This is a genomic window from Bradyrhizobium sp. CIAT3101, assembly GCF_029714945.1.
Taxonomy (GTDB): Bacteria; Pseudomonadota; Alphaproteobacteria; order Rhizobiales; family Xanthobacteraceae; genus Bradyrhizobium.
Genome location: NZ_CP121634.1, coordinates 4,078,905 through 4,136,575, shown reverse-complemented (window position 1 = coordinate 4,136,575; position 57,671 = coordinate 4,078,905). Strand labels below are relative to the sequence as shown.

52 protein-coding genes and 1 tRNA gene (2 of these 53 cut by a window edge) are annotated in these 57,671 nt (G+C 63.0%); 17 read left to right on the top strand and 36 right to left on the bottom strand.

Features of this window, described 5'->3' with window-relative positions:
* From QA645_RS19475 to QA645_RS19435, 9 genes are all read right to left on the bottom strand, one after another.
* Window positions 1-89, bottom strand: partial view of a hypothetical protein gene (locus tag QA645_RS19475; protein ID WP_283052332.1) — the beginning only. The gene continues 280 nt to the left of window position 1, outside the view; only the first 89 of its 369 coding nucleotides appear in the window; its start codon is at window positions 87-89; its stop codon lies off the left edge, out of view.
* A gap of 14 nt (window positions 90-103) precedes the next feature.
* Window positions 104-7,339: an LPD38 domain-containing protein gene (locus QA645_RS19470; RefSeq protein ID WP_283052330.1), complete on the bottom strand. Its 7,236-nt coding sequence runs from the start codon at window positions 7,337-7,339 to the stop codon at window positions 104-106.
* Window positions 7,339-9,804, bottom strand: a complete 2,466-nt coding sequence (locus QA645_RS19465; protein WP_283052328.1) for a hypothetical protein — start codon at window positions 9,802-9,804, stop codon at window positions 7,339-7,341. Before QA645_RS19465 ends, QA645_RS19470 begins: the two co-directional genes overlap by 1 nt.
* Window positions 9,805-11,212: 1,408 nt before the next feature.
* Complete coding sequence (locus tag QA645_RS19460) at window positions 11,213-11,569, bottom strand: hypothetical protein (protein WP_283052326.1); 357 nt, start codon at window positions 11,567-11,569, stop codon at window positions 11,213-11,215.
* Window positions 11,556-13,739, bottom strand: coding sequence for an ATP-binding protein (locus QA645_RS19455; RefSeq protein ID WP_283052324.1), 2,184 nt, complete (start codon window positions 13,737-13,739; stop codon window positions 11,556-11,558). Before QA645_RS19455 ends, QA645_RS19460 begins: the two co-directional genes overlap by 14 nt.
* The gene (locus QA645_RS19450; protein ID WP_283052322.1) at window positions 13,729-14,049 is read right to left on the bottom strand and encodes a hypothetical protein; all 321 of its coding nucleotides are present in this window, start codon (window positions 14,047-14,049) and stop codon (window positions 13,729-13,731) included. Before QA645_RS19450 ends, QA645_RS19455 begins: the two co-directional genes overlap by 11 nt.
* A gap of 347 nt (window positions 14,050-14,396) precedes the next feature.
* Entirely contained in the window at window positions 14,397-15,185 is a 789-nt protein-coding gene (locus tag QA645_RS19445; protein WP_283052320.1) for a hypothetical protein, read from the bottom strand.
* Between the two features lie 490 nt (window positions 15,186-15,675).
* Entirely contained in the window at window positions 15,676-16,824 is a 1,149-nt protein-coding gene (locus QA645_RS19440) for an ImmA/IrrE family metallo-endopeptidase (RefSeq protein ID WP_283052318.1), read from the bottom strand.
* A 68-nt stretch (window positions 16,825-16,892) separates the two neighbouring features.
* Window positions 16,893-17,585, bottom strand: a complete 693-nt coding sequence (locus tag QA645_RS19435) for a hypothetical protein (protein ID WP_283052316.1) — start codon at window positions 17,583-17,585, stop codon at window positions 16,893-16,895.
* 253 nt (window positions 17,586-17,838) lie between these two features.
* On the opposite strand from QA645_RS19435, the gene QA645_RS19430 reads away from it, so the two are divergent.
* From QA645_RS19430 to QA645_RS19405, 6 genes are all read left to right on the top strand, one after another.
* Window positions 17,839-18,027 (top strand): type II toxin-antitoxin system HicA family toxin, encoded by a 189-nt coding sequence (locus QA645_RS19430; RefSeq protein WP_283052314.1) that lies wholly within the window; start codon window positions 17,839-17,841, stop codon window positions 18,025-18,027.
* A gap of 46 nt (window positions 18,028-18,073) precedes the next feature.
* Complete coding sequence (locus QA645_RS19425; protein WP_283052313.1) at window positions 18,074-18,466, top strand: type II toxin-antitoxin system HicB family antitoxin; 393 nt, start codon at window positions 18,074-18,076, stop codon at window positions 18,464-18,466.
* A 360-nt stretch (window positions 18,467-18,826) separates the two neighbouring features.
* Window positions 18,827-19,651 (top strand): hypothetical protein, encoded by an 825-nt coding sequence (locus QA645_RS19420; protein ID WP_283052311.1) that lies wholly within the window; start codon window positions 18,827-18,829, stop codon window positions 19,649-19,651.
* A gap of 75 nt (window positions 19,652-19,726) precedes the next feature.
* Window positions 19,727-20,749, top strand: coding sequence for a site-specific integrase (locus QA645_RS19415; RefSeq protein WP_283052309.1), 1,023 nt, complete (start codon window positions 19,727-19,729; stop codon window positions 20,747-20,749).
* A gap of 167 nt (window positions 20,750-20,916) precedes the next feature.
* Window positions 20,917-21,168, top strand: coding sequence for a hypothetical protein (locus QA645_RS19410; RefSeq protein WP_283052307.1), 252 nt, complete (start codon window positions 20,917-20,919; stop codon window positions 21,166-21,168).
* 145 nt (window positions 21,169-21,313) lie between these two features.
* Window positions 21,314-22,249 (top strand): integrase, encoded by a 936-nt coding sequence (locus QA645_RS19405; protein WP_283052305.1) that lies wholly within the window; start codon window positions 21,314-21,316, stop codon window positions 22,247-22,249.
* A 13-nt stretch (window positions 22,250-22,262) separates the two neighbouring features.
* Here the strand turns inward: QA645_RS19405 and QA645_RS19400 are convergent, their stop codons facing one another.
* The 8 genes from QA645_RS19400 to QA645_RS19365 form a co-directional block, all read right to left on the bottom strand.
* Complete coding sequence (locus QA645_RS19400) at window positions 22,263-23,042, bottom strand: hypothetical protein (RefSeq protein WP_283052304.1); 780 nt, start codon at window positions 23,040-23,042, stop codon at window positions 22,263-22,265.
* A gap of 228 nt (window positions 23,043-23,270) precedes the next feature.
* Window positions 23,271-23,348, bottom strand: a tRNA-Pro gene (locus QA645_RS19395).
* 110 nt (window positions 23,349-23,458) lie between these two features.
* Entirely contained in the window at window positions 23,459-24,037 is a 579-nt protein-coding gene (locus QA645_RS19390) for a MerR family transcriptional regulator (protein WP_283052302.1), read from the bottom strand.
* Window positions 24,038-24,061: 24 nt separating this feature from the next.
* Window positions 24,062-24,403, bottom strand: a complete 342-nt coding sequence (locus QA645_RS19385; protein ID WP_187436991.1) for an integration host factor subunit alpha — start codon at window positions 24,401-24,403, stop codon at window positions 24,062-24,064.
* A 133-nt stretch (window positions 24,404-24,536) separates the two neighbouring features.
* Entirely contained in the window at window positions 24,537-25,517 is a 981-nt protein-coding gene (locus QA645_RS19380; RefSeq protein WP_254131933.1) for a beta-ketoacyl-ACP synthase III, read from the bottom strand.
* Window positions 25,514-26,575: a phosphate acyltransferase PlsX gene (plsX, locus tag QA645_RS19375; RefSeq protein ID WP_254131934.1), complete on the bottom strand. Its 1,062-nt coding sequence runs from the start codon at window positions 26,573-26,575 to the stop codon at window positions 25,514-25,516. Before plsX ends, QA645_RS19380 begins: the two co-directional genes overlap by 4 nt.
* 296 nt (window positions 26,576-26,871) lie before the next feature.
* Window positions 26,872-27,453, bottom strand: coding sequence for a DUF177 domain-containing protein (locus QA645_RS19370; RefSeq protein ID WP_283052298.1), 582 nt, complete (start codon window positions 27,451-27,453; stop codon window positions 26,872-26,874).
* A complete protein-coding gene (locus QA645_RS19365; RefSeq protein WP_283052296.1) occupies window positions 27,450-28,004 on the bottom strand; it encodes a ubiquinol-cytochrome C chaperone family protein in 555 nt (184 codons plus the stop codon). The genes QA645_RS19370 and QA645_RS19365 overlap by 4 nt, the downstream gene beginning before the upstream one ends.
* A 98-nt stretch (window positions 28,005-28,102) precedes the next feature.
* Here QA645_RS19365 and QA645_RS19360 point away from each other — a divergent pair, with 98 nt between their 5' ends.
* Both QA645_RS19360 and QA645_RS19355 read left to right on the top strand, forming a co-directional pair.
* The gene (locus QA645_RS19360) at window positions 28,103-28,588 is read left to right on the top strand and encodes an outer membrane protein assembly factor BamE (RefSeq protein WP_254131937.1); all 486 of its coding nucleotides are present in this window, start codon (window positions 28,103-28,105) and stop codon (window positions 28,586-28,588) included.
* Between the two features lie 117 nt (window positions 28,589-28,705).
* Window positions 28,706-29,719 carry a tripartite tricarboxylate transporter substrate binding protein gene (locus QA645_RS19355; protein WP_254131938.1) on the top strand — a complete coding sequence of 338 codons (1,014 nt, stop codon included), beginning with the start codon at window positions 28,706-28,708 and terminating at the stop codon, window positions 29,717-29,719.
* A gap of 165 nt (window positions 29,720-29,884) precedes the next feature.
* Here the strand turns inward: QA645_RS19355 and QA645_RS19350 are convergent, their stop codons facing one another.
* The 12 genes from QA645_RS19350 to QA645_RS19295 all read right to left on the bottom strand — a co-directional run bounded on the left by QA645_RS19350 (window position 29,885) and on the right by QA645_RS19295 (window position 40,514).
* The gene (locus tag QA645_RS19350; protein WP_283052293.1) at window positions 29,885-32,005 is read right to left on the bottom strand and encodes a sodium-translocating pyrophosphatase; all 2,121 of its coding nucleotides are present in this window, start codon (window positions 32,003-32,005) and stop codon (window positions 29,885-29,887) included.
* A gap of 238 nt (window positions 32,006-32,243) precedes the next feature.
* The gene (gene thiL, locus QA645_RS19345) at window positions 32,244-33,245 is read right to left on the bottom strand and encodes a thiamine-phosphate kinase (protein ID WP_283052292.1); all 1,002 of its coding nucleotides are present in this window, start codon (window positions 33,243-33,245) and stop codon (window positions 32,244-32,246) included.
* 153 nt (window positions 33,246-33,398) lie between these two features.
* Window positions 33,399-33,893 (bottom strand): transcription antitermination factor NusB, encoded by a 495-nt coding sequence (gene nusB / locus QA645_RS19340; protein ID WP_254131941.1) that lies wholly within the window; start codon window positions 33,891-33,893, stop codon window positions 33,399-33,401.
* Window positions 33,894-33,896: 3 nt separating this feature from the next.
* Window positions 33,897-34,388: a 6,7-dimethyl-8-ribityllumazine synthase gene (ribH, locus tag QA645_RS19335; protein ID WP_283052290.1), complete on the bottom strand. Its 492-nt coding sequence runs from the start codon at window positions 34,386-34,388 to the stop codon at window positions 33,897-33,899.
* Window positions 34,389-34,487: 99 nt separating this feature from the next.
* Window positions 34,488-35,099: a riboflavin synthase gene (locus QA645_RS19330; protein WP_283052288.1), complete on the bottom strand. Its 612-nt coding sequence runs from the start codon at window positions 35,097-35,099 to the stop codon at window positions 34,488-34,490.
* Window position 35,100: 1 nt separating this feature from the next.
* Window positions 35,101-36,249, bottom strand: coding sequence for a bifunctional diaminohydroxyphosphoribosylaminopyrimidine deaminase/5-amino-6-(5-phosphoribosylamino)uracil reductase RibD (gene ribD / locus QA645_RS19325; protein WP_283052286.1), 1,149 nt, complete (start codon window positions 36,247-36,249; stop codon window positions 35,101-35,103).
* A complete protein-coding gene (nrdR, locus tag QA645_RS19320; RefSeq protein ID WP_063683081.1) occupies window positions 36,246-36,728 on the bottom strand; it encodes a transcriptional regulator NrdR in 483 nt (160 codons plus the stop codon). The genes ribD and nrdR overlap by 4 nt, the downstream gene beginning before the upstream one ends.
* Window positions 36,729-36,743: 15 nt before the next feature.
* On the bottom strand, window positions 36,744-38,054 hold the full coding sequence (gene glyA, locus QA645_RS19315; RefSeq protein ID WP_254194033.1) for a serine hydroxymethyltransferase: 1,311 nt from the start codon (window positions 38,052-38,054) through the stop codon (window positions 36,744-36,746).
* 260 nt (window positions 38,055-38,314) lie between these two features.
* The gene (locus tag QA645_RS19310; RefSeq protein ID WP_254131946.1) at window positions 38,315-38,536 is read right to left on the bottom strand and encodes a hypothetical protein; all 222 of its coding nucleotides are present in this window, start codon (window positions 38,534-38,536) and stop codon (window positions 38,315-38,317) included.
* Between the two features lie 37 nt (window positions 38,537-38,573).
* Window positions 38,574-38,810, bottom strand: a complete 237-nt coding sequence (locus QA645_RS19305) for a hypothetical protein (RefSeq protein ID WP_254131947.1) — start codon at window positions 38,808-38,810, stop codon at window positions 38,574-38,576.
* Between the two features lie 200 nt (window positions 38,811-39,010).
* Window positions 39,011-39,529, bottom strand: coding sequence for a MarR family winged helix-turn-helix transcriptional regulator (locus QA645_RS19300; protein WP_027529973.1), 519 nt, complete (start codon window positions 39,527-39,529; stop codon window positions 39,011-39,013).
* 481 nt (window positions 39,530-40,010) lie between these two features.
* The gene (locus QA645_RS19295) at window positions 40,011-40,514 is read right to left on the bottom strand and encodes a DUF6163 family protein (protein WP_254131948.1); all 504 of its coding nucleotides are present in this window, start codon (window positions 40,512-40,514) and stop codon (window positions 40,011-40,013) included.
* 138 nt (window positions 40,515-40,652) lie between these two features.
* On the opposite strand from QA645_RS19295, the gene hemB reads away from it, so the two are divergent.
* From hemB to QA645_RS19280, 3 genes are all read left to right on the top strand, one after another.
* Complete coding sequence (gene hemB / locus QA645_RS19290) at window positions 40,653-41,714, top strand: porphobilinogen synthase (RefSeq protein ID WP_254131949.1); 1,062 nt, start codon at window positions 40,653-40,655, stop codon at window positions 41,712-41,714.
* Window positions 41,715-41,952: 238 nt separating this feature from the next.
* Window positions 41,953-42,489, top strand: a complete 537-nt coding sequence (locus QA645_RS19285) for an RDD family protein (protein ID WP_254131950.1) — start codon at window positions 41,953-41,955, stop codon at window positions 42,487-42,489.
* 104 nt (window positions 42,490-42,593) lie between these two features.
* Entirely contained in the window at window positions 42,594-43,370 is a 777-nt protein-coding gene (locus QA645_RS19280; RefSeq protein WP_254131951.1) for an arginyltransferase, read from the top strand.
* Between the two features lie 131 nt (window positions 43,371-43,501).
* On the opposite strand, the gene QA645_RS19275 is transcribed toward QA645_RS19280, so the two are convergent.
* Window positions 43,502-44,869: an Nramp family divalent metal transporter gene (locus tag QA645_RS19275; RefSeq protein WP_283052257.1), complete on the bottom strand. Its 1,368-nt coding sequence runs from the start codon at window positions 44,867-44,869 to the stop codon at window positions 43,502-43,504.
* 169 nt (window positions 44,870-45,038) lie between these two features.
* Between QA645_RS19275 and QA645_RS19270 the strand changes: the two genes are divergently transcribed.
* On the top strand, window positions 45,039-46,283 hold the full coding sequence (locus QA645_RS19270) for an MFS transporter (protein ID WP_283052255.1): 1,245 nt from the start codon (window positions 45,039-45,041) through the stop codon (window positions 46,281-46,283).
* A 54-nt stretch (window positions 46,284-46,337) separates the two neighbouring features.
* Here QA645_RS19270 and QA645_RS19265 read toward each other — a convergent pair whose 3' ends face one another.
* Entirely contained in the window at window positions 46,338-47,597 is a 1,260-nt protein-coding gene (locus QA645_RS19265; RefSeq protein ID WP_254131954.1) for an adenylate/guanylate cyclase domain-containing protein, read from the bottom strand.
* 155 nt (window positions 47,598-47,752) lie between these two features.
* Here QA645_RS19265 and QA645_RS19260 point away from each other — a divergent pair, with 155 nt between their 5' ends.
* Both QA645_RS19260 and QA645_RS19255 read left to right on the top strand, forming a co-directional pair.
* Window positions 47,753-48,910, top strand: coding sequence for an MFS transporter (locus tag QA645_RS19260; protein ID WP_283052252.1), 1,158 nt, complete (start codon window positions 47,753-47,755; stop codon window positions 48,908-48,910).
* Window positions 48,911-48,942: 32 nt separating this feature from the next.
* A complete protein-coding gene (locus QA645_RS19255) occupies window positions 48,943-49,134 on the top strand; it encodes a hypothetical protein (protein WP_254131956.1) in 192 nt (63 codons plus the stop codon).
* Here the strand turns inward: QA645_RS19255 and QA645_RS19250 are convergent.
* The gene (locus QA645_RS19250) at window positions 49,131-50,009 is read right to left on the bottom strand and encodes a DMT family transporter (RefSeq protein WP_283052250.1); all 879 of its coding nucleotides are present in this window, start codon (window positions 50,007-50,009) and stop codon (window positions 49,131-49,133) included. The two genes, QA645_RS19255 and QA645_RS19250, sit on opposite strands and share 4 nt — an antisense overlap.
* A gap of 82 nt (window positions 50,010-50,091) precedes the next feature.
* Entirely contained in the window at window positions 50,092-50,916 is an 825-nt protein-coding gene (locus tag QA645_RS19245) for an N-acyl homoserine lactonase family protein (protein WP_283052248.1), read from the bottom strand.
* A 250-nt stretch (window positions 50,917-51,166) separates the two neighbouring features.
* Between QA645_RS19245 and QA645_RS19240 the strand changes: the two genes are divergently transcribed.
* From QA645_RS19240 to QA645_RS43350, 3 genes are all read left to right on the top strand, one after another.
* Window positions 51,167-51,985 carry a chromate resistance protein ChrB domain-containing protein gene (locus QA645_RS19240; protein WP_283052245.1) on the top strand — a complete coding sequence of 273 codons (819 nt, stop codon included), beginning with the start codon at window positions 51,167-51,169 and terminating at the stop codon, window positions 51,983-51,985.
* Window positions 51,985-53,370 carry a chromate efflux transporter gene (gene chrA, locus QA645_RS19235; protein ID WP_283053257.1) on the top strand — a complete coding sequence of 462 codons (1,386 nt, stop codon included), beginning with the start codon at window positions 51,985-51,987 and terminating at the stop codon, window positions 53,368-53,370. Before QA645_RS19240 ends, chrA begins: the two co-directional genes overlap by 1 nt.
* Window positions 53,371-53,506: 136 nt before the next feature.
* Window positions 53,507-53,899, top strand: a complete 393-nt coding sequence (locus QA645_RS43350) for a DUF3551 domain-containing protein (protein ID WP_309143703.1) — start codon at window positions 53,507-53,509, stop codon at window positions 53,897-53,899.
* A 99-nt stretch (window positions 53,900-53,998) separates the two neighbouring features.
* Here the strand turns inward: QA645_RS43350 and QA645_RS19225 are convergent, their stop codons facing one another.
* From QA645_RS19225 to parC, 3 genes are all read right to left on the bottom strand, one after another.
* Window positions 53,999-55,543 (bottom strand): GMC family oxidoreductase N-terminal domain-containing protein, encoded by a 1,545-nt coding sequence (locus QA645_RS19225; RefSeq protein ID WP_283052243.1) that lies wholly within the window; start codon window positions 55,541-55,543, stop codon window positions 53,999-54,001.
* 4 nt (window positions 55,544-55,547) lie between these two features.
* Complete coding sequence (locus QA645_RS19220) at window positions 55,548-57,098, bottom strand: ABC transporter substrate-binding protein (RefSeq protein WP_283052242.1); 1,551 nt, start codon at window positions 57,096-57,098, stop codon at window positions 55,548-55,550.
* Window positions 57,099-57,373: 275 nt separating this feature from the next.
* Window positions 57,374-57,671, bottom strand: partial view of a DNA topoisomerase IV subunit A gene (parC, locus tag QA645_RS19215; protein WP_254131963.1) — the 3' end only. 1,961 nt of this gene lie beyond the right edge of the window; 298 of the gene's 2,259 nt are visible here — the last part of the coding sequence; the start codon falls outside the window, past its right edge; the stop codon is at window positions 57,374-57,376.

The window sequence follows — 57,671 nt, the reverse complement described above, 5'->3', positions numbered from 1 at the left end:
GTCAGGGCGGCGCCGAAGCCGTAGAAGCGAGAGTCGGCGAAATTCGTGTCATAGCCGGACGAGTTTTTAAGGTAATCTGGTGCTGGCATCGGCGATCCGTCCTTTATTGGTGCACCGTCGGCACGATCTGTAGTCGTCGCTTTGCGGGCTTTCTTACGCGCTCACCGCCGAACTCGTAACCATCGGCCTTCGCATCGAAGGCGAGTGCGCCCACGTCGGCTTCCGACCCGTCCCGCACGAGAGCCTGCCGCAGTCGTGGGTACGTCGCGGCGACGGCGTCCGTGGTGTAAATCTTCGCGGTCGCATACCGAGCCGCGATCTCGTCAGCGACGATAGGCGACAGAGCGCGAATTTTCTCCATTGCCGTCTCCGGGCTAATCATCGGCCTGCCGGCATAACCCGGCTCTTTCATGATCACGAAGGCGTTGCGCATCTCGAGCTGCGCAAGCTCGCGGACGTTATCGATCAGATCCCGGCGCGTCGTCGGATCGATCGTTATCTGCTGTCCCGACTCGAAGGTATTAAAGGTGTTCCTAACCAGATCCAGACGAAGGCTATTGAGCAGACCGACCGCGTCAGCCGCCCGGATCAAGGGGTGAAGCCGCTTCTGATCGGCATTGAAGGCCGGCTTGCCGTCCTCCTTCGCAGCCGATTTGAGTGTCACGAAAGCTTTCTCGCTCGAGGGCAACTTGGACAGAAACAGCTGTGCATCCGCATCCCGGAAGGTCTTCACCAGATTGTCGTAGCTAGCGACGTCCTGATTATATCTACCGTTGCTCTGGCCCATGAAGTCCCAGAACTTCGTGGTCACATCCGAAGTCCGTGTTGGATCCTTGATGAAGCGACGAAAGAAGACGCTATCGTCCCAGTTAGCGGCCGGTGCGTCCTGGTCGACCCCCTGTGATAGCGCCATGGCGTCCCGGCCCCAGGTGCCGAAGCCGGCTCCGATGGCGTAGTCGACTTTGATCGGCGACACCCCGATCGTGCGGCCGATGTACTTGGCGAGGGCGCTGGTTCGGTCCGTGTACTGCTCGGCCGGCGTTCGACGCGCGATCGTATCGGGAACGATATCGCGGCCCGTGAATAGGCTCTTGCCCGTCGCCAGTTCGATCGGCGTCCTGATGATCGGAATGTCGGTCAGGGGATTCGGCGGCGCCAGGACGTCCCACGCAGCCTGCACAAACTGCGAGGCCGCACGCGGATCGTCCTGCACGAACCGCTGATAGGCGTACTCGCCGGCCGTGAAGCCGAGACTGAGCTCGAAGGGCTTCGGCACTAGCAGGACCTTCCCGCCGACGGGGATCACCAGGTGCGTGCCCCTCAGTTGAGGGCTGGCGTCTCGGTAAGCTTCGCTGTCGGCATTGAGGGCGGCCCATCCAGCGCCTAGCACGGCGCCGACACCGAACACCTTCCCCCACGAGGCCAGCGCATTCCGGAATGCAGGCGCGTCAGTCGCAAGCACCTGGTCGCCCCGGGCTCGGTCGACAACTGGCTGCACCATGGTCCGATAGGCCTTGTCGAGGCCTTGCAAATGCGCATTGATGAATGGGACATAGCGCCGGACCGCCTCCGTGCGTGATCCATGTCGGGAGAAGTCGAGAAGGTCCGTCGCCTGAAAGGCCGCTTCGATCATTGCCTCATAGTCGGACAAGCCTTCCAGCTTCTTGGCCTCGAACACCTTGCCGAAAACCGAGTTTCGGGTACCCGCCTCCGTGAAGGACGCCAGCTCCATGGCGCCCTTCAGCGTGGTCACGCGGTTGACCAGGTAGCCCTTCTTAGCGAGCGCATCGACGTCCGCTTCGATCGCACGCTCGACCGGGGCGATCGATGAGCCAGGCGAGACGCCGCCTCCGACACCGTAGAGGCGCGCCGCTTCGCTTTGCGTGAACTCGCCATGGATGCCCTTCAGTCCGCTCGCGATTGGAACGTAGTCGCTGCGCAGAAGTGCTGTCGCGAACTGGTCCCTCACATAGTTCGACAGAGCAAAGGTCGGATTGGTCACGATGCCCGTCCGCACAACCGATGACGAGGCTGCAATCACCTCGGAAAACAGGTCGGTCATCTTGGCAGGCAGCGCCGTTACCAGCTCATAGAGCGGCAGTCCCTCGGTTTCCGACATGAAGCGCGCAGCGCGCAGCTCGCCGCCTTCCTTGTAGAAGACGATCGGCTCACCCCGTTTGCCGGTCGGCTCCATCTTGAAAAAGGAGCCGACGACCGGGTCTTGGCCGAAAACATCCGTGAGGGCGCCCGTGATGAAGGCGGTGTCGTCGGCATCAATCCCGTGCTTCCTGGCGAGCCGCTCGACCGCCTCGGCCAGGTCGAACTTGTATTGCCGAGCTTCCTGGGCTGGCACGCGCTCGACATATTTGCCACCCGCAAGCTTGGCCTGTTCGGCCAACCGTACAAACGATCGAATGACATCATTGTGCTGCAGCGTCCGGTTCACCAGAAATGTTTGGAGCATGATGGACTCGATCGGGTCTTTGATGTCCCGCGAGGAGCCCGTCATCCGCTTAACCACCTGCGTCATGCCGGGGCCCTCGGATGAGGATTCGAAGCCCGATCCAGCCAGCGGCTTGTCCGAAAGGTCCCGCATGAACGGGACGTAAAATTCCTCCCTGCCAAGCTTTTCGAATAGATCGGCCGGGATCAGGCCGCCCTCATAGGCCTTACGCAGCAGCTCGCGCGTATACGCGTGCACCATCTCGGAGGCCTGACGAAACGCCGGATTAGCCGCCTCGAGATCCGCCATAGCTCGCGCCGCGTCTCCGACGGAGAAGGCCGCCGGCGGGTTCAGAAGCTGGCCGTTCTTGAACTTGCGCCACAGCACCTCCGCACGCCGCGCAACCAAGTACGTGCTGAATTCGTCCTTCTTGACCGGATCCCATTTGCCCCAGCCTCCGGAATTCCGACCGCCTGTCGCTGTCTCGAGCGCAGCCGACAACGACGGCCCTTCTGGGGTGGTCGCATGATAAGGGCGCACCCCCTCCATCATGTCACCGATTGCGGCTTGCTGCGATCGCCCTGCCAGGCGCATCAGGATGTCGGGATTGTCCGCCGCCTTGAGATCGAGGGGCTTTCCAGTTTGTTCGCTGATCGCTCGCGCCAAATCGCGTACGGCCGTGGCCACAGGTGCGCGCTCGTCGAGGATCGCGCGGTACGCGTTCTGCAGGACCGACTTGACGACGACGGGCAAGCCGTCCTCGCGCACGGCCGCGATACCCTTCGCAATCAGACCATGTGGCTCCTCGTCGACGCTGCGCACCACCGTGCCGATCGCGTTCACGGACGGGGCGTCAAGATAGGCCCTGTATGCCTCGCCGGCCCGATCAAGTGTGGCCAGCAGGTCGGGCGCTCGCTTCCGCATAAAGTCGCGGAAGGCATTGGTAAATTGCGGGGCGTTCTGCTCGGCCCAGGCCGGGTTGCCGATGTAGCGGCGAACGAACTCAGCAAATCCTTCTTTCACGTAGACCGAAGGGTCATACGCCCTGGGATCGGTTACCATGGGCCGGAGTTCGCCGCCGAACCGCTCGGTCAAGTCGGTGAGGTCCTGACCGATCTTATATTCGATCGCGTGTCCAGCTTCGTGCGCGACCACCTCGAAATCCGGCACTTCCCGCACACGGACAACCCCCGTGCCCGGAGTGAACACTCCGAGTGCGGCCCGCGGCCTCACGCGGCCCTCTCGCAACGGAAAGTCCAGGTGCTTGGCTAGATCCATTGCCTGCTGTTGCAGGCTCCGAATAGCGAATTGACGCTGCGGGGCCTGCATCTCTGGGACCGTCGCCAGCGCTGTCCCCGTATCACTTTCCGCGGAAACCCCTTCACTCGGCCTCGCCTTCTCCATCGGGAGACGACCACCGCTTTGGCGGCTGCTGAGCGCCGCTAGCTCGGCTGGCGAAGCCGCCGATATTTGCCTGTTATCGGAACCTTGCCTCGGAGCCGCGGCGCCTTCGCTGGTCGCGCCGCCGCGCTTGGTCAGGTCGGCGGACTCAATTCGACCTGGTGCTCCTTGATCGCTTCCAGCGAGCGGCTCTCGAGGTCCGCGGCCGCGGATCGCAGCGTCTTGTCGTTGTATGCGTCTGCCACGCGCCGTGCCGTGCGCGCCATAACCAGGGCCGCTGGTGAGGAAAAGCCCACTCTCATCGCTTCGTTTGACATAACCCTCTGCTCCTTTGCCCGCTGCTAGCTTCTGCACGTCGCGGGCAGTCACCGGCACGAGGCCAAGATCGAGTCCAGCATCGGCGGTCACTTTGCGCGCCTCTTCGGCGTAGAACCGCAGAGCATCGGAGATCCGCTGGCCAGCGGCAGCGCGTCGGCCAGACGGATCGTAGAACATCCGCATGAACGCTTCCACCGGTTCGCTGAGCCGATCGAAAGCATCCTGTTGATCAAAGTGCGATTGGAGCTTCGTGCCCTTCGCTCGCAGATCCGCTGTGCGCTGTACCGCCTCCAGGAGCTCGGGCGTCAGGTCCATGTCGGCGCGGACGAGGCCCGCCTCGATTTCGGCCCGCATCTTCGCCCAGTGCGGCGCAGCCGAGACGAGGGCGTTCGAAATGCTCCTGCTGTCGTCGGTCAGGGACTCGGCAATGCGCGTGAGCACATGCGCATTGCCGTAGGCGCGGGCCAGCACGGCGTTTCGAATCCGGGTGAGCCCTTCGGCGGACAGCCCTCCACCAGCATCAAGCATGGCAGCGCGCTCGGTCGGCGGCAGCTTCGCCACGAACGCGCGAGTGAAATCGCGGTTCGCCAGCGCGCCCAGGTCGTCGGCGTTGCGGATCAGATCGAGGATTTCGGTCGGAAGCAGGCGAGCGTCGGCCAGTGCGCGTTCCGGCGCGGAGAGGCCAAGGGAAGCTGACTGGTTTGCCGCAACCGTGAAGGCTTGCCGTTCTTCCGGCGACAACTCAGTGAGGCGGACGCGAACCAGCACAGGCTCCCGGAAGTGGGAAAGGTCAACACCCTGCTGGGACAGCCATTCGCGGTATCGCTGCGCGGCTTCCCCTCCCTCCTGGTAGGCGCGGCGGATGGCCATGACGCGGCCGTTACCGCTTTCCACCATTGTATCGGGCCCAACGATGGGGGCGCCGCGATCCGCCTCAGACGACAGGCCTAAACGTTCAGGATCGAGGCGGTTGGCAATATCGGCGATCTGCGCTTGGCTCGCTGCCCGGTCACGGTCGCGCGGCTGCAGAGTTTGCTCGAAACCTGCATCCGACGATGCCTTCAGGTCCGAGGCCTCGATCACCCGCGGCTCGACGTCAATCGAGCGCCCGTCGGCTACTGCCACCCTATGGCGGATCAGATTGGGAACCGCATCACCAGGCAGCCCAGCTGCTCCGATGCGAGCTACTGGCGCGGGAGCCGAGCGAGCAACAGGTGATTGGGGAGCACCCGAGCGCTCCATCGGGGCCGACAGAAAATCGGCGAGCTCGCGCATCTGCGCGTCGACGATTTCTCTGGCGTCATGCCCGCCACCGTAGCGCCGGACCCGCTCTCGAAATGCTTCCTTGAGAAATTCTTGCGGATCGCGACCGGCCTTCTTTTCCTCATTTAGCGCGGTCAAGATCGTCAGCACGGACTCACGCTGCCGCGAATTCATGCTCGACCAATCGTGCGCCTTGGGAATTTCGCGCACTGCCGACGCAACGGCGGCAATGGCATCTTCCCGACCGTTCTCGACATCCTGAAGATTGTGAGCGAGATCGTGCCAATTTTCGGCGACCGAGTGTTCGGACCACCCCTGCCCGTTCAGCCAATTTTCGTCTGCGTCCGAGAGCCCGACCTCACGTTCCAGCTTGTCGATCTGAGCGTCCAGCGTCCGCGCTTCGTCGTCTCGGGCGTTATCCCAGGCACGATCAGACTGCTTGTGAAGCTTGCGCCACTCGTCAGCTCGATCGCCGAAGATCTCGTCCTCAACACGACGCTGCTGCTGCTCGAGATCAACTGCAACTTGGCGAGCTCGCTCCGCGGACAATTCCCCGCCCATCGCGAGATCGAGAGGATCAGGAGCTTCCGGCGGCGGCCGATGCGCCGTAGGTTCGCTCTTCCCTGCACCTCCGCTAGGCAGATCAACTGGCCGAGCTGATCCATCTGACACTTTCGATAATGGGGGTTTATCAGAAGTTTGACCCTCAGGCTGGATGCCGGCAGCCCCCGCGGACTGATCCCGAGCCTGACCAACCGATGCCGCGTCGCTCGCCACTCCTCCGGTCGCGGTCTCGCTCGTGGCAGCCTGCTCCGACACGGCGCCACCTGCACCGGTCTCCAGCCCACTTTCAAAGGTTGTAGGTTGCACGCTCTCAGTAACTGCGCTCGCGAACTGCGGATCTTCGCTCGCCAGGCCGGCATGGATAATCTTGATGCGCGTCGAGGATAGCAGCTCGCCTCCAACGTGCAGACCTCCGCCGATTACGGCGCCTGTTCCGATCGCCCAACCGGTATCCGACAGGCTGTAGTTTTTCCGCACTCCACCGGCAATCTCGAAACCCTGGACGATAGGATTGAAGATGCCCGTAATGACGCCCTGCTTAACGGCCGCCGAGAGCGTCCGAACGGCTAGGTTGACTCCCTTTCCCGCGCCGCCAAGCAAGTTCTCAGGGCTAAGCAGGCCGCCGGCGAGTTGTCCACCGAATGCGGCCATACCTTCGACGGTTGTGTCCCAGGGACGGATGGCGTCGTATCGAGCCAGATCAGCGATAATGGCCGCGTATTTCGATCTTTGTTCGTCCCGCCATTTGGCAACCTCTCCGTCGGAAAGTGCCGGCAAGTCCACCATTGCAGAGCTCGGCGCAGATGCGTTTCGGCCTTGAGCCATAGCGGCCGACTGTCGGAGTTCCTCCGTGATCTTTTCTCCAGCACCAACGACCTTCGCGAGCCCAGCCAACGTCGTCGAGCCGTTCAGCGTGCCGCGATAGAACGAATGGACCGCGTTGAGCCTGGCCCGTTCTATCAGTCCAGCCTCGCCCGCGTCCGGGTCCGTATCGAACTGGTCAAAGTGATTACTCGACGATGGTCCTTCCTCGTTCGGCACAGTCGGGTTCGGCGCCGGCGCGTAGCGCGCCGCCTGTTGAGTGTGAAGGCTCTCCGCATAGCGCGTGGCACTCTCGGGGTTATCGAATTTGCCCAGGTGCTTACCAGTGCTCCTAAACTGTGCGACAGCCTCGTCATTCGACATGATGCGACCATCGTCGCTCACGGTCGGGATCAACGTTTCCTTTCCATCGACATTCACGCCGATCGAGCGCACCGTTGAGATCGTACCGTCGTCGTTTTTAACGACAGGACGACTATTGAGATCGATATTCCCGGTCTCCAACAAACCAGCGACATCATCAGCCATCATCGCACCGGATAGTTGTCGAGGATCTTCTTTGCCTCGCCCGAGCCGTATTTTCGATCAAAGTCGGCCGACAGCCTTGGGTTCGCACGAAGGTCGATGATGGCTCGCGTCGGAATCGTCAAACCATCCGCCCGCGGCGCCGGCTGCGTCGCTTGCATCGGACCCATGCCATACCCCGGCACGGAATAGTTGGGATCGAATGGCGCCGCAGCTGATACAGCACGCTCGGCGGCACTCACCTCGGCGATTGCGTTCGACGCTCTCGCTTCTCCCTCGTCAGGCAACTGCCCGAGCCCCAGCTTCTTCACGAGCCTAGCAGCGACCTGCGCCACCTCGTTATCGACCTTATGCACACGCAATGCATAGGCAAATGCCTGATCGGCATGGTCGCCGTAGATGTCTTGGAACTTGGTTGCCATGGCGGTTAGCACATCGCGCTCCTGACCCAGCAGCATCGTCCGCAGAGGCTTCGTCAACGTGAGTGCCTCGGCCTGCGTAATCGGCGATTGATTTTCCTTGGGAATGCCTGCCCTTGTCTGGGCAGCGAGGCGCGCCTCGACTATCGCTTTGACCGAGCCTGGGTCTGCCGGCGCAATTTCGGCGGCCTTCACCATCGGATCCGTTTTGACAGATTCCGCCGGGTCCACGTCGCGCTGCTTCCGAAGCTTCGCCGCCGCCGCGCTCGCAGCCGTGTACACGGCTTGCTTTCGGTCGAAATCAATATCGCCCGGCTTGGGTTCAATCGAGAGCAGCCGCTCATCGATCTGCCTATCGCTCAGCGACGGAAGATCATGCGTGGCTGACCATGTCGCCAGCGCATCGTCCCGGTCATCTGCCCATTTCTGGGCCGCGGCTGAGCCAAGCGCACGCTGCACACGATAAGGATTGAGATCGTCGACGCCACGCCCCGTGGTCAGCATGGACGTCAGGTCGCTCTTCACAAGCCCGTCGACCCGCTGGGTCTCAAGCGCGGTTTCAGCCTCCTCGTGGGAATACCGTCGCCCAAGATACGTCAGCGTCGCGGCCTCGAGCGCTGGACCAGCGTTTCCGCCTTGCAGAAGATCTCGGGCACGAGAAAAGGCCTCCGACTTCTCTGGGAGGGCGCGGCCCGTTGCGGCATCGACTTTCTGTTCCCACAGCTGAGAGAATTGACGACTGGTGACGTTCTCCACGCTGCCAAACCGCGCTTTGTCACGGTCCGGGATATTTCCCCAGATCGCAGCCTTTGCCCACGCTTCCCCCTTTTGCTGGCCCTCCTTCGTCGAGAGCATGCTCTGCCAGGCCGCCCGATCGGGATTTGCCATGTGAGCGGCGAAGCCACCCGCGCCCTGCTGATGCACGAGATACATCTCCGCTGCTGTCGGCATGCGTCCGTATTTCAAACCGAATTCGCCGGCTTCATCTGAAAGCTTGCGAGCGGTCGCACGAAGATTGTCGCGCGCGTTGAAGATGTCCCCACTGCCGTATTTCTGAAACTGCTCGTCGGAAAGCTGCCCGAGTCCTTTATAGCTGCCCTTGACGGCTCTTGGATCTCCCGAGCTCTCGATCCGAATGACTCCGCGTAGAATTGCTGGATCGAGGCCGGCTATAGACGCCGCACGGTCAATCTCATCATTGAGAAGCGACGGCATTGGAGATTGTCCAAGAGCCTTGTCGCCGATTTCCCGTCCGACCTGTTGCGTTCGAATGGGCTTAAGGAATGCACCCGTGTCCGCAGCGCTTTGTGCATCCATCTGATTGCGGTATCTAGCGAACATCGCAATTGCTGCGTCAGGATTTTCGCCAGCCGCCTCTTTGATGATGCGCAAAAGATTTCGGCCACGGTTCTTCTGGACCTCAGCATCGATCGCCTCGGCGTCATAGCCCTTTCGCGCAAACAGATTGCGAACGGCTTCGTCCGATCCGTTCAGAGCAACTTCCATTCCACTGGAATCGTTGTTCTGGGCCGCAGAAGACGCCACACCACCTAGGCTCGCGGCACGATCAGCTTCCGTCTTGTCGGCCCATCCTCGCTCTTGACGAGCAGCGTGCTGCGCGGCGTATCCATAGTACTTCCCGACTAGGTACTGCCCCTGCTTTGCGACTTGAGCTTTTTCGTATGGGCTCGGAGCCTGCTCCATTGCTTGCTTGAAATAGTCGTCTAGATCCTTCTTGTATTCCGGCAGCGCCATCGACGCGGCCTTGCCTTCCAAGCTCGCAAATTTCTCATGCCGATCCGTAACTTTGTCGGCGAGCCAAGTGCCCAGCTCCGCTGAATGGACCTCATTTTGCTGACGCGCCGCATCCGTGGCGATGTTCAGCCCGACGTCGGCGGCTTTCTCCAATCCTGCGCCGAATGTCTCGAGCCCCTGGGCGATCCCACCACCGAACATGCCAGCGTCGGCGGAGATTCGCTCACGCGCTCCAGTGCCTCCGACGCCCGGATTATTGAGCGGATACGGCGTGTATTCGAGCGGATGCCCCATCGTCTAGAAGTACCCTCTACGGACCGCGCCGGCTGACCTTCGATAACACCCGATTATCGGATGCTCGGCCGGCACTTCTAGTCGCGTCGATGCCTTTCTAGACCGCGCACATCGCGAGGCGAACCGCTCAATGTCGTGGGAAAATTCGTACGATAAAAATTACTGTCGGCATCGCTCGCCTCGCGGCACACCCTTTGTGTTCAACGGCAATCGTTTCGCCCCGTGCTTCGCATCATCTGAGCCGAAGTCCTCAACAATTTTGGCTTTCAGAGCCCCCGTCCCCCTTCCTCAAATTTTCCACACGCATCGACGGCGGCCGACCAGTGACGCACCAATGAGGGGCGCGCATGGCTCGGGGCGATCAAGAGACCGCTATGGTCAGCCGCGACTTGGACAGCTGAGATTCGGCCGGACGGTGTTGGACAACATGGGTCGTCCGGCCAACCTCTTGAGGAAGCGTGACAATCTACGGCTTGGACGGCTTGGACGGCTTTTGCGTGTCTCTTTCCACACTCGGCCACATCATCACACTCGCAGTGCGATGCATTCACGGGACGTTCTGCCAACTCTGCACGCTCTCTCTGACACCCCTCTCTTTTTAAAGAATAGAGCCGTCCAAGCCGTCCAAGCCGTCCAAAACCCTTTGTTTGGTAGTGGGATCGGTGAAGTCGTTGAGCCGTCCGACGCCGTCCAATGTTGACCAGTCGCCGACCGCCCAACCCGCTCATTCGGAATCATCGCGACACACTGCTGCCGAATTCGACCGTTGATCGCACTCGCCAATCCAGGCGATTCAATTTGATTCCGCCGACGCCACATTTCTCTCAGTGATCGGTTCAGGCGCGCGGCATCACTGCACCCCTGCAGTTCATGCAGAGCGCGCCCCTCAAAGACGGTTCTGCGAACTGGGGGAGTCCTTATGAGTACGAAAAGTCGAATTGCTGCCCTAGTTTCGCGCTGCTCGACAACAGGGTGCAGAAGACGCCCTCGGACAACGTGTCGGAAAACTGAGATCAAGGGGCGCGGGGAAAGCCAAAGTTACCATCGCAGCCAGCGACGAAGATCAAGAGGCCAATTGGCCCCTCGCTCGGAGATAGAACACAGCCATGAGGCGTCGACGAGCCACAGCGTCAACCCGCACTTCCGCCAGAGGCTCAATTGAGCCTCTGGTCGGGTCGACGAATTGTGGCGGGTGCAACAAATGGTGTGACGAGTGGCGTCGTACGACTTCGAGCATGTGCTAAATTGAGCACTTGCTCGTTCGAGCGCACCGTTTTTTTCGTACAGGGTGCCGAATGCTCCCGCTGTTCCAAGTGGGTACAGCGGGACTTTTTGAGCTACGCCGAGCCATCCTCCGCCAATTGGCGGAGTTTCCGCGCAGGCAGCAAAGCGCAAATTTGCGCCTTGCTCATAGCTTGGGCCGCGGAGAAAAAAGGATCACATTGGCACCGCAAATACCTTCGCGCGATCGCGAATTGGGCGGCTGCAACGCTGGCGACAACGTGGCTGGGGCGATCCCAAGCAGGATCATGATGTGACGCAATGCGGCTTTGCTGCGAATGGCGAGTACATCGCCGGCAACTGCCTCGCTGAGCTCGCGAGAGCACACGACCCGCCGCACGTCTTTGTCGGATAAGCTGGCAAGCCATGCTTCTACTTCGGGGTATTGAGCGACAGGGCGCTGAGGCGCCGGCGCATCCAGGCTGTCGAGCATCCTCAGTTCCGCTTCAGCGGGCCCGCCCGATGCTCGCTCATCTTTCGACATCGCTCTCCTCCTCCTCGTTGGTGGCGGGCTCCGGCGGCGGCACGATCGTAATCGTTCTCGATCCAGAGTGCCGGCGTTCAACCTTGAAGCCTCGAGACTTCAACAGCGGCGAGATGCGATCAATGCGGTTGCCGAGCCCTTGCGCAGTTGTCGGCCAACTCCGCTGCTTTCGAACCCCATCCGAGACCAGATCCGAGGCGTTCAGCCTGGTCAGCAGCTCGGTAGCCGTGCACGTCAGCCCATCAGGGAAGTCCCTCCGGACGACCTTGCCGATCGCCACGGCGACCGAGTCGGCCTCATATGCAGATTCTGTTATCTCTTCCCTATTCGCTCGCACGACCTTTTGGAAGCTGCCCGCGTCCCATCCCAAACCGGATTCCGCTGCTGTCACGAGCTTCTCAAAGTCGGCCATCCGGCCCGACCGCTCTAACTTCGTCTGTGGCAGGTTGCGCAACGCCGCCGACATCGCGCTCAAAAGGGCACCCAGCAACCGCGGGCGGGCACGCGCGAAGTTTGCCCAGATCTCGTCCTCGGGCTGACGCTCGCCCTCCGGTATGGCGCGCAGGTGCACCGTCAAGGCACGGTCAGCCAAGTCGGCCCGATCTGTCAGAAGCGGAATGCCATTCAGCATGATGGGGCGCTGCCCTTCAAAGATCGTCTCATCCCGATCCGTGTGGAGCGTTCGCGTAGCATATCCACCTCCGGTCGAGAGCCGGCACAGAGCATCTGCCAGCCAGGGAGGCACATTCGATAGGTTGTCGAAGCCGAGGATGTGGCTATTCGAAGCCGAGACGATCAGATTATGGTCGTCCTTCGGCACCGACCGGATTGCCGCAGCACTCGGGTCGACGAGTTCGCGCAGCATTCGCGAGGCCATCGACTTACCCGAGCCCTGTTCTCCGTTCAGCACCAGGATCGGGTACGGGCCCTTCGGGCGAAGCGTGGCCACAAGCCAGCCTACAATCAGCATCCACTGATCTTCAGGCACGTTCAGGTAGGAGCGCAGCTCTTCGATCATTCCACCTGCTTCGGGCTCTTGCATCGGCCGCAGCGAAGCCGGCCGCATAAATTTGACGGGCGCCGCAACGACTGTTCGCCAGTCGCTTCTGTTGATCTCAACGGACCGCCATCTCGCGTCGCATAAATCGAGGTAAATCTTGCCAGCGTGCTCCCCTACCCGGGTGAAAGGTTTGTACTGGCGTCCATCATGCACGGCGCGCGCTTCGAGAATTCTGATCGCGTCCTCCAGAGACTGCCCGCCGATCGCCCGCCCGGTAGCCTGATAATATCGACCCGACAGCCACATTCGGAATTCGCGGGATTTGAGCGGCCAGTTTTCCTGATGCGAGTTCACAGGAAACGTCGCATATGCCAGCCGGTTCGCGTCGTGCCAAAACTCACAGCAGTCGGTCAGGTCGATAACGACATCCCTCTGCGTTGACCGACGCCGGCCGCTATCGCCAGCATCTCCGGCGCCGCCACCATTGGGAGCAAGTCGCGCATCGGCAACGAGCTGAGCGGCTTGCGCCGATGTCCACCCAGCGGTCAGCGCATCGTCAGCATCCCAGCCTGTGACCACGCCAGGCGGAGGCGAAATGATGGTGATGGGTTCAGCACCGGCGGCTCGCGCCAGCTTCGCCACGTCCTCAGCATATTGGAGTCCGGCGGCGTCACTATCCGGCCAGATCGTCACTGCTCGCCCGCGCAGCGTCGACCAGTCTGCTTTCGACGCGCTCTTCGATCCGTTCGGAGAGGTGACGACCACCATGTCGAGCAGAAGCTGTGCTGCAGCATCTGCAGCTTTCTCGCCCTCGGTTACCAGCACCGGCGCCTGTAGCCGCTCGGCCAACCGATCCAACCCATACAGCGGCCGTTTGCCGGGCCAGCTCTTGAACTTCCACTCGGGCTTTGCGTCCTCCGTGACGCGACCGAATGTAAGGGGGAGGAATTGCTTTCCGTCCGCGGTATTGAAGCGTCGTACAAAGCCGAGAAGCCGCCCCGCCTCATCACGATACGTCCAGGTGCCGGCCGGCTTGCCAAAGCGGGAATGAGATGCCGGCGGCCGCGGCGCATCGTCGGGCACTGGCACGATCGAATGCCATTCGGATCGAGACCGCCGCGACGACGATTGCCCTTCTCCAAGCGGAGCAAATGCGTCGTTATCGTTCATACGGATCGATCCCGAGCATTGCAGCCACGCGGACCGCCGCATCGCCTTGCTTGAGCTTGTGGATGTAGGCCGCCAGGCTGATTAAATCGCCGCCACCATCGCCCGTCGCGAAGTCCGACCAGCGACCGGTTTGAAGGTTGACCTTGAACGACCCTTTCTTGGCGTCCAATCGGGTGGGGTTGATAGCAACCCACTCGCGGCCCTCTCTCCGTCCGTCGGGTAGCCACCGCTCGACGATCCGTCCGCAGTTCGACACGGCGGCTTCCGCAATACGGTCGAACGCTATCTTGCGCGTTGTCTTGCCCGGCATCGGATTCTCAGGCGTTCGGCTGAGGCCAGGATCCGGCCTCGGGATCGCCTCCAACTAAACAGAGCAAGGATCGAACGTTCACAACGCGTCGCCGGCCAACGGACTTCGTTTGCAGCCGACCAGCAGCCATATGCGCGTACAAAGTCGTTCGGCTCAATCCAGTTGCACGACAGGCCTCCTGGACCGTGCACACGGGTCGCTGCGCGAACGGTATCTCTGCTTGTCCTGACATGAATCGTTCCTTCCTGACGACCGCTGACGACAGCGGGCAACGAGGAACGAACTACGGGAAGCTTCGCAAAACTCAAAAATCCGTAAGTCGTACAGAAAAGCGCACGATAAACAATTCAGGCGGCAAACCGGGCCTTGATTGCTCGAGCGGTTTGAAGACGTTCGACCTCGGCCTGTCTGGTTGGCTTTCCTTTGGCTGGCACACCCCAGTAACGATCGTATGTGCTCCTAAAGGCAATCTGCCCACCAAGCTCACCCGCAACGTCAAGATCGAGAGCTCGTTTAATCACGCCGTCCTTTCCGAGCCCCTTCTCTACGCGCCCCCCGGAGACGCTGGCGACCAGAATATTCGCCATCGCGATGGCACGTCGGTCGTCGTCGTTGTCCGGCACCTTTCGACCCGCGATCCTTTCGAGGTCGTCAATCTCGTGCTGGCCAGCAATCGATGGCTGAAGAAGCGATTCCGATTCAGAGCACTCATTTGAGCTCATCGCCGCAACAACTGGCAACGTGGAAAGACCGCTCGAGGCGCCCCCCATATTTGATCTGACGGTAGGCGCTACCACTCCAAGAAGATTGAGTTGATACCGGCAATAGAACATCAGATCGTCAGCACTGACAGCGGTGCCAAGCAAGCGTGTTTTCTGCGGATTCCAGTGAACTACCTGATTGTTTTCGAGCCTTGCTCGCCTCCAAAATGATTCATCTCCGTCGCTTCGTAGAAGGCCTTTGCAAGACCGCCACCGCACGCAGCCTGATCTCATGATGTTCAAGAATAGGCCTTCCACAAAGCTCATCGGCGCGCCCGGGCCGATGGCCGCCCCGAGGTAGTCCAATGCCGTGCCAATCCCCCAAGCCAACTCAGATTGATCGTTACCTTTTGCCTGCGCTTGCTCGCTCAACATGTCTGCCTCCACATGGCGGACCACATGGTAACGCGAGGCAACCGAGTGTGGTGCTCGGCTTGTCGGCTGGCCGGCCTAGCCCCGCGGATAAAGGCGACGCAACTGCATCGCCTCGCCCACGCACTTTCCAATTGGAAACGCATCGTACGCTGTTTGGGAAAACATCCCGGTCTGTCCGCACCGCCGCGGACCAATTGAGGCAGCGCCTCGCTACACGAGAGCCATCGCTCTCATCACGCGCGCCTCTGAATGCTCGAGCCGAGCACCCGCACCGTGCATAGGGGACATCATACGGGAGAATTCTTCACAAAGCCATTCGCTTTCAACAGCGGGAATTGGCTTTGCGATCCCGCTCCGGTTGAGCGCACCCTAAAATCACTTCTGACGGGGGAGTGTGTGGCTATCGATCCAAGGCTCAATTGAGCCTTCTCGCGCCAGCGTTCAGCCGACTCTGCAAGCTTTCGATAATTTGGGCTTACCGGCACCCAAGCTATGATCGCTTTGTAGCGTGCGGAAATTCGATCACCTCGCCACTTTCGACGTCGACGGCCTTAAGGGCTGGCCGCTTTGCCACTGCAAGGTTGTGGAGCTCTGCAACAGGACGAAAGAAGCCTGGCTCCAGGCCCGCGATCTGCTCAATCTCTTTTTCGGGAAGATTCAGTGCAGCTTTGATGGCCGCCTTGCTAGTGCCGAGTTCAACAACAACCCGCATGCCGCGGCGGATCATCCTCGGCCGTTCGATTGGCATCTCAGAGGGACCATCGAAAGGCTCTTGCAGCGGTCCACGCCATCCACGCCTGGCCAAATTTCGATAGAGAATGCTCCGTTCTTCTCCATCAATCATTCCGAGATCAAACGCACGGTAAATCATGGCGGCAATTGAAATTCCCCACCGCTTCTTAAGTGCGCAAAAATAATCGAGGGTCGGGCGACTCACCTCAAAACGAAACGCCTCTCTCGGGAACAAGAAGGCACCTGCGAAACGGTGAGCCTGCTGTTCGATCTGCTTATTTAGGAGTGGATCCCGCAATTGCTGGAAAGTCACGCCTCGGTGAAGCACAATGTGGCCGAGCTCGTGAGCAACGTCATACCGAGCCCGAGCGGCACTGATGTGCAGCGAGTTGATGCCGACGAACGGTCGCCCCAAGGACTCCGAATGAAAACAAAAGCCGTCCTGCTTTTCAGAAGTAATTTCTAGATTTACGACAGGAATTCCCGCGTTCTCCAAGGCCAGGCATGCATCGGGGATCGGCAGATCCCGAAGCTTCCAATGCTTCCTTAGCGTCTCGGCCGCCGCTTCGATCGTTGCAGACGTGATCGCTCGGAAGTCTGGCAACTTCAAATCGGGCAGGTCCAAGACGGGAAAATTCACTTCCCGCTCAAGATATGAGAAGAGCTCGCACATCCAAATCATGCGCTGCTCAGTCATTTCGCGCGCGTATTTGGTTTCCGCCGAACGCGAGCGCCAATGGACAATTTGCGGCCGTTCTGCCCACTCCGGCTGGAGAAAGAACTCAAGAGGAAAATTCAGATGCCTAGCAATCGCGACCGCCCGATCGTGTTGAGGCTTGTCGATGTCATCCTCATAGCGCGAGATCGCAGTCCCGGTAACACCGAGCATATCTCCAAGTGCATTCATGAAGAGGCCTCGAGCAAGCCTCGCCTCACGAAGGCGTTTTCCTCTGAAAGCTTGCAGTCCAACAGGCATTAACCGAATTCCGCTTTATCGTTGCGCCGCTTCGGCGTAACTCTCACATGGTCTTCCTGGGCGATCTCAATGTCCCGATCGGCTTCATTTGGCAAGACGCGACCAAACATTGCGATTGTCTGAAGGTCCAATCGCGTGGTCCAGTGCGAGTATGCGGCATCGGGAATAGCAAGCATCGCCCTGCCGAGCGCTTTGTCCTGCCGGCTAAACCTCGGGCCTGCGGCTCCATGCAAAAGGACTGCGAGCACGCAACCACTCCAATCACGGATCCGATGCGGCTGATCTCCAAGATCGAGCTCGAGTTGTCGAACAAAACCGTGCACGTCCGACAGTTCGATCTTATAGTCAGCAACGGCGGGATGATCATCCAAGGTCAAGATCGGCTCCTGGATCAAGATTACCCGGCCAATCTTCGCGAGCAGCTTGTATTGACCATTGCACGCAAGGCGACGTTCTTCGAACGGAATCCCGTGTTGCTGACATGCTCGAGCAATCGCGCGTTTTGCACAATCAGCTCTGCGTCGATTGAACTCTTCCTCTCTAGAATGGTCGAGCTGGGCGGAATCGTTCGCGAGTTCCTCGTAAAGCCCGTCGTATTGCCATCCCAACTCGACAGCAATTTTCTCCACAAAGTCAGGATCGAGATCGCGAAGGAGAATATTCCGCGCTCGCTCAATAGACGGCTGATCCAATGCCTGCCCCTTAGGTGGCTACGCTACTGAAGTGCATCGTCCTTTTTCTATAAAAAATCAAGTATGAACGTGCCTATAACGTTATATCTAAGCGATATCAGGACGTTACCGAGAAACGAGGTTCATCCGATTACCCGCGCGTCATTCCAAAGCGGGCGAATCAGGGCCTCCCCACGACGTAGGACGGAACGATTGGAGAGACGGTGTGTATTAATGCGTTGACCACCCGCTCCATACGTGTGTACAAATACGTATGAAATCGGCTGACCTTATCAAAGCTCTGAACGCCGACGGATGGGAACAGGTTGCCCAGAAAGGCAGCCACATTCAATTCAAACACCCGACCAAGAAGGGCCGCGTCACGGTCCCTCATCCGAAGCGGGACATTCCGATTGGGACGCTGAAGAACATCGAGAAGCAAGCCAACCTGAAACTGAAATGACACCGCATAGAGAGGGCCACCGGCCCACCCAAGGAGGGGAACTCACATGCGATACTATATTGCACTGATCCATAAAGACGCGGACAGCGACTATGGTGTTTCGTTTCCTGATCTTCCCGGCGTGATCACCGCCGGCACGGATCTGGACGATGCGCGCGCTATGGCCGCAGAAGCCCTGGCCCTTCATCTGGAAGGTATGGCAGCAGACGGCGAAGCTGTACCTGAGCCCTCCTCTCTCGAGGAGATAATGGCGAACACTGAGAACAGAGACGGCGTTGCAGTGCTCATTCCCGCGCCTGCAGAAGATGTGAAGAGCGTGCGAGTAAACATCACTCTTCCGGCCGACGTTCTGAGCGAGATCGATCACTATGCCGAACAGCACGGCTTCACTCGATCCGGCTTTCTTGCACAAGCCGCCAAGAAAGCGATTGCGGCCTGATCAAGCCGCCTCGGGGTGCTATCGCCCCGACTGGTACGACCTCCTAGGAGAGGCGATGTGCCATCTCGGGCAGACACCTGCCCGATTCACTTTTTGCCCAGCGCAATCTCGACGAGCCGTCGAATAGCCTCCGGACGTCCAGGCAAATCAGCTTGTTTGCGGCGCCAGTCATCGATTGCCTTAAGCGCAATGGCAGACATCCGCACGTTGATAGCCTCGCTCTCGACCGGCGGCCGGCCTCTTTTTGATTTTTTAGCGCTACTTATTGTTGACTTCATGATTTTATGGTGCCATAAAATCGCGAGTCGAACAAGTGCTGGAACACCTGCTCGACTCTAACCATCGAGCACGAGGTAAGTCATGCCGAAGGCTGATTCCGACGATAGCACGACTCCGTCTGGAGACACTGCTTCTTCCAAGAAGAAGAAGGTTGCCAGCTCACGCAAGACGCCTCCGAATGAAGCCACCGGCAAGCGAAAGCCGGCCAACCAGACGGAGCATAGTTCAATGAGTAAGACAGCCACGGCCAAGGCCAACCCGACCGCCCTCGCCCTGCAATCGTCGCAGCCACTTGTCGGCAGGCGACAGATCATGAAGAGAGCCACGACAACAATCGACCCGATCTTCGGTTTGCTCGAGCTCTACGGAAAGCAGGCCGTCGCCGAAGGTCGGGCTAGGTATGCCATCGACTGTTTTGATGAAAGCCTTCCCGCACCACACCATCGTCAACCCCGCGTCACGCTGGCGCTAGACAAATTTGCGATCAGCGCCGCCGAAATCGACGCCTTCTTCGACGAAACCCCTGAATTCGCCCAGCACATTGCGGATACTTGGATTGGCGCAAACTCGCGAGAAGAGCATCACAAACAGCTTCAACTAGATGTCGAAGGTTTCCAACGCGTGTGGTCCTCTCTTTCTTACGAGCAGGCGCGCGATGAATATGCTGCCGCGCAAGCCGCTGAGCACGAAACCTTGCAAGAGATCGAACGGGCGGTGCCTATCACTGTAGAAGGGTGCGCCGCTCTGGCGAGTTTCCTCCTTTCGATCATCACGGAAGGAGGCGTTGAGGACGACACACTCGGCGCCTCCCACTGCAACAATCTCCTCAGGGCGCTGACCAGGCTCTCGAGGCGGCCGGTCCCCGACGTGGTCGGCTATTACCATTCCAATTACAGCTTCGACTAGAGACGACGGCCGCCGTCAAGTACGGCGGCCCCCTCTGACTTTCGATAACCCTCAATTATCAGAACGGACAACGCGATGACTACCGAGCTCATCGTGCAGACCATGAGTCTGCCTACTGTCATGGAAGAGTTGCGCGAGCGTGCCGGCGAGTACGTCAAAAACGCTCACTCGAAGAACACGCAACGCGCCTACAAGACCGACTGGGAGCATTTTGAAGCCTGGTGCGCGGCGCACGACCGCGCTTCCTTTCCGGCCGCCCTCTTCGAGACGATCGTACCTTACCTCACTGCCCATGCTGGCGCGCTCAAGGTGTCGACGCTGCTCCGGCGCTTGACCGCCATCCGGGTCATCCACAGGGCCCGCGGCTCCCAGATCGAGACCTCGGACGAGCGATTTCGCGTCTTCTGGCAGGGGCTGCGCAATAAGCATCGCGTGCGGGCGACGAAGAAGGCGCCTTTGATGTCACCTGATTTGCGAAGGGCCATCCAAGCGCTGCCCACGACGCTGCAGGGCCATCGAGACCGCGCTCTCTTGTTGGTCGGCTTTGCCGCTGGCCTCCGTCGATCTGAACTGGCCGGGCTGTGGATTGCTCAATGTGCGGAGGCCCCCGGTTGGATAGAGGAGACGCCTGACGGCCTCGTAGTGCAGTTGGCAACCTCGAAGACGAACCAGGAGGGCGAAGAGGAAGCGATCGGTATTCCTTTCGGTAGAGACGAGGCCGTTTGCCCCGTACGAGCCTATAGAGCATGGCTCGCCGTCTCAGGCATCACGCAAGGGCCGATCTTCCGACCGATCAGTCGGCATGGCAGGATGGCTGCCAACGCGATCACCGGCGCGGGCGTAGCCCTTGTTGTGAAGCGAGTGGTCGGAAACACGGCTTTGGCCGAGGGGCTGAGCGCCGAAAAGGCTTATGCTCTAGCCAACACCTTCTCCGGCCATTCGCTCAGATCCGGACTGGCAACATCGGCGGCCAAGAACGGCGCGCCCGGACACGCGATACAGCGGCAACTGCGCCACAAGTCTTTCACGACGACGCTCGAATACATCCGTATCGGCTCGCTCTTCGAGGGCAACGCGGCAAGTTTCGCTCTGGTTTAGCTCGGCATTGCCCCCGCTTATGCTATGTCAATGTCGTACGAGTTCCGGCCACGACTTACGCATTTTTGCGATCTAGCCGCCTTCTCGTAGTCAGGAGCGACCGCGGTTGTTCGCGGTTGCAAGGGATCACCTCCCAAGCAGCATTTGAACTGTATCGAGGCACTCTCGTGACAGAAAAGCGCTGTCTCACAAAACAAGAGGCCGCTGATTATTGCGGCTGTAAGACGTTGGCTGCGTTCGATAGCTGGCTTCAGAAGGGAATCGTTCCAAAGGCGATCCAGGGTACCAACAGATGGGACCGGAAGGCTCTCGATGCCGCTCTGGACCGCGCCTCCGGGCTTGTGACAGATTTCGAGACCGAGCTTACCCCCTACCAGCGCTGGAAGGCCGAGAATGCGCGGAAGACCCAAGCCGCCTGACAAGCCCCTGAAGCTGAAGGGCGTCCATCGCGTCAAGAAGCGGCAGAAGGATGGATCGATCAAGGTCCACCTCTACCACCGGGCGACTGGCCTGCCGCTTGATGAAGCCCGGCTCGCCGAGAGCTATGCCACGGCCGAGAAGGCGATGCGCACACGCGGCGCAGACACCGTGGTGCAGCTGATCCGCCACTTCGACCAATCCGCCTACTTCGATAACCTGAGCGAAGAGCATCGGCGCCAGTATGTCTGGAAGCTGAAGCGGATCGAGGCGCGCTGGGGCAGCTGTCCCGCAGCCACGTTCAACGACGCCGACGATGCGCTGGCGTTTCGCAAGGACGCGCTGGCCTGGCACAACGAACTGGGCAAGGACTCGCCGCGATCGGCCGACAATCTGGTCGCAGCTCTCGCGCGCGTGCTGTCCTATGCGAAGGAAAAGGCAGTTATCAAGTTTAACCCACTCGACACGTTCGGGCGGCTCTACAAGAGCCACCGATCGGATCTGACTTGGCCGGAGCAGTTGCAGCAGCAGTTCATCCAAACCGCGCGGCCGGCCATGGCAACAGCGATGATCATGGTTCGCAACACTGCGATGCGCGCGAGCGATGTTCGCAAGTTTCCCTGGACACGCTATGACGGGCAGCGCGTGCAGATCCGCTCAACTAAGACCGGCAAGCTTCTCTGGATTCCGGCCACCCGCGAGCTAAAGGCACATCTGGACGCGCTGAAGGAAACCAAGGCCGGCGCTTTGGTCATGCTGACGCCGACCGGCAAGGCCTACGCGAAGCGTTATTTCAACGAGCACTGGCGCGAGGACTGCAACAAGCTCGACGTCATCAATGCCGAAGCGATCGCCGCCGACCCGGACTTCGTCAAAACCGCCGATCTCAACTTTCACGACAACCGCGGCACGGCCGCGACGCTACTCGCCGAGGCTGGCGCGACGGCTCCCGAGATTGCCGAGGCGTTGTGCTGGAGCGTCGACAAGGCGCAGAAGGTGATTGATCTTTATCTCGCGCGCCGCGGAGTGCTAGCGGCGAATGCGATCGCGAAGCTCGAGGAATATCGCGATAAGCGCCGTTGAAGTTGCTTTGCCATCAATCGGCAAAGAACAGGCCGGCTTCCTGCGCGGCCGTATAGGTGACGAGCTTCGTCTTGAAGATGTCGATGCCGCGGCCTTGAAAACTGACCGGTGACCCGTCCTTGTTCGCCGGAAGGAGATCGTAGGCGAAATAGGTGTGATGCGCGGTCCCGCTGCTGTCGAGATATCGCACACAGCCGATCAGCGTCACGACAACGTCGTCGGTCTTCTTCCAGCCCGGTCTCGGATGCTCATCAAGATATTGGTTGAGCACGAAGAATTCCGAGTTCTGCACCGTCTCCTGATCGGGAAACAGGCTTAAATAGGGCGTCCAAGACGTCGGATCGTCGCGGCAAAGCGACCGTTGCTGCGCAACCATCGGCGCCGTGCGTGAGCCGCCGGAGACTTGCCGGGTGTCGTAAAGCTCCTTGGATATCCATGCGAATTGTGCCGGGGAATGGCCGATGTTGCGCAGCTTCAGCGGGACGCGAAGGACTGTGTTGTTGCCATCATAACCAAACGACAGCTCGAACGATTTTGCGGACGGCTCTGCCGTGATCCACGGTCGATTGGCCAAGCGCGCCTCGGCGAATTGCCCCTGCGTCGCGAGATAAGCCTGGTAGGCGACGTAGGCTGCCGCGCCGCCGATCAGCGACGTCAGGACCGTATTGGCGATGGTGGACCATGCGACCCAGCGGCCCATGGGATCGGGACGGGGCTCCGGTGACGGCGCGGCTTCCGTCTTCGACAGAGGCCGCCATTCGCGCCGCAAGGCTGGTTTCAGCTCGGACTTCACGGGACTCCTGACATCGTCGTGTGCGCAGGACCACGCGGACAGCGATGCACGCGATCAAGTGAAGGGCAATGATTCGCGTTGATACCGCGCCAACAGTAGCCGCCCACAACACTGGAGCAACGCGCGCTGTCTAGAAACGATCACAGAACAGAATTGTAAACCGCTTGTAAACGGGTGGTCCGATGTAAACCGACCGCCTCCAAGCGACATTGTAAACATTGAGTAAAATGGTCGGAGCGAGAGGATTTGAACCTCCGACCCCTAGTCTCCCAGACTAGTGCGCTAACCGGGCTGCGCCACGCTCCGAACGTCGTTCCATTAGCTAGGATCGCTGCTTTGCGCAAGGCGACCGGCACCATTTTGGTGTCTTCGCCGAAAGCCCCCGGAATGGACCACCAAGTGGACCAAAAGGCCGGTCAGGCGTCCTTCATCGCCTGATCGAGCATGTCCTTGCAGGCGACGAGGTCGGCAAGCACCCGTTCCAGCCGCTCCCGGTCCAGCGCGCTGGGGCCGGCCGGCGCGGCAGGGGAGCCGCCCTTGCGGAAGGTGGTGAGGATCTCCTCGTCGTCGACCTCCGTGAAGCGGAAGTCGATGCCCTCCTCTTCGTCGCCCTGGTAGTCGTCATCGTCGGCATCGGTGATGCCCTTGATGGGCGGCTCGTCGTCCGGCTCCATCAGGCTCGCGCCGATGGCGTCCTCGATCGCCCCGAACGAGACCGCGGCCGAGCCGTCGGCGAGGCCCTGCACCGACTTGACGCCGTGCTCTTTCAGGATCCGCTGCACCCCGCGGATGGTGTAGCCCTCTCCGTAGAGCAGACGGCGGATGCCCTTGAGCAGATCGACGTCGTCGGGGCGGTAGTAGCGGCGGCCGCCGCTGCGCTTCATCGGCTTGATCTGGGAGAATCGCGTCTCCCAGAACCGCAGCACGTGCTGCGGAATGTCGAGTTCCTGCGCTACTTCGCTGATGGTTCGGAACGCATCCGGCGCCTTGTCCAAATGCCAAATCCTTTCCGAAGACGGTTAGGCCTCGGGTTGAGCCTTGCTGGCATCGCCATTGGTGCGGTGCTGGGAATTGATCCGCTGCTTCAGGATCGCCGACGGCTTGAACACCATCACCCGGCGCGGCGAGATCGGCACCTCGGTGCCGGTCTTCGGATTACGACCGATACGCTGACCCTTCTTCCGGACCATGAAGGAGCCGAACGAGGACAGCTTCACCGTCTCGCCCTTCTCAAGGCAGTCGGTGATCTCCTTCAGCACGAGTTCCACGAAGGCGGACGATTCCGTGCGCGACAGACCCACCTTCTGGTAGACGGCCTCGCAGAGATCAACACGCGTTACGGTTTTACTTGTATCGGTCATCGCCCTGCCCCACATCACGGCGAACAATTGTTGTCTGAAATTATGAACTTACGTTACGGCGGTCAACACCGTTCATCAATGCAGACGCATTGATAATCGCGGCTGATTCGGGCAAAATTTTACCGACTGTGGCTTACCAGCGCACCAGCGCGGAGCCCCAGGTGAAGCCGCCGCCCATTGCCTCCAGCAGAACCATGTCGCCGCGCTTGATGCGGCCGTCCTTGCGCGCCACCGACAGCGCCAGCGGAATCGAGGCGGCGGAGGTATTGCCGTGACGATCCACCGTCAGCACCACCTTCTCCGGCGCGATATGGAGCTTGTGGGCGGAGGCGTCGATGATTCGCTTGTTGGCCTGATGCGGCACGAACCAGTCGATGCTGTCGGCATTGAGCCCGGTCGCCTCGAAGGCGTCGACGATCACGTCGGTGATCATGCCGACCGCATGCTTGAAGACCTCGCGGCCCTCCATGCGCAGATGGCCGACGGTCTGGGTCGAGGACGGTCCACCGTCGACGAACAGCTTTGCCTTGTGGCGGCCGTCGGAGCGCAGATGCGAGGTCACGATGCCGCGGTCGGTTGCGGCCTGGCCCGGCTGCTCCTGCGCGTCCAGCACGACTGCGCCGGCGCCGTCGCCGAACAGCACGCAGGTGCCGCGGTCGTTCCAGTCGAGGATGCGCGAGAAGGTCTCGGCGCCGATCACCAGCGCACGCTTGTAGGCGCCGGTACGCAGGAAATTATCGGCGGTCGCCAGCGCGAACACGAAGCCCGAGCACACTGCCTGGAGGTCGAAGGCCGCGCCGTGATTGATGCCGAGCGCGTGCTGCACGGCAACCGCGGTCGCAGGGAACGTGTTGTCCGGCGTCGAGGTTGCGAGCACGATCAGCTCGATCGACTGCGCATCAACGCCGGCGTCGGCGAGCGCTGCCTGTGCCGCCTTGATCGCAAGATGCGAGGTGAACTCGCCGTCGGCCGCAATGTGCCGCTCGCGAATGCCGGTGCGCTGCACGATCCACTCGTCGGAGGTGTCGATGCGCGCCGCCAACTGGGCATTGGTCACCACCTGCTCCGGCAAGTAAGAGCCGCAGCCCAGCACGACCGAACGAATCTTGGTCACGAAACATCCTCCGGCGCGGTTGGCGCGGAACTGAGCGCGCCCCCATCGCGGTTGAGCATCTGATTGATCTTGTTCAGAAGATCGAATTTGGCCATCTCATAACCAACATCGATCGCATAGGCAAAGCCTTCGGCGTTGATGCCGCCATGGCTCTTGACCACAAGCCCGTTCAGCCCGAGCAGCACGCCACCATTCGACTTGTTCGGGTCCATCTTGTCCCGCAGGGCCTGGAAGGCATTGCGGGCAAAGAGATAGCCGAGCCTGGACAGCCAGCTCCGCTGAATCTCGTCACGAAGTAAATCCGCCATCTGGCGCGCGGTTCCCTCGGCAGCCTTGAGCGCGATGTTGCCGCTGTACCCTTCGGTCACAATCACATCGGCCATTCCCTTGCCGATACCGTCGCCCTCGACGAAGCCGATATAGTCGAGCTCGGGCAGGTTCCGCGCACGCAGCATCTCGCCGGCTTCGCGGATCTCCTCGTGCCCCTTGACCTCCTCGGTCCCGATATTGAGCAGGCCGACCGTGGGGCGCTTCTTGTTGAACAGCACGCTCGCCTTGGCCGCGCCCATGACCGCCATCGACACCAGATGGTGCGCATCGCCGCCGATGGTGGCGCCGAGGTCGAGCACGACGGACGAGCCGCGCTTGGTCGGCCAGATCGCGGAGATGGCCGGCCGGTCGATGCCCGGCAGCGTGCGCAGATGGAATCGCGACATTGCCATTAGCGCGCCGGTATTGCCGGCGGAGACCGCGACATCGGCCTCGCCTTTCTTCACGGCGTCGATGGCAAGCCACATCGAGGAGGTCTTGCGGCCGCGCCGCAGCGCCTGGCTCGGCTTGTCCGAGCCGCTGACGGCAATTTCGGTATGGATGATCCGGGAGGCGGCCTTGAGCCTGGGATGGCGATCGAGCTCGGGCTCGATTCTGGCGCGGTCCCCGACCAGCAGGAACTCGGTCTCGGGATGCCGGCCGAGCGAGATGGCCGCGCCTGGTATGACGACAGGGGCGCCGACGTCGCCCCCCATGGCGTCAAGCGCGATACGAACCTTGCTTGGCATCAAAATCCCGGAAACCTGGTCTGGCGCGGTCGTCGATCAGCGGGGCCGCGGAATGGGCTCGCCATGGACATGGCGACCGGCCGAGCGCCACGCCGCGCCCGAACCGGGCGGACAATAGCGTTTTGTTATCCCGAAACAACCTCTTGCCCCCAGCCTTTTGGATTGAGGGCGATCCGCTGGCGGATGCTCGAATTGGCAATAAAACAATAAAAATCAAAGAGGTAGGACGGCCTTTCAAACCAGTCCGGCAAACACCTCACGCCCCATCACACAGCGGTCTTACGGGGAATGCCCAGCTATTTGCCTTTCTTCTTGCCCCGCTTGTTGTCCTGGAGTGCCTTCAGCGCCGCGAACGGATGATCCTCGGGATCGAGTGCGGTGACCTCCGCCTCGAACACGGCCCCCGGTTTGCGGGGGTAAGGGTCGATCGCCAGGAACACCGCGTCGGTCGCGATACGGCCGAGGTCGATGATCCCGTTGACGATGGCCTCCGGCGGATCGGCAACCTCCGGGGGTTCCTCGTTGTCCTCGCCTTCCTCGATCAGGTCAGCCAGCCGCCGCGCCTCGGCCTCGGGCGCAAAGGTCAGATCGACCTCCTCGTCGATGTCGCTCTCCATCGGATCGAGCGTGACCACGCAGGTCTGGCCGATCCGAGCGCGGACCCGGCCCGTGACCTGGAGCCGGCCGCCGCTCTTGGGCACGACGTCGAGGTCGGCATGGGCCGACAGGACCTCACGCACGCCCGCGAGATCGGCCATGGCCTGACGCTCGGCCGCCGATGCTTCGAGCTCACGATGCAAGCCGGTATCCGGAATATGCGCCACCATCACGGGCACGCGCCAGGGATCAGGTTCGGATCCGGTCATCGGTCGATTCATGACGTTCCATCCTCCCGAAGCGGTGCGGGAAATTTGAAGGATCCGCGCAGCAGCGCGGCATCTTCGGTCTGGCCGAGATCAGCATCCGCCGCCACCGCGTAGGCCGCCAGCCGCCGTGCGTGATCCGTCCCGGCGCCATTCAAAATATTCTTGCAGATTGCCTGCGCCAGCGCCTCGGCGCCCGTATCGATCGCCTGGTCGTAAGCCTGGACGCGGCCGTAAAAGGCCTCGCCGAAGGCCCGCATCCGCTTCGGGACGGTCTGATCGCCGATGCCCATCTCGCGCAGATTGTCGTCCATGTCCTCGCAGAAGCGGTCGAACAGGGCCTGCGACAGCTCCACCCCGCCCTGGGCGACAGTCCGCAGCCGCCGCAGCAACAGCCAGAGGTGCAGCAGCAACAGGTCAAAACGGCCATTAACCGTATCAGGCACGCCCAAGTCCCGGTAAAATATGGGTTCTCGCGCCTGCGTCACGATCATGCCATAGATGGCCTCAATGGTGCCGGCCGGGGCTAGCCGGGGTTTCCTGAAGTGATTGAACGGCCAAAGCATTGTGGTTTCCGCAAGCGGGCGCGCGCGAGTTGCATTCAGAGCCTCCGCCCGGTACTTCAGCGCCTCGCGCGACGCAAGGGGACGGAATCAGTTCCACTATGACGATAACGAACCAGACCAGCCTGCGCGCAGACAAGCGGCGCGGCCTTCATGCACGCTGGCGCGGCTTGCGCATGCTCGCGGCCGTGGCTCTGGTCGGTGGCGCCCTTGCGGGATGCACCGGCGAGCAGTTCCAGAAGGGCTACATCCTGCCCCCCGGCGCGCTCGAGCAGATTCCAATCGGTGCGAGCCAGGATCAGGTGCTGATCGTGATGGGCACGCCCTCCACGGTCGCGACGCTGGACGGTGAGGTGTTCTACTACATCTCGCAGCGCTCGGAGCGCATGGTCGCCTTCATGAACCAGAAGGTGGTCGACCAGCGCGTCATCGCCGTCTATTTCGACAAGAACCGGCGCGTGCGCAGGCTTGCGAATTACGGCCTGCAGGACGGCAAGATCTTCGACTCCATCAGCCGGACCACGCCGACCTCGGGTCAGGAGATGAGCTACCTCGCGCCGCTGTTCAAGCTGCTCAGCTTTAACTGAGGCTCAACCCTGCGGCGTCGTGCCGCCCTTGGCGCGGCACCTGCGGGCGCGCGCGACTTGCCGTTGCACGCCGGGTTCCATACGCTCTCTGCAAAACAAGAAGCAGGGAGTGGATTCGTGCCCAATCAACTTCAGAACAAGATTCTGTCCCGCCGCCGCGTGCTCGCCGGCGCCGCCGGCCTCTCGGCCGCAGCCATCCTGCCGCGATCGAGCCTTGCGGACTGGAAGCCGACCGAGAACATCCGTGTGATCGTGCCGGCTGCGGCCGGCGGCTCGACCGACGTCATGGGACGGTTGCTCGCAGCCCATCTCCAGTCCGCCTGGGGCCAGACCGCGGTCGTGGAGAATCGATCGGGCGGCGGCGGCACGATCGGCACGGCCGAAGTGGTTCGCTCCAAGGCCGACGGCCACACCATCCTGATCGGCAACCCCGGGCCGAACGCGATCGCCTACAGCATTTTCAAGAACCTCAGCTACAAGCCGGACCAGCTCCAGCCGGTCTCCAACATGATCCGGATTCCGAACATCGTCTCGGCGCATCCGAAGACCGGCATCAAATCGGTCGCCGAGCTGATCGCGTATCTGAAGGCCAATCCGGACAAGCTCAGCTACGCCTCCTCCGGCGTCGGCCAGAGCCCTCACCTCACCGGCGCCTGGTTCCTCCAGCTCACCGGGCTGAAGATGACGCACATCCCGTTCCGCGGTGCCGGGCCCGCGCTTCAAGCCGCGCTTGCCGGCGACATCCAGATCCTGTTCGACAATCTCTATCCGAGCCTGCCGCAGGTTCAGAACGGCACGCTCAACGGCCTTTGCGTGACCACGACCGAGCGGAGCGATCTCGCGCCGAACCTGCCGACCATGCGCGAGAGCGCGCCGGAGCTTGCGAACTTCGATGTGTCGTCATGGTTCTCGGTGTTTCTGCCGAAGGCCGTCCCTGCTCCCGTGCTGGAAGCGCTCAATCTCCAGGTCAAGGCGATGCTCGAGCGCGACGACATGAAGAAGCAGATCGCCGCCATGGGCGCCCGCGCCGACTACGGCACGCCGCAGCAATTCGCGGACTTCGTGGACGCCGAGACGAAGAAATTCGCCGGCATCATCCAGAAGGAAGGCCTGCAGATGGATGTGCAGTAGCTTCGCGCCGCGATTCCGTAGGGCGGATTAGCGCAGCGTAATCCGCCACCACTCGGGCCGCAAAGAAAGCGGATTACGCTGCGCTAATCCGCCCTACACACCGTCGCCAGAAAACAAAAACCCCGCGGCTCACGCCGCGGGGTTTTATCTTGTGTCATCGACGGATCAGTGCGCCAGAATCGCCAGCAGCAGCAACGCCACGATGTTGGTGATCTTGATCATCGGGTTCACCGCGGGGCCCGCGGTGTCCTTGTAGGGATCGCCGACGGTGTCGCCGGTCACGGCCGACTTGTGGGCATCAGAGCCTTTGCCGCCGAAATGACCGTCCTCGATGTACTTCTTGGCGTTGTCCCAGGCGCCGCCGCCCGAGGTCATCGAGATCGCGACGAACAGGCCCGTCACGATCACGCCGAGCAGCATGGCGCCGACGGCCGAGAACGCCGCCGACTTGCCGGCCACGCCGCCGCCTGCGATCGCGTAGATCACGAAGTAGACCACGATCGGCGACAGCACGGGAAGCAGCGAGGGGATGATCATCTCCTTGATCGCCGCGCGGGTGAGCAGGTCGACCGCCTTGCCGTAGTCCGGCTTGTCGGTGCCCTGCATGATGCCCGGCTTCTCGCGGAACTGACGACGTACCTCCTCGACGATCGCGCCGGCTGCACGGCCCACGGCCGTCATGCCCATCGCGCCGAACAGGTACGGCAGCAGGCCACCGAACAAGAGGCCCACCACGACGTACGGATTGTTCAGCGAGAAGTCCGGATTGACCCCGGCGAAGTAGGGATGCTGCGCGGAATCCGCAACGAAGAACTTGAGGTCCTGGTTGTAGGCCGCGAACAGCACCAGCGCGCCGAGACCGGCGGAGCCGATCGCGTAGCCCTTGGTCACTGCCTTCGTGGTGTTGCCGACCGCGTCGAGTGCGTCGGTCGACTTGCGCACTTCTTTCGGCAGGCCCGCCATCTCAGCGATACCGCCGGCGTTGTCCGTCACCGGGCCGAACGCATCGAGGGCGACGACCATGCCGGCCAGCGCCAGCATGGTGGCGGTCGCGATCGCGATGCCGAACAGACCGGCCAGGCTGTAGGTGACGAGGATGCCGGCGATGATGACGATCGCGGGCAGCGCGGTCGCTTCCATCGAGACGGCGAGGCCCTGGATCACGTTGGTGCCGTGACCGGTCACCGAGGCCTGGGCGATCGACTTCACCGGACGATAGTCCGTGCCGGTGTAGTACTCGGTGATCCAGATGATCAGCGCGGTGACGATGAGGCCGACCACGCCGCACTCGAACAGCGCCATGCCGGTGAAGTCAACGCCGTCGAGCTTGCCGAAGCCGATCAGGTAGTAGATCACGCCAGCGATGCCGATCAGCGACAGAACGCCGGTTGCGATCAGGCCCTTGTAGAGCGCGCCCATGATCGACTGGCTCGGCCCGAGCTTCACGAAGAAGGTGCCGATGATCGAGGTGATGATGCAGATGCCGCCGATGGCGAGCGGCAGCGTCATCATGCTGGAGAGGATCGGCGTCTTGGCGAAGAAGATCGCCGCGAGCACCATGGTGGCGACCGCGGTCACCGCATAGGTCTCGAATAGATCGGCGGCCATGCCGGCGCAGTCGCCGACGTTGTCACCGACGTTGTCGGCGATCGTTGCCGGGTTGCGCGGATCGTCCTCCGGGATACCCGCTTCGACCTTGCCGACGAGATCGCCGCCGACGTCCGCACCCTTGGTGAAGATGCCGCCGCCGAGACGGGCGAAGATCGAGATCAGCGAGGCGCCGAAGCCGAGCGCCACCATGGCGTCGACCACGGTGCGGCTATCGGGCGCGAGCTTCAGCGAGTGGACCAGGAAGCCGAAATAGAGGGTCACGCCAAGCAGCGCGAGACCCGCCACCAGCATGCCAGTGATCGCGCCCGCCTTGAAGGCGAGTTCGAGGCCACCGGCGAGCGACGTCGTCGCGGCCTGGGCGGTACGCACGTTGGCGCGGACCGAGACGTTCATGCCGATGAAGCCGGCCGCCCCCGACAGGATGGCGCCGATCAAGAAGCCGATCGCGACATAAAGGCCAAGGAAATAGGCAAGCAGCACGAAGATGACGATGCCGACGATGCCGATCGTGGTGTACTGGCGCCGGAGATACGCTTGTGCGCCTTCACGCACAGCTCCCGCGATCTCCTGCATGCGCGGTGACCCCGCATCTGCACTCAACACCGAAGACGTCGCCCAAATCGCGTAGACGACGGAAAGCACTCCGCAGAGCACTATCAACCATAATGCTGTCATGTGATTTTTGCCTCAGATCCTTGATGTACGTACCCCCGGTGCCTTTTGTTTTTCCGTCAAGCGGTGCGGCACCCTTATGTTGAACAGGGCCGCCCCTTGCACGAAGGGGTGGCCCTAGTCGGTCACAAGCTTGCCAAAATCAAATTGAGGGTGCAACGCCGGATGAGGCCAAAAAAGCCGATCTCGGCAAGTATTTAGACCTAATCCCGAGCGGCTGGCCGCCGGCCTGGCGCATTTCCTAGAAGTGGCTGTAGGACAGGCGCTTCAAGGCCAACTCCTGACCCTGCCCGTCAAGGAAGCGCGGCCGCTCAAGGCCCGCGACGATGGTGCCGATCGCCGTGACGGCCAGACCCGCCGCCCGCCCCGCTTCCATCAGTGCATCGCTCTGTGCCGGCGACACCGTGCACAGCACCTCGTAATCGTCGCCCCCGGCAAGCAGCGTCTCAACGCAAATGGCGTTGCGGGCGACCAGGTCTGCCGCCGCGGCCGAGAGCGGCACGCTCGCCACGTTGACCGTGGCGGAGACACCGGATGCTGCACAGAGTTTGGTCAGGTCGCCGGCGAGCCCGTCGGAGACGTCCATCGCCGCCGTCGCGTGATCACGCACGGCCTGCGCCAGCACGTTGCGCGGCTGAGGGATCCGATAGCGCGAGATCAGCGCTTCTCTTGCTGCCGGATCGGAGGTCAGCGCCGTGGCCGCCGCGCCGCCGGTCAGCATATCGAGGCCGAGCGCGGCATCGCCGATCGTCCCCGTCACGAGGATAACATCGCCCGGCTTGGCACCGGTGCGGCCGACCATCCGCCCCTTCGGCACACGGCCGAAGGCGGTGATCGAGATCATCTGCGGTCCCGGCGTCGACACCGTGTCGCCGCCGAGCAGCGGGCAGGTAAAGGTCTTGGCGTCCTCGCCCAGCGCATCGGCGAACGGCCTGAGCCAGGCGTCTTCCTTGCTCCGCAGCGCCAGCGTCAGCACGAATCCGGCGGGCGCAGCTCCCTTGGCGGCGAGATCGGACAGGTTCACCCGCAGCGCCTTGCGCGCGATGGTGTCGGGGGGATCGGTGGCAAGATAATGCACGCCCTCAACCACGGCGTCGGTGGTGACGACGATATCGTCGCCCGACGAGGACAGGATCGCGGCATCGTCGACCAGGGCGAACGCGCCGGGATCAGTCGCCAGCGGCTTGAAATAGCGCGCGATCAGGGCGTCTTCGGCGGAGGCTTGGTTTTTGTCCTGCGTCACGATAGCAGACCCGTCATCCTGAGGTGCGAGCCCTTGCGAGCCTCGAAGGATGCACGGCCGAGGTGCAGCCCAGTGGCACGCCGCCGCCCTTCGAGGCCTCCGCTTCGCTCCGGCACCTCAGGGTGACGGCTACGGCGGAAGTCGTCGTCTCAATTACCCCCGCCCGAACTCATCACCGCGAAACTGGCGGCCGATCTGGTCGAGCACCGCGTTGACCATGCCGGTCTCCTCGCGGTCGACGAAAGCGTTGGCGACGTCGACATATTCGGAGACCACAACACGGCCCGGCACGTCCTTGCGGTGCTGGAGCTCATAGGCTCCTGCCCGCAGCACCGCGCGCAGGATCGCCTCGATCCGCTTCAGCGGCCATCCCTTCGACAACGCCTCGTCGATCAGAGGATCGAGCTTCTTCTGGTCGCGAACGACACCGGAGACGACGTCGCGGAAGAATGCCGCTTCCGCCGGCAGGTAAGTATCGCCTTCGACCTCGTTGCCGAGCCAGTGGCTCTCGAACTCCGCAAAGATGTCGTTGATGCCGGCACCGGCGATATCCATCTGGTAGAGCGCCTGGACGGCCGCGAGCCGCGCCGCACCGCGCCGGTTCGCTTTCTTCTCCGCTGGTCCCGCCGGTTTTTTCGCGTCAACCATGGCTCAGGCCCGCGCCAGACGGCGTTTGATGCGCAGCATAGCAAGCGCTGCGCGCGCGGCATCGCCGCCCTTGTTGAGCTCGCTGGCGCGCGCCCGCGCCCAGGCCTGGTCCTCGTTGTTGACGGTGAGGATGCCGTTGCCGAGCGGCAGCTTGCGCGCCACCGCAAGGTCCATCAGCGCGCGGGAGGATTCCTGCGAGACGATCTCGAAATGAATGGTGTCGCCGCGGATCACGCAGCCGAGCGCGATCACGGCGTCATAGGGCTTGCCGTTGGCCGCAGCCGCATCGACCGCGATCGCAATCGCCGCCGGAATCTCCAGCGCGCCGGGAACCGTGATGACGTCATGGGTCAGGCCCGCCGCCTTCAACTCGGTGACCGCGCCGTCGAGGAGCGCGTCCTGGAGATCGTCATAGAACCGCGCCTCGACAATCAGCGCACGTGCGCCGGAGATGTCGGTCTGGTCCTTCAGGGGTGCGCGCCGCGCGTCTGCCATCGTCTCAATCCGTTTCGTGAAGTCGTCTTTTGGTCGGTTTCTTGGTCGGTCTCTTGGGTCGCCGCGTTATGTAGTCGCCGCAGGCGGGTAAGCCAAGTTTTAAACCGTCATTTCCGTCAGCCGCGCCGCATAGCGGGCCATCAAATCGACCTCGATATTAACCTCGGTCCCCGCCTTCCAGCCGCCGATGGTCGTGACATCAAGCGTATGCGGGATGATCAGTACCGAAAAGGTCACGTCCTTCACGGTATTGACCGTGAGCGAGACACCGTCGAGCGTGATGGAGCCCTTGGTGGCGATGAAGCGCGCCAGCTCCCGCGTGGCGGAGAGCTCGAATCGCGCCATATCGGGCAGGTCCTCGCGGCTGACGATGGTTGCGATGCCGTCGGCATGGCCGGCGACGATGTGGCCGCCGAGTTCGTCGCCGATCTTGAGCGCACGCTCGAGATTGAGCTTCGTGCCCAGCTTCCAGTGCTTTGCCGTCGTCAGCGCCAGCGTCTCGGCCGCCGCATCGACGTCATACCAGGTTTTGCCGTCTGCGACGCCGGAAGCAACCACAGTGAGGCACACACCGTTGCTGGCGATCGAGGCGCCGTCAGCGATGGTGGTCTGATCGTAGCTGCAAGCGATACGCAGGCGGTGCAACTGCCCCTGTGCCACGGGCTTGAAGCTGACGATCTCGCCGATATCGGTGACAATGCCGGTGAACATGTTAGGCGCGCTCGTAGATGGTGAGAGTATCGTGATCGAATGTCTCGCTAGCATGAACCTTGTAGGCCTGCGACTGCGTGATTTTCGACAGGGGCAATGCATCGAGCGCATCGACCCCGCCGGCGCCGACCTCTTCCGCTCCGCGGAACAGCCAGATCTCGTCGACGAGGTCGGCGGAGACGAACGATGCCGCCAAACGGCTGCCGCCCTCGACCATCAGGCGCGTGATGCCCTTCTCGGCGAGCGCATGCAGCACGGCGGTAAGATCGAGCCCGGATGCGCCTCCCGGTGGCATGCGCATGATTTGCGCACCGGCGGCGCCAAGCCGCGTGGCGGCCGCAGCCTCGGCGAGCTCCGAGCCGATCACCCAGACCGGCGTCTCGCGCGCGGAGCGCACGAGCTGGCTCGAGGCCGGGATGCGCAAATTCTGGTCGAGCACGACGCGCACCGGAGAACGCGCGTCCATACCCGGCAGGCGGCAGTTGAGCTGCGGATCATCCGCCAGCACCGTACCGATACCGACCAGGATGGCGTCGCTCGAGGCGCGGAGCAGATGCACGCGGTTGCGCACGGCTTCGCCGGTAATTGCGAGCGGCTTGCCACCGGCGGCGCCGATCTTGTCGTCGGGCGAGACCGCGAGCTTCAGGATCACATGCGGACGGTGATCGCGGATGCGGCGGAAATGGCCGGCGTGGTCGAACGCGGCCTCTGCCGCACACAGACCCACATCCACGGTGATGCCGGCCGCGCGCAAGCGCGCATGGCCCTGGCCTGCGACGTCCGGATTGGGATCCTCGATCGCTGCGACCACCCGCTTGATGCCGGCGGCGATCACCGCGTCGGCGCAAGGCGGCGACTTGCCGAAATGCGAGCAGGGTTCGAGCGTGACGTAGAGCGTCGCGCCGCGCGCGGCCTCACCAGCCCGTCGCAGTGCTTCAACTTCGGCATGCGGACGTCCACCGGGCTGGGTCCAGCCGCGGCCGACGATCACTCCGTCCTTGACGATGACGGCACCGACGGCAGGATTGGGCCAGGTGCGCCCCTGCCCGCGCCGGCCCAACGCCAGCGCAAGCTGCATGAACCGGCGATCGGAATCCTTCGTCTCACGGATCTTCTGGGCGAACTGATCCTCCAGGATGCGGAAGATCATTTGCGGATCGCGGCGAGCCGCGCTTCCTCCTCACCGGAGAGCTCGCCGAGCACCTCGGCGAAATCCTTGGCCTCGCGAAAATTGCGATAGACGGAGGCGAAGCGCACATAGGCGACGTCGTCGAGCGTGCGCAGATGCTCCATCACGGTCTCGCCGATCACCTCGGAGGAGATCTCGGCCTCGCCGCCCGTCTCGAGCTCGCGCACGATGGTGGAGACCATCTTTTCCACCCGCTCCGGCTCGACCGGCCGCTTGCGCAGACTGATCGACACCGAGCGCATCAGCTTGTCGCGGTCGAACGGCACGCGGCGGCCGTTGCGCTTGATCACCGTGAGCTCGCGCAATTGCACGCGCTCGAAGGTGGTGAAGCGGAATTCGCAGGCGACGCATACGCGCCGCCTGCGAATGACGGAGGAATCCTCGGTCGGACGCGAGTCCTTTACCTGCGTATCGAGACTGTTGCAGTTCGGGCAGCGCATCCGTGTATCCAGACCTTACTGATAGATCGGGAACCGGTCGGTGAGCGCCTTGACCCGTTCCTTGATCGCGGCCTCGACCAGCGGCGCCTTGCCGTCGTCGGACTGCGCGATCGCGTTCAGGACCTCGGCGATCATGCCGCCAACCTGCTGGAATTCAGCGACACCGAAGCCGCGGGTCGTCGCCGCCGGCGTGCCCAGCCGAATTCCGGAGGTGACGAACGGCGACTGCGGATCGAAGGGAATGCCGTTCTTGTTGCAGGTGATGGCGGCGCGGACCAGCGCCTTCTCCGAAACGTTGCCCTTCAGGCCCTTCGGCCTGAGGTCAACCAGCATCAGATGGTTATCGGTGCCGCCGGAAACAATATCGAAGCCGTGGCTCTTCATCGCCTCGGCCAGCGCCTTGGCGTTCTCGACGACGTTCTTCGCGTAAACCTTGAAGTCCGGACGAAGCGCTTCGCCGAACGCAACCGCCTTCGCCGCGATCACGTGCATCAGCGGGCCGCCCTGCAGGCCCGGGAAGATCGCCGAGTTGAACTTCTTGGTCAGCGCCTCGTCGTTCCACAGCATCAGACCACCGCGCGGACCGCGCAGCGACTTGTGCGTGGTGGTCGTAGTGACGTGGGCATGCGGCACCGGCGAGGCATGCACGCCGCCGGCGACGAGGCCCGCGAAGTGCGCCATGTCGACCAGCAGATACGCACCGACCGAGTCCGCGATCTCGCGGAAACGCTTGAAGTCCCAGGCGCGCGAATAGGCCGAGCCGCCGGCAACGATCAGCTTCGGCTTGACCTCTTCGGCCTGCTTGGCAACCGCGTCCATGTCGATGAGCTGATCCTCGCGGCGCACGGTGTAGTGCGCGGCCTTGAACCACTTGCCGCTCATGTTGACGGGCGAGCCGTGGGTGAGATGGCCGCCGGCCGCGAGGTCGAGACCCATAAAGGTGTCGCCGGGCTGCAGCAGCGCCAAAAACACCGCCTGGTTCATCTGGCTGCCGGAGTTCGGCTGCACGTTGGCGAAGTTGGCGCCGAACAGCTTCTTGGCGCGATCGATCGCGAGGTTCTCGGCGACGTCGACCCACTCACAACCGCCGTAGTAGCGCGCGCCCGGATAACCCTCTGCGTATTTGTTGGTCATGACCGAACCCTGCGCTTCCAGCACGGCCCGGCTGACGATGTTCTCGGAGGCGATCAGCTCGACTTCATGGCGCTGCCGGCCGAGCTCGCCCTTGATGGCGGCGGCGATTTCCGGGTCGGCCTGCTCGAGCGAGGCGGTGAAAAACGAATCGGGCGCAGAGGCGGACGCTGCAGAGTTCTTGGCGAGGGTCATCTTGCGAATATCTCCACCGCCGCAGCCTTTTGGCGGGCTACGGGGGTCTTGGTGTGGCGATCGGAAGCGGCGAGCGCGATCTACCACATCGCCCGCCCCCGGCCAAGTAGTTGAGGGTCGAGCGTGATATTTATGCAAGATATGGTGGGGATCGGAGCATTTTGGGGATGGAAGACTCTCTGGAACCGCCCCCGATCCACCCCTCCCTGAAGGGTCCGCTTCGGACCCTAAATGACGGCCCCGGCGCCGGCTGGAATCCCCTACAGCCCGGTATACCCGGCCTTCACGGGGTCCACGCTGCCGTCGAGCTGGCGCAGATAGGTCAGGCCGCAGACCGTCAACCTGTGGGTGTCTTTCTCACCGGCTTCCATCAACGTATTCAGATAGTTCGTGACCTTCAGGCGCGCCTCCTCGCTCGCCGCCGCCGTCCGGTTGGCGAGCAAGTCATAGGTCTGCATGATGCGGTCGATGGCAGCTTCCATGGCACCCTCTGGTCTTTCGGAATTTTGGGAGTCTTGATCAGGCAACCGCTCTCGCCTCGGCCTGCGCCTCGAAGCGCGCGATCGCCTTGTTGGCGAGCCTGATCTTGTTGAATTCGCCGTGCTGGAGCAGCTTGATGATGATCTCGAGCAGGCGTTCGTTGGTGACGAGCGTGTCGGGGATCGCGCCGGAACGACGGAGGTAGTTCGCGGCGATGGCATAAGCATCGCTCACGAGCTCGACGTTCATTGCCTGCAACCCGCGCTCGACCAGCATTGCATCCTCCGATCCCGAGGAGACAACTGCGACGCGAACAACTGGTTCCACCCGGCCGTCATATTTTTCGCAAGTGCGAAAACGACGACAAAACGCACCGGTCCGGGGCAAGCCGGGCCGGCGCGCTTGGGGAAGCAGGCACGTTCGGGAAGGCTTGCCGGTCTTGTTTTGGGCCGGCTTGGCCAAATCCCTCGGAAAACTCAGAGCCGATACAGGATCTGGTCGGTCCAGAACCGCTCGAGGCGGTGCAGCGACTTGTTGAGGGTCGAGAACTCCTCGCCCGAGATGCCGCCGACCTGTTCAACGGTCTTGACGTGCTTCTGGTAGAGGCTGTCGACGATGCGGCGGACTTCCTGGCCCTGCGGCGTCAGGCGAATGCGCACCGAGCGGCGGTCAACGCGCGAGCGCTGATGATCGAGGAAGCCGAGCTCGACGAGCTTCTTCAGATTGTAGGAGACGTTGGAGCCGAGATAGTAACCGCGCGTGCGCAGTTCGCCCGCGGTCAGCTCCTTGTCGCCGATGTTATAGAGCAGGAGCGCCTGCACGGAATTGATGTCGGCGCGGCCACGACGATCGAACTCGTCCTTGATCACGTCGAGGAGACGGCGATGCAGCCGCTCCACCAGAGTCAATGCTTCCAGATAGAGCGACTGCACCGAACCCTGCGGGCCCGAAACGCGCTCTGCGGTATCTGCCGCAGTTGCGACGGCTTTCATCATGACACTTCCCCTGTTGTCGTTTTTATCGACACTTATTCGACGAAACTTGTGTCCCGTCTGATAGGTGCAACTTAAGGGGGGCGTTTGAAGATCGGCTTAAATAAGAGAATAAAGAGATCATGAATTTAAGACAGTGAATTGCGGATTAAGCCTGTGCCACAAGGGCTTTTCGCAACCGTCTGTTGACCTTCGCAAGGTCCTGTTCACCCTCCGTGCGCCCGTTCTGTCGCATTCCAGAACAGCCCCGCCCCGTTTCGAAACGCACGCGTAACAGCTGTGGCGGATACCGCTAGGTCAATGAAAAGTTACCTCGAATTTTACGCAACGAGTGGTCAACCAAACGCGCGTGAAATCGCTGGTGTCCCGGAGTTGAACAGACCGTGGGATGGGTACAGCGAAGCGAAACCCATCATTCGCGCGCGGTTGCATCGATGGGTTTCGCTTCGCTCCACCCATCCTGCAAGATGCCTGCGCGCGATCGCTATGGCGGTCGTTCGCGCGCGGCCATCCAGGCGAGTGCGAGATAGGCGGCGAGCATGAAGGCCTCGACGCCGACCACGATCAGGCTGCCGCCATAGATGCCGGGGAACATCAGCTCGATCACCGCCATCGACACCACGGTGGTGAGCCACACCACCGCGCCCCAGGGCGTGGCGAGCCAGAGGCCGACGGCGGCGACGAGCTCGATCACGGCGAAGTAGATGGTCGAGGCCTGCCAGGCCATCGACTGGTTCTCGAACGCCTCGTCCTCGCCGCCGACGAAGCCCGTCACTTGCGCCCAGTGATAGAGGCCCTTGAGGATCGACAGCAGCGCCATCACGCGCAGGAACAGCACCAGCCGGCGCGTCCAGACATTGTCGTCGGACTCGGGGCGCTCCGACGAGATCGCCGCCACCGACATCGCATTGTCGCGGGCGCTGTCTCTGACGGCATCTCTGGCATTGGCGCCGTCGCGGGCCGCATCGCGGGTGGAGATCTCGGACATGGCCCCCTTCTGGCCGGTTCGCCCCGCAAAATCAATCGGCAGCGCAAGTCGGTTCAATTCTGCCTTGCGGCAGGTCAAGCCGCGGTGGCGGGAACCATGCGAGCTGGTATAAGAATAATTCCAGCCGGAGGAAGACTAATGGCGATCAAATACGGACGTCCGATCGAACTGCGCGAGGTTGCGCGCGGGACGGGTGCAGCGGTGCCCCATGCCCTCGATCTGACCGTCCGCCCGCGCCGCAACCGCAAGGCCGAATGGGCCCGGCGGATGGTGCGCGAGAACGTGCTCACCACCGACGATCTGATCTGGCCGCTGTTCCTGATCGACGGCAGCAACAAGCGCGAGGCCATCGCCTCGATGCCCGGCGTCGAGCGCCTCAGCGTCGACCAGGCCGTGCGCGAGGCCGAGCGCGCCATGAAGCTGACGATCCCCTGCCTGGCGCTGTTTCCCTACACCGACCCGTCCTTGCGCGACGAGGAAGGCTCGGAAGCGACCAACCCGAACAATCTGGTCTGCCAGGCGGTGCGCGCGATCAAGAAGGAGTTTCCCGAGATCGGCATCCTCTGCGACGTCGCGCTCGATCCCTTCACCAGCCACGGCCATGATGGCCTGATCGTCGACGGCAAGATTTTGAATGACGAGACGGTCGCGGTGCTGGTGCGCCAGGCGCTGGTGCAGGCCGAGGCCGGCTGCGACATCATCGCCCCCTCCGACATGATGGACGGCCGCGTCGCCGCGATCCGCGAGGGGCTGGACCACTCAGGCCTGCTCGACGTGCAGATCATGGCCTATGCGGCCAAATACGCCTCCGCCTTCTACGGCCCGTTCCGCGACGCTATCGGCTCGGCCAAGACGCTGACCGGCGACAAGCGCACCTATCAGATGGACAGCGCCAATACCGACGAGGCGCTGCGCGAAGTCGAGCTCGACATCTCCGAAGGCGCCGACATGGTGATGGTGAAGCCCGGCATGCCCTATCTCGACGTGGTCCGCCGCGTGAAGGACACGTTTGCGATGCCGACCTTCGCCTACCAGGTCTCCGGCGAATACGCGATGATCGCAGCCGCCGCCAACAACGGCTGGCTCGACGGCGACCGCGCGATGATGGAGAGCCTGCTCGCGTTCAAGCGCGCCGGTGCCGACGGCGTGCTCAGCTATTTTGCGCCGAAGGCGGCGGAGAAGCTGCGCGCGCAGACGTAAGTATCGTAGGTGCCGTAGGGTGGGCAAAGGCGCATTTGCGCCGTGCCCACGATTGGTCGCGATCATTACCGGATGGTGGGCACGCTTCGCTTTGCCCACCCTACGAGACTTTCGCTGTCGGCCTCCCCCGCCCCCGAATTGCCGGAATATTTCGGCTTGTTGACGCGCGCGCACCCTTGGCAGGGGAATAGCCTGTTCCCATGTCCTGCCACGGGAGTTTTCCCTGGGAGGACGGACAATGTCTTATGACTCGGGTAGTTCAGGCGCCTGGCGCAGTGATGGCGCGGCTCACGCCTACGACCCCTATCTGCATCCGGAACTGTTCCGCGGTGTCGCGACGCGGCGGGTGTTCGCGTTCCTGATCGACATGGTCGTGATCTCCGTTCCCGTCATCCTCGGCTACATCTTCATCGCCCTGTTCGGCGTGGTGACGCTCGGCATCGGCTGGGCGCTGTTCTGGCTGGCTTGGCCCGCCTCCGTGATCTGGGCCATCGTCTATTACGGTGCCTGCATCGGCGGTCCCTCGTCCGCGACCATCGGGATGCGGATCATGGATCTTGAGCTGCGCACCTGGTACGGCGCGCCCGGCTACTTTGTCCTCGGCGCCACCCATGCCGTGCTGTTCTGGGTGACGGTCTCGTTCCTGTCGCCGTTCGTCGTGCTGGTCGGCCTGTTCAACGGCCGCCGGCGGCTGCTGCACGATTTCGTGCTGGGAACGGTCGTGATCAACAATTCCGTTCGGGCGCCCGTGCCGCAAACGGCAAGGACCTACTAACCAGGCTCCGCTAGACTGACTGACCTGACCTGCCAAGCGGACCGATTGACCGGGGGCTTTCGTAGCGCGATGCTGATACTCACTTCGGAGGCCCACGACGTCCCTTGACCCAGCACTCGCGCGACACCCCCCAATTTTACCTCACGGCGCCGTCCCCCTGCCCGTATCTGCCGGGCCGGCATGAGCGCAAGGTGTTTACGCACCTCGTGGGTGATCGCGCCGGCGACCTCAACGACCTCCTGACCCATGGCGGTTTCCGCCGCAGCCAGTCGATCGCCTACCGGCCGGCGTGTGACCAGTGCCGGGCCTGTGTCTCGGTGCGCGTGGTCGCCAACGAGTTCCGCCCCTCCCGCAACTTCCGCAAGGTGATGGCGCGCAATTCCGACATCATCGGCGAACAGCGCAGCGCGGTACCGACCTCCGAACAATATTCGGTGTTTCGAGCCTATCTCGACGCCCGCCACCGCCATGGCGGCATGGCCGACATGACCGTGCTCGACTACGCCATGATGGTCGAGGACAGCCATGTCGAAACCCGGATCATCGAATATCGCAAGCGCGGTCCCGACAGCGGCATCACCGGCCGTGGCGAGGAGCTGATCGCGGTCGCGTTGACCGACGTGCTCAGCGACGGTCTGTCGATGGTCTATTCGTTCTTCGAGCCGAGCCAGGTCAGCCGCTCGATGGGCACCTTCATGATCCTCGACCACATCGCCCGCGCCCGTCGCCAGGGCCTGCCCTACGTTTATCTCGGCTACTGGATCGAGGGCTCCAAGAAGATGGACTACAAGGCCCGCTTCCTGCCGCAGCAGCGCCTCGCCCCCTCAGGCTGGCTGCGCATCGACGCACAGGGCGATGCGGCGTCCGAGCCGCAGGATTAGCTGCCTCACATTCCCTGTCATGCCCCGGCTTGACCGGGGCATCCAGTACGCCGCGGCTTTTCGGCTCAACAACAACTGTCTCTGGAATACTGGGTCGCCCGGTCAAGCCGGGCGACGATAGTGGGGAGTAATTAGCCGAACAGCGTATCCACCAACAGCTTCACGTTCAAAACCACGATGACGCCCGCGACGATCCACGCGGTCGCAGCGATATAGGGTGCAATCGCAAACTGCCCCATCTTGCGGCGATCCGACACGAAGCGCACCAGCGGAATGACGGCGAACGGCAGTTGCATCGACAGCACGACCTGGCTGAACACCAGCAGGTCCGCGGTGCCGCGCTCGCCGTAGATCGCGGTGACGACGATCACCGGAATGATGGCGATGCCGCGCGTGACGAGGCGGCGCGCCCAGCTCGGCAGGCGCAAATCGAGAAAGCCTTCCATCACGATCTGGCCGGCGAGCGTCGCCGTGACCGTCGAGTTGAGGCCTGACGCCAACAGCGCCACCGCGAACAACGTCGAGGCGATGCCGAGGCCGAGCAGCGGCGAGAGCAGCTCAAAGGCCTGGCCGATCTCGGCAACATCCGAGTGACCACTCTTGTGGAAAGTGGCGGCCGCCACGACGAGGATCGCGGCGTTGATGAACAGCGCCAGCATCAGCGCGACGGTCGAATCCGTCGTCGCCCATTTGATCGCCTCGCGACGGCCTTCGTCGTTGCGCTCATACGCACGCGTCTGCACGATCGAGGAATGCAGGTACAGATTATGCGGCATCACGGTTGCACCGATGATGCCGATCGCGATGTAGAGCATCTCGGAATTGGTGAAGATCTCGCTCTTCGGCACAAAGCCGTGCAGCACCTCCGCGACCGGCGGCGCGGCGGCGACGATCTGGACCGCGAAGCAGACCGCGATGACCGCAAGCAGCGCCATCACGAAGGCTTCGAGGAAGCGGAAGCCGCGGTTCATCAGCACGAGCAACAGGAAGGCGTCGAGGGCTGCGAGCAGCGCGCCGCCGACCAGGGGAATGCCGAACAGCAGCTTCAGCGCGATCGCGGTGCCGATCACTTCAGCGAGATCGCAGGCGATGATCGCTGCCTCGCAAGCCAGCCAGAGCAGGAAGTTCACGGCCGGCGAATAGGTCGCGCGACAGGCCTGCGCGAGGTCGCGATCCGTGACGATGCCGAGCCGCGCCGCCAGCGACTGCAGCAGGATCGCCATCAGATTGGAAAGCAGGATGACCGAGAGCAGCGTGTAACCGAATCTGGATCCACCGGCGAGGTCGGTCGCCCAGTTGCCGGGGTCCATGTAGCCGACCGAGACCATGTAGCCTGGGCCGACGAAGGCCAGCAGCCGCCGCCACCACGCCCCCGCCGCGGGGATGGCGACCGTGGCGTTCACCTCGGCCAGGCTCTTCGTGGTCGGCGCGTCGGTGCGCCAGCCGGTACCGGCGGCTTGGGTCAGGTCCTGGGTCAAATCAGGCGATCGGGCATCCATGCTGGCAGAATACCGGGTTTGAGCCTTATTGCAACTCATTTGCAACTGCATCTAGCCGCATCAGTTCCATGCAGCCGGCCCATTTTGCCCGATCCTGTCGGGAAGCGGGTGGGTTTGGCCGTCCCCGGCGCGAATACTGGCCCCAATCCGACTTTGCAGGAAATGAGCCATGTCAAATCCGCCCCGTCTCCCCGAAACCTTCAACCGCCTTGCCTGGTCCAACCTCGCGGCGCAGTCGGCCGAACAGATCGCGCTGGCCGCAGCGCCCATCGTCGCCGTGCTGACGCTGGGCGTGGCGGAGGGCCAGACCGGCCTGCTCCAGACCGCTCTCACTCTGCCCTTCGTCCTGTTCGCCATTCCGGCTGGCCTGCTCGCCGACCGCATCTCCCGCCGCTCGTTGATGGCGGGGGCCGAGGCGCTGCGTGCGGTGGCGCTCGCGACCATCGTGCTGCTGCTCGTGCTCGGCGCGCTCAATCTGTCGCTGCTGGCGCTGCTCGGCTTTGCCGCCGTCTGCGGCACCGTCGTCTACAGCGTGGCCGCGCCGGCGCTGGTGCCCTCGCTGGTGAGCGCGGAGCTGTTGCCGGCTGCGAATGCCCGCATCGAGCTCGCGCGCACCATTGCCTTCGCAAGCGGGCCTGCGCTCGGCGGCGCGCTGGTCGGCTGGTGGGGCGCAAGCCTCGCCTTTGGCTTTGCCGCGGCGCTCTCGGCCATCGCCGTCGTGCTACTCTCCGGCATCTATGAGCCAGCGCGTGCGCCCGTGCCGCGCCGCCACCCGTTCCAGGATATCCGCGAAGGCGCGGCCTTCGTGTTTCACCATGCGCTGCTGCGGCCGGTGTTCATCACGCAGTTCATTTTCAACACCGGCTGGTTCTTGCAGATCGCGGTGTTCGTGCCGTACGCGGTGCGTCATCTCGGCCTGAGCGCTGCCGGTGTCGGCACCGTGCTGACGATGTACGGCGTCGGCATGGTGATCGGTGCGCTGTTCGCCACGCGCGTGATGAAGCGCATCGCGTTCGGCACCGTGGTCGGCCTCGGCCCGGTCACCGGCTTCGTCGCCGCCGTCGTGATGGCGCTGACGGTGCTGGTGCCCTCGCCGTGGCTCGCGGGTCTCAGCTTCTTCCTGCTCGGCGTCGGGCCGATCCTGTGGGTGATCTCGACCACGACCTTGCGCCAGTCGGTGACGCCGCCGCGCCTGTTGGGCCGTGTCTCCGCCATCAACATCATGAGCTACGGCGCCCGCCCGCTCGGCTCGGCGCTAGGCGCCATCGTCGGCGGCCTCTACAGCGCGGAAGCGTGCCTCTATCTCGCGGCCGCCGTGTTCGGCGTGCAAGCGCTGATCATTTGGCTCTCGCCTGCGGTCGCGCTGGATCGGCAGCCGGCCATGGTGGGGGACGAGGTGGCGGCGCGGTGCTAGCTCCTCTTGCGTCGTCCTGGCGAAAGCCAGGACGACGTTGTGGAGATAGCCGGCCTAATTCGCCAGATACCGTTCGTAGCTGCCCGTCACCGGTTCGCTCGCGTCGACCTCGGGATCGAGCGTGTAGAGGTCCTGCGCGCGGCCGATGCCGCGCAGCGCGTAGCGGCCGGTGGAGACGAGATAGCGGCGGCCGGCGGCATCCAGGCCCTTGTAAAACTCGGCTGACGCCAGCAGCTCGCGATCGACCGAGCGGCTCATCGAGGCGATGCGGCTGACCTCGTTGACCGTCGGCCCCACCACGGTGAAATCGAGCCGGTCCTCGCTGCCGATATTGCCGTAGAAGACCTCGCCGACATGCAGGCCGATATAGGCGGACGTGGTCGGACGGCCGTCGGCCTCGCGCCGCACGTTCAGCGCCGCGACGTTCTGGCGAAACAGGTGCTCGGCGCGCAGCGCAGCGCGGCGGGCATGGGCCATGTCCTCGCCGGTGAACATCGCGAGCACGCCGTCGCCAATCAGCTTCAGCACGTCACCGCCGGCCTCGTGGATCGCGTCGATCACGGCCTGCGCATAATCGTTGAGGAACGGGATGATCTCGTCGGGGCCGATGCTCTCGCTGATCCCGGTCGAGCCGCGCAAATCCGAATACCAGAGCACGGCGTTGATGCGTTCGGTGACGCCGCGCGAGATCCGTCCGCCCAGCACCTGTTCGGAGGCGCCGCGGCCGAGATAGACGCGCCCGAGCGTGCGCGCGATGTCGACCTGCTGCGCCGATTTGATCGCAAGCCCCAGCACCGGCACGAGATCGCGCAACGCGACGAGTTCCGGCTCGGAGAAGCCTTCATCGCGCCGCGTGGTCCAGCAGGAATAGAGGCAGTCCATCAGCCCAAGCGCGCCGTTCTCGCCGAAGCGATGCACGAAGGCGAGATAGTGCTTATGGCCCTTCTCGGCGAGATCGCCGATCTGCGAGAAGTCCATCGAGGGCGCATCAGCCAGATCGATCACCATCTCGTCGTGGCCGTGCTCGAGCATGTGGAAGAACACCGAACGGCGCCAGTTCTTGGCGGCGTCGCCCTCGGCGGTCGAGCCGTATTCGAACACGTCCCTCTCGTTGCTGGCCCTGTCGTTCCAAAGGAAGCCGCGGCCCTCATAGATCGGATGCAGCGTGTCGATGACGACGAGCCCGCGCGAGAGTTCCAGCCCTTCGGCGCGGCAGCGCTCGCAAAAGCCGCGCAGCAGCTCGTTCTCGGGAAGGCCGGTGAGGCCCTGACCGGTCAGCCAGTTCATCAGCGCAAGGCGGGAGGTGAGTTGCATACGCCATTATGGCGTGCATTCGTGACGAGCGAAAGGCCGCGCACAACCTAGGCTCCCACCCGCCGCGGGTCGAATATGTCGCGGACGCTGTTGACGCGCGCGCGCCTCGGGCCGCAAATGCAACCAATGACACCGTCGACCAGAAACACTGGACTATGAGCCAGCGCCAGCTTCCGATCATCCTGGCGCTCGGCACGACGCAGACCCTGGCCTGGGCCTCCAGCTATTATTTGCCGGCCCTGATCGCCGACCCGATGGCGCACGACCTCGGCATCTCCACCAACTGGATCTTCGGCGCGTTCTCGGCCTCGCTGGTGATCTCGGCGATGCTGGGGCCGCGCATCGGCCGGCAGATCGACCTCGTCGGCGGGCGGCAGGTGCTGTCGGCCTCGAACCTGACGATCGCTGCAGGCCTCGTGCTGCTTGGTTTCTCGCAATCGGTCGCGGTGATGGCGTTTGCCTGGCTCGTACTCGGCACCGGCATGGCGATGGGGCTCTACGATGCTGCTTTCGCCGCGCTCGGCCGCATCTACGGCACGGAGGCACGCGGCTCGATCACCGGCATCACGCTGATGGCGGGCTTTGCCTCAACCGTCGGCTGGCCCCTCACCGCCTGGGGGCTCGCCCATATCGGCTGGCGCGACACCTGTTTCGCCTGGGCTGCCGCCAATATCCTGATCGGCCTGCCGCTCAACTTCTTCATGCTGCCGGCGATCAAGGGGGCGAAGCAGGCCGCGGCAACGGCGGAGAAACCGCACGTCCCGCTCGACCGGACCATGATCCTGCTCGCCTTCGTCTTTGCGGCGGTCTGGACCGTCACCGGCGCCATGGCCGTACATTTCCCGCGCATCCTCGAGGCAACGGGCGCGACCCATGTCGAGGCGATCGCGGCCGGCGCGCTGATCGGCCCGGCGCAGGTGATCGCGCGCATTCTCGAAGCCAGCGTTCTCAGCCGCTTCCATCCGCTGTGGTCGACGCGGCTCGCCTGCCTCACCCACCCGATCGGAGCGGCCGTCGTCGCCATCTTCGGCGCGCCCGCCGCGAGCGCCTTTGCGCTGCTGCACGGCTCCGGCAATGGCATTTTGACAATCGCCCGCGGAACGCTGCCGCTCGCGATCTTCGGCCCGAAAGATTTCGGCTATCGCCTCGGTATCATCGGCGCGCCGGCGCGAATGGCGCAGGCGGTGGCGCCGCTGGCCTTCGGGCTGCTGATCGACGTCATGGGCGCCAAGGTGCTGATGGTCTCGTCCGCCCTCAGCCTGTCAGCGCTGGCCGCGCTGTTCCTGATCCGCGCCGAGAAGCGGGCCGATTGACCGTGCGGTCGCTTTCGCGCACAAGCGCAGCCATGACCGACGACAAAACCCCGCCCCGTACCTTCAAAGGCCTCCTGCGCTGGGCCATGACGCCACCGCAGGCCTGGGGCGTCTATCTCCTCGCCATCCTGCTGGTGTGGTTGGTCTCGTTCTATGCCGGAACGCTGAAGCCGAAGAAGACGCCGGATACGAGCCCGCCGCCGGTCACCGCGCCGAAAAGCTAGGCCGGCTTCGGCTGGCTCGTCGCGATCCCGATGCCGGCGAACACGGCAACCAGCCCGATCAGCAGATTTGGCGTGATCGGCTCGCCGATCAGCAGTGCCGCCAGCAAGGTTGCCGCGATCGGATTGACCGTCATCGTATTGGCAACGCGGGTTGGCGTCGCGCGCGCCAGCGCCATCACCCAGAGGATGAAGGCGAGCGCGCCGCCGCCGGCGCCGAGATAGATCCCGGCAATCCATTGCGCCATCGTGAAATGGTCGAGCGCGGCAAAGCTGCCCTTCGCAAGACCCACGAGCACCAGCACCGCAGCGCCCGCGCCCATGCCGACCGTCAGAAACCCGAGCGCGCTGGAGCGCTGCATCAGCGGCCGTGACAGCACGTTGTAGAAGGCCATGCAGAACACCGCACCGGTCATGATCAGCTCGCCGCGCCAGGAACCGGGCGGGCTTTGTGCCAGGCCCACGGCCAACGCCGCGGCAACACCGAGCACGGCAATGCCGACGCCGACGATCTTTCGCGCCGTCAGCCGCTCCACGCCAAGGATCGCTCCGACCACCATGGTGTGGAGCGGCAGCGTCGCCAGCGCGAGACTGGCGCGGGCGGCGGTCGTGTAGGACACAGCGATGTTGTAGAGGATGAAGAACAGGCCAAAGAAGCAGATGCCGAGCGCCATCACGGCCGGCCAGTCCGGCCGCTGCGGCCAGCGGACGCGCAGCAGCAGCGCGCACGGCAGCAGACACATGAAACCGATCCCCCAGCGCAGGATCGCCAGCAGGACCGGATCGGCGCCGACGACGAGGTAACGGGTGATCGCAGCAGCGGTGCCGCCGATGCTGCTCGACGCCAGAGCGATCGCGACCCCGAGCCATTCCCCCACAGCCGCCTCCTGATCGGGAGCTTTTTGGAGGCGCCTAGCACAGCCCTGCTGCCATCATGGTGGCAACAGGGCGCCGGCGAAGCTAGTCATAAAACTCCGGCGACATCTTCTGGCTGTCGCGCTGGGCCTTGTCGTGGTTGATCCAGAGCTGCCCCTTCTCCTTGGTCAGCGTGTCGGCAATCTTCTGCATCGAGGCGACCGACTGGTCCTTGCTGACATTGTTGACGGGAACGCGCCGGTTCTCCCAATTGCTCTTGAAGTGGGCGGCGTCACCGGAAAGCACGACCGCTCCGGTCTTCGGCAATTTCACCAGCAGCGACTGGTGCCCCGGCGTGTGACCGGGCGTCGAGAGGATGGTGATGCTGCCATCGCCGAACACGTCCTTGTCGCCGCTAAGCAGCTCGACCGGATGCGACGGCTTGAAGCGCGGTTCGTTGTTCGCGCCGGGCCAGTCATATTCGGCCTTCTGCACGTAGAGGGTTGCCTGTGGAAACATCTCGACATTGCCGATGTGATCGGGATGCGTATGCGAGACGCCCATGGCCTTGATGTCGGCGGGCTTGACGCCGATCTGCTCCAGCTGGGCGGCGAGCGTCTTCGGCCGCTTCCAGGTCACGGCCTTCGGATCGGCCGGCGCAAGCCCGTTAGGCATCGCCGCAACCGCGTCGGGGATGCCGGTATCCCACAGGAACCAACCCTGGCTGTGCTTGATGAGATAGCAGGTGTCGACGAAATCCATCGACTGGCCTTCGTTCACCCCGGGCGACCAGCGCCCGATGTCGCCGGCAACCCCCTCCCCGCAATTCATGATGTAGAGTTTCTCGACGCCCGGCTTTTGCGCGAACGCAGCCTGGGCGGACAGCGCGAATGCCGCGACGGCGAGAGCGAGCGTGATCTTGCGTGTCATCCTTGATCCTTCCCTGCAGCGCCGACTTGCTGCGACCGAGGATCAACCCCGCTTCCGCCGCAGAATTCCGCTTCCACTGAGGACTATAGGCGGCCACAGCATATCTTTCTAACGTTCAATGCGGATGAAACCAGCGATTGACAGTGTCGCGGAGTTTCGTTGTAATCAGCGCCATGGGGATTTGAGCGATCTCCCCACGAGGCGACATGCCCAAGTATCGCGTCCCGTTTGCTTTATGCGAGGACGCATCATGTCAACGTTCACGACCATATCATCCGACAAATTGGCGCGCCTGATCGGCACGGCCAATGCCCCTGCTCTGATCGATGTCCGGACGGAGGAGGATTTTGCCGCCGACCGGCGACTGATCCCCGGCTCTGTCAGGTTCAGCCACGAGACCGTTGCGGAATGGGGCGGCGCATTTGCCGGCCGTTCCGCCATCGTTTCCTGTCTGCGCGGCGGCAAGCTCGCACAGGGCACCGCAGCCTGGCTCAGGCAGCTCGGCGTGGAGGCCGAGACTCTCGACGGCGGCTTCGAGGGCTGGAAGGAAGCGAAGCTGCCGTTGCTCGACACCCGCAAGCTCCCCCCGCGCGATACCAAGGGACGCACCGTCTGGGTCACGCGGGCGCGGCCCAAGGTCGACCGCATCGCCTGCCCCTGGCTGATCCGCCGCTTCGTCGATCCCAACGCGGTGTTTCTGTATGTGGCGCCGTCCGAAGTGGTCGCCGTCGGCGAGCGGTTCAGTGCCGCGCCCTTCGACATCGAGAACGTGTTCTGGAGCCACCGCGGCGAGCTCTGCACCTTCGACGTCATGATCGAGGAGTTCGGCGTTGCGACGCCGGCGTTGCTGCGGCTGGCCACGCTGGTGCGCGGCGCCGACACCGCGCGGCCGGATCTCGCACCGGAAGCGCCCGGCCTGCTCGCCGCGTCTCTCGGGCTGTCGCGGATGTACGATGACGACCTCGAACAGCTCGAGGCCGGCATGCTGCTCTACGATTCCTTCTACCGCTGGTGCCGCGACGCCACGGGCGAGACCCACAATTGGCCGACCAACAAGGTGAAGGCGTGATGGATATCCGTAACGCCCAAGCAGAAGCTGATGCCGGTCACGGCGTCAGCTTCGGTGAAGCCTTTCGCGTCTGGCTCCGCGTCGCCTGCCTCAGCTTCGGCGGGCCGGCGGGCCAGATCGCGGTGATGCACCGCATCCTGGTCGAGGAGAAGAACTGGATCTCCGAGGGACGTTTCCTGCATGCGCTGAATTACTGCATGCTGCTGCCGGGACCGGAGGCGCAGCAGCTCGCGACCTATGTCGGCTGGCTGATGCATCGCACCGCCGGCGGGCTGATGGCGGGCGGGCTGTTCGTCCTGCCCGGCATCATCGCCATCATGGGCCTGAGCTACATCTATGCGGCCTATGGCAATGTCAGCTTCGTCGAGGCGCTGTTCTTCGGACTGAAGGCCGCGGTGCTCGCCATCGTCATCGAGGCCGTTGTCCGCGTCGGCAAGCGGGCGCTGAAGAACCGCATCATGATCGCGCTGGCCGCAATCGCCTTTGTCGCAATCTTCTTCTTCGCGGTCCCCTTCCCGATCATCATCATTGCCGCCGGCGTGATCGGCTATGCCGGCGCCCGCGCCGGCCGGCCGGAATTTGCGCCTCCCGGTCACGGCCATGGCGACAGCGGTGCCGTGATCGACAGCATGCTCGGCGAAGCCGTGCCCGAGCATGTCCGCCCCAACACGCCGCGCGCGATCCGGACCGCGGCCCTGTGGCTTTCGCTTTGGCTCGTGCCGGTGATCGCGCTGCTTGCGGTTCTGGGCCAAGCCAGCGTGTTCAGCCAGATCGCGCTGTTCTTCACCAAGATGGCGCTCGTCACCTTTGGTGGCGCCTACGCGGTGCTGGCCTATGTCGCCCAGCAGGCGGTCGAGCATTATCACTGGCTGAAGCCGCACGAGATGCTCGACGGGCTCGGCATGGCCGAGACCACGCCGGGCCCTCTCATCATGGTGCTCCAGTTCGTCGGCTTCATGGCCGCCTATCGCGACCCGAGCGGCCTGTCGCCGATGCTGGCGGCCATGCTCGGCGGCCTGCTTGCGACCTGGGTCACCTTCACGCCCTGCTTCCTCTGGATCTTCGTCGGTGGCCCCTATATCGAGCGGCTGCGCGGCAACACGGGGTTGGCCGGGGCCCTCAGCGCGATCACCGCCGCCGTCGTCGGCGTGATCCTCAACCTCTCGATCTGGTTCGCGCTGCACACCCTGTTCCGCGAGACCGTGCCGGTGCATGCCTTCCCACTGGATTTCGACAGGCCCGTGCTGACGAGCGTCGATATTCCCGCGCTCGTGCTGTCGATTGCGGCTGCGACCGCGATCTTCCGGTTCAAGCTCGGGATGCTGACGGTGCTCGCCGGCAGCTGCGCCGCCGGCGTGGCGTTGCGGCTGGTGGGGGTGATCTAGGGCGTCGAGGCTGGAGGCCGTGCTGCAACGCCTGTCGAGCAGGACAGTCGCGGAACTCCGTGAGCATTGACTTGGATCAGTACTGCCGACGGTCGGAGTGCCACCGGTGTGTTGGGCCAACGTGGAGGAAGCCACAATGCGCAAATTGGCTTTGACAATTTTGACAGTGGGTATCGCCCTGACAGCGGGGCACGCCCGGGCTCAAAGATATGATCCGGCATTTCCCGTTTGCCTGAACGTCGTCTCTTTCGGAACCAGCCCGTACTACAGATGCAGCTATACGACGATGGACCAATGCAGAGCGTCGGCTAACGGTCAGATGTGCGTCCTCAACCCGTATTACGTTGGTACGAAGGCCAGAGGGAGCAATCGGCGCAATTCCCGCCAAACATACGCGCCGCCCAGGCCGCCGATCCACTCCCGGGCTGCGCCGTACAATCAATACAATGAACCCTATTATGGAGCTTCCCAAGGTTACGCACCGGGCGAGAAAGAGCGATTTCTCCAAAGCGTGAGACAATACATGTGAAGATGACGGGCCGACCGTGTTCGCGCGCGCATGTCATCTGGGCTGGGGGGCACTGTCTCGAAACGTCCGTCATTCCGAGCGGGTATGCCCCCCGCAGAGCTACCGCATCATCATCCGAGCGATCGCCTCGCCAATCACCACCGTCGTGAAGTGGGTGTTGGCACGGCAGTCGGACGGCATGATCGAGGCATCGGCGACGCGCAGGCCCGAGATGCCCTTCACGGTGCCATCAGGATTGACCACACCATCGGCATCGTTGACGCCGGTCATGCGGCAACTGCCGGCGGCGTGCTGGATGTCGCCGGTTTCGCGGCGCAAAAGCGCGTCGAGTTCATGATCCGGCAGCGCCGCCGCCTGCGGCAGCGTCAGATCGGTGTCGGCCAGCCTGATCCAATCGGCGATACCGGCAAGTGCGGGCTGGGAGGTGATCACGGCCAGCCGTTTCACCGCATCCAACATGCGCTGCATGTCGCGGGGATCGGCAAGCATGTTCTCCTCGACGATGGGATCGACGGACGGATCGGTGGAGGCGAGCTTGAGCGTGCCGCGCGAATAGGCGTTGAACAGCCCGGCACCGATCGCGCCGGGCACGCCGATGCCGCGATGGTTGAACGCGATCAGGATCATGTCGCGCTTGCCGCCATCGGCGAGACCGGACGAATAGGTCACGCAGCAATTGGTGTGGCGGGTGTCGGGATCGGCGGGCCGCAGGTTTTGCTGCAGCTGGATCGTCGCGCGGAACAGCGGATGATCGAAGAAGTGGCGGCCCACCGGCAGGTCGCGCGCGACCGCGATCCCCATCGCCTTCAGCTCGTCGGCCGGCCCAATGCCCGAGCGCAGCAGGATCGCCGGGCTGTGGATAGCACCGGCGCAAAGCACGATCTGGCGCGCGCTGATGTCGCTGGTGCCCTGCCCCTCGGTGTGAACGCGCAGACCCGTCGCACGGCCGTCGCTGATCAGAACGCGATCGACCAGCGTCTTGCCCCGGATCTCCAGATTGGCGCGGCCGCGCGCAGGCTCCAGATAGCCCTCATTGGTGGTGATGCGGCGGCTGTCGCGGCTGTTGATGGGATAGCAGGCGACGCCCTCACCGTCAGGGCCGTTGAGATCGGCGCACCAGGGATAGCCGCTTGCCAGCGCCGCATCGCGCAAGCCACGATCGATCGGGCCCCATTTTTCCGGCGGCGCGCGATAGACCGGCAACGGTCCGCCGCGGCCGTGACCTGCGGCATCGCCAAATTCGAGATCGTCCTCGATCACCGAGAAGAGCGGCATCACCTCCCTGGCCGACCAGCCGGTGCAGCCATTGGCGGCCCATTCGTCGAATGCATCCGCGACGCCGCGAATGGCGATCTGGCCGTTCATCATCGACGAGCCGCCGAGCCCCTTGCCGCGCCAGTAGAAGCGCGGCTCCTGCCCCGCCACACGGCGCGTCAGGAGATCAGGCCACTGCCATTTCTCCTGATACTCGCGCTTGTGAATGATCGGGATCGGGTTTGGCGTCCTCACCTCCCAGGGCGCTTCGTCAGCGCGCCAATCGAGGCCCGCCTCTAACAGCAGCACGCGACGTGCGGGATCCTCGGAGAGCCTCGCGGCCACGGCGGCGCCAGCCGAGCCGCCGCCGACAACAATGACATCGTACATCGCGTTACTTCTCAACGTTCCAGAACACCGGGATGGCGGACGGTATCAGACCGCGCAGAGTGGCGCGATAGGCGGCGGGCTGCGCGAACTGGCCCCACGGAATCGCGGGCGCCTGATCGTACATGACGCTCTGGATCTCGCCGGCAACTGCCTTGCGATCCGCTTCGGCAGGCGCTTTCGCAAAGGCTTCCATCAGCGGCGTGATGCGTGGATCGCACTGCCAGCCGGTGAAGTCGACGCAGTTGAAGGCGACCATGACGTTGGTCAGCGGCGAGCCGAGGTCAAAACCGCCGGCGTGAACGCCGTAGACGCTCCAGCCTTCCTTCTTGGCACGGCGCGCCAGCACGCTCGCCCAATCCATCACCTGGAGATCGACGTTGAAGCCCGCCGCCTTCAGCCGCTCGGCCAACACCTGCGCCGACACGCGCGGGGCCTCGAGATCGTTGGCCTCCATCACGACCACCGGCTCGCCGGCATATTTCGTCGCCTTCAGCGCCACCTTCGCCGCTTCGATCGAGGGATTTGCCGCAGCCTCAATGCCGGCCTTGCTCTCATAGGCGGTGCCGCAAGTGAAGAACGTCGCACAAGGCATGGCGTATTTGGCATCGAGCCCGAGCGCGTCGAGCACCTCGCGCTGATCAACCAGCTTCCACAGCACGCGCCGGATCGCGGGATCGTCGAACGGTTTTGATGCGGCATTGAGGCGATAGGCGCCCGCGAACATGTTGCCGCCGGTGAAATTGACGACCTTCACGCGTGAGTTCTTCTCGAGCTGAGGGAGCAGATCGAACGGCGCATATTGCATGAAGTCGATTTCGCCGGCTTGCAGCGCGGACGCCGCCGTCGAGCCATCCGGAATAACGCGGATCTCGAGCGTGTCGATGTTGACGCGCTTGCCGCCGGCCAGGAAATCGGCGGGCTCAGGGCGCGGCACGTAGTCGGCGAATTTCTTCAGGATCATGCGGTCGCCGGTACGGTGATCGGCCTTGCTGTAGACAAACGGGCCGGAGCCGATGATCTCGGTGATGCGCTGATCGCCGGGCGTTTTCGCGATGCGCTCGGGCATCATGAAGGCGACGGGGCTGACGGGATTGCCGAGCGCGTCGATGACGAGCCCGGATGGCTCCTTCAGCGTCAGCACGAAGGTTTTTGCATCCGTCGGCTCCAGCGAAGCCGAGATCGCAAAAATGCGGCGGCCGAGCGCGCTGCGGGTGCCCCAGCGGCGCAGCGACGCGACGCAATCGGCCGCGGTGACTGGTTGGCCGTCATGCCATTTCAGGCCGTCACGCAGCGTGAATGTATAAGTCAAGCCGTCCGCGGAGACCTTCCAGTCCTGCACCATCTGCGGCTTGACGTCGCCCTTGGAGTCCTTCGCGAACAGCGTGTCGAACACCATGTAGCCGAAGGTGCGCGAAATATAGGCCGTGGAGAAATGCGGATCGAGCGTGACGATCTCCGCTTCAAGCACCGCGACGAGATTTCCTGCGGCGTGCACGGGCGCCGCAACGAGTGCCATGCCGAACAGCGCCGGAATGAAGGACTTCAGTTTGAACATTGGTTTCTTTTTGCCTTTTGACTGACACGTTTGCAGTCACCAGGAAAAAGCAATGTTCGTGCCCACACGTATGCGCTCGTGGCTATCTGCCACGCGTTTGCGGAGATGCGCACTTTGAGTTGGAGCGCGACGCTCTCGCATCCCGTCATTGCGAGCGCAGCGAAGCAATCCAGTCTGCCGCCGCGGAAAGATTCTGGATTGCTTCGCTGCGCTCGCAACGACGATGTGGAGGTAGCGCACCGCTCCACATTGTCATCTGCGGCGAGAGCCTACCCCTACTCGATCACCTTGCCGAACTTGTTCGACTTCGGGAAACCCTTCGGCGGCAGGCGGCCGGCGTCGGCGCGGGTGCCTTGCCACTCGGCAAGCTCCTTCATTGTCGCGGAGAATTCGCGACCGGCGGAGTCCTTCCAGGTGAGGCCAGCCTTGGCCTCGAAGACGGCTACGTCCGACAGACCGCCGTCCTTGTACTTCTGCAGGCGCACGCCGCGGCCGCGCGCCATCTCCGGCACCTGGTCGAGCGGGAAGATCAGCATCTTGCGATTGTCGCCAATGACAGCAACGGTGTCGCCG

Excerpts from the sequence above, each read along its gene's own strand:
- QA645_RS19470 (WP_283052330.1), bottom strand. The coding sequence starts at position 7,339 with ATGGCTGATGATGTCGCTGGTTTGTTGGAGACCGGGAATATCGATCTC.
- QA645_RS19465 (WP_283052328.1), bottom strand. The coding sequence starts at position 9,804 with ATGGGGCATCCGCTCGAATACACGCCGTATCCGCTCAATAATCCGGGC.
- QA645_RS19460 (WP_283052326.1), bottom strand. The coding sequence starts at position 11,569 with ATGTCGAAAGATGAGCGAGCATCGGGCGGGCCCGCTGAAGCGGAACTG.
- QA645_RS19455 (WP_283052324.1), bottom strand. The coding sequence starts at position 13,739 with ATGAACGATAACGACGCATTTGCTCCGCTTGGAGAAGGGCAATCGTCG.
- QA645_RS19450 (WP_283052322.1), bottom strand. The coding sequence starts at position 14,049 with ATGCCGGGCAAGACAACGCGCAAGATAGCGTTCGACCGTATTGCGGAA.
- QA645_RS19445 (WP_283052320.1), bottom strand. The coding sequence starts at position 15,185 with ATGTTGAGCGAGCAAGCGCAGGCAAAAGGTAACGATCAATCTGAGTTG.
- QA645_RS19440 (WP_283052318.1), bottom strand. The coding sequence starts at position 16,824 with ATGAATGCACTTGGAGATATGCTCGGTGTTACCGGGACTGCGATCTCG.
- QA645_RS19430 (WP_283052314.1), top strand. The coding sequence starts at position 17,839 with ATGAAATCGGCTGACCTTATCAAAGCTCTGAACGCCGACGGATGGGAA.
- QA645_RS19425 (WP_283052313.1), top strand. The coding sequence starts at position 18,074 with ATGCGATACTATATTGCACTGATCCATAAAGACGCGGACAGCGACTAT.
- QA645_RS19420 (WP_283052311.1), top strand. The coding sequence starts at position 18,827 with ATGCCGAAGGCTGATTCCGACGATAGCACGACTCCGTCTGGAGACACT.
- QA645_RS19415 (WP_283052309.1), top strand. The coding sequence starts at position 19,727 with ATGACTACCGAGCTCATCGTGCAGACCATGAGTCTGCCTACTGTCATG.
- QA645_RS19405 (WP_283052305.1), top strand. The coding sequence starts at position 21,314 with ATGCGCACACGCGGCGCAGACACCGTGGTGCAGCTGATCCGCCACTTC.
- QA645_RS19385 (WP_187436991.1), bottom strand. The coding sequence starts at position 24,403 with ATGACCGATACAAGTAAAACCGTAACGCGTGTTGATCTCTGCGAGGCC.
- plsX (WP_254131934.1), bottom strand. The coding sequence starts at position 26,575 with ATGCCAAGCAAGGTTCGTATCGCGCTTGACGCCATGGGGGGCGACGTC.
- QA645_RS19370 (WP_283052298.1), bottom strand. The coding sequence starts at position 27,453 with ATGAATCGACCGATGACCGGATCCGAACCTGATCCCTGGCGCGTGCCC.
- QA645_RS19365 (WP_283052296.1), bottom strand. The coding sequence starts at position 28,004 with ATGCTTTGGCCGTTCAATCACTTCAGGAAACCCCGGCTAGCCCCGGCC.
- QA645_RS19360 (WP_254131937.1), top strand. The coding sequence starts at position 28,103 with ATGACGATAACGAACCAGACCAGCCTGCGCGCAGACAAGCGGCGCGGC.
- QA645_RS19350 (WP_283052293.1), bottom strand. The coding sequence starts at position 32,005 with ATGACAGCATTATGGTTGATAGTGCTCTGCGGAGTGCTTTCCGTCGTC.
- nusB (WP_254131941.1), bottom strand. The coding sequence starts at position 33,893 with ATGGTTGACGCGAAAAAACCGGCGGGACCAGCGGAGAAGAAAGCGAAC.
- ribH (WP_283052290.1), bottom strand. The coding sequence starts at position 34,388 with ATGGCAGACGCGCGGCGCGCACCCCTGAAGGACCAGACCGACATCTCC.
- QA645_RS19330 (WP_283052288.1), bottom strand. The coding sequence starts at position 35,099 with ATGTTCACCGGCATTGTCACCGATATCGGCGAGATCGTCAGCTTCAAG.
- ribD (WP_283052286.1), bottom strand. The coding sequence starts at position 36,249 with ATGATCTTCCGCATCCTGGAGGATCAGTTCGCCCAGAAGATCCGTGAG.
- nrdR (WP_063683081.1), bottom strand. The coding sequence starts at position 36,728 with ATGCGCTGCCCGAACTGCAACAGTCTCGATACGCAGGTAAAGGACTCG.
- glyA (WP_254194033.1), bottom strand. The coding sequence starts at position 38,054 with ATGACCCTCGCCAAGAACTCTGCAGCGTCCGCCTCTGCGCCCGATTCG.
- QA645_RS19310 (WP_254131946.1), bottom strand. The coding sequence starts at position 38,536 with ATGGAAGCTGCCATCGACCGCATCATGCAGACCTATGACTTGCTCGCC.
- QA645_RS19305 (WP_254131947.1), bottom strand. The coding sequence starts at position 38,810 with ATGCTGGTCGAGCGCGGGTTGCAGGCAATGAACGTCGAGCTCGTGAGC.
- QA645_RS19300 (WP_027529973.1), bottom strand. The coding sequence starts at position 39,529 with ATGATGAAAGCCGTCGCAACTGCGGCAGATACCGCAGAGCGCGTTTCG.
- QA645_RS19295 (WP_254131948.1), bottom strand. The coding sequence starts at position 40,514 with ATGTCCGAGATCTCCACCCGCGATGCGGCCCGCGACGGCGCCAATGCC.
- hemB (WP_254131949.1), top strand. The coding sequence starts at position 40,653 with ATGGCGATCAAATACGGACGTCCGATCGAACTGCGCGAGGTTGCGCGC.
- QA645_RS19285 (WP_254131950.1), top strand. The coding sequence starts at position 41,953 with ATGTCTTATGACTCGGGTAGTTCAGGCGCCTGGCGCAGTGATGGCGCG.
- QA645_RS19275 (WP_283052257.1), bottom strand. The coding sequence starts at position 44,869 with ATGGATGCCCGATCGCCTGATTTGACCCAGGACCTGACCCAAGCCGCC.
- QA645_RS19270 (WP_283052255.1), top strand. The coding sequence starts at position 45,039 with ATGTCAAATCCGCCCCGTCTCCCCGAAACCTTCAACCGCCTTGCCTGG.
- QA645_RS19265 (WP_254131954.1), bottom strand. The coding sequence starts at position 47,597 with ATGCAACTCACCTCCCGCCTTGCGCTGATGAACTGGCTGACCGGTCAG.
- QA645_RS19260 (WP_283052252.1), top strand. The coding sequence starts at position 47,753 with ATGAGCCAGCGCCAGCTTCCGATCATCCTGGCGCTCGGCACGACGCAG.
- QA645_RS19255 (WP_254131956.1), top strand. The coding sequence starts at position 48,943 with ATGACCGACGACAAAACCCCGCCCCGTACCTTCAAAGGCCTCCTGCGC.
- QA645_RS19245 (WP_283052248.1), bottom strand. The coding sequence starts at position 50,916 with ATGACACGCAAGATCACGCTCGCTCTCGCCGTCGCGGCATTCGCGCTG.
- QA645_RS19240 (WP_283052245.1), top strand. The coding sequence starts at position 51,167 with ATGTCAACGTTCACGACCATATCATCCGACAAATTGGCGCGCCTGATC.
- chrA (WP_283053257.1), top strand. The coding sequence starts at position 51,985 with ATGGATATCCGTAACGCCCAAGCAGAAGCTGATGCCGGTCACGGCGTC.
- QA645_RS43350 (WP_309143703.1), top strand. The coding sequence starts at position 53,507 with ATGCGCAAATTGGCTTTGACAATTTTGACAGTGGGTATCGCCCTGACA.
- QA645_RS19225 (WP_283052243.1), bottom strand. The coding sequence starts at position 55,543 with ATGTACGATGTCATTGTTGTCGGCGGCGGCTCGGCTGGCGCCGCCGTG.
- QA645_RS19220 (WP_283052242.1), bottom strand. The coding sequence starts at position 57,098 with ATGTTCAAACTGAAGTCCTTCATTCCGGCGCTGTTCGGCATGGCACTC.